A 57,671-nucleotide genomic window follows, 5' to 3' on the forward strand; every position below is an offset into this window, starting at 1 on the left:
AATGCATTGATTTTCTTAAGGCTCTATTTCCTTTTTTAGATATTCTGGGTTTTCCTTTTACTGATGTACCAGATTGCTTTTCTTTTACATCCAGTCCCGCATAACTGGATAATTGTGATTTGTTTCTGATTAGCTCAAAACCATTTGTTTCTGCCAAAACAATTACAGCTGTCAGTTCCCCAACTCCCGGTATGGTTGTTATCCTGTCTATAATTTGTCTTAAATCCGGATTTTCTTTTACGATGCAGTCAATATCCTCTTTAATTTCTTTCTCCTGTGAATTTAAAAATCGTATTCTTGCCTGCATTCTCTCTAAGCTTCTCTGATTTGGTTCAGCTTCTGTGATTTCAGCATGTATTTGATTTTTGATAATGCTTCTTTCCTGAACAATCTGATCTCTTTCCCTGGTTAACTGCTGCAATTCCTTATAAGTAACTTTAGGCTTGGACCACTTATCCAATTTTCGCTCTAAACCAAATTGGGCGATTGCCTGGGAACAGCTTTTGTCTGTAACGGTTTTTAACTCCAAAGTTCGCATGTAGTTACTTATTTTATTAGGCAGTACAATACTTAACTTATAATTATTGTCAGTTAAGAAATAAGCAAACTTTTGATGATATACACCCGTAGCCTCCATAACATAAAGAACATCAACTTCATTGTCTGTTAATTTATTTGTCCACTCAACCAATGATTTAAAACCAGAATCGCTATTTTTGAAAACTTTATAGGCAAATAATTCTATTGAAAAATCATCTAAAAGATGTCCTAAAGTCACTACCAATTCTTTTTGAGCTACATCAATTCCTGCTACTTGTTTTACAATTTTACCCATCATTACTTTTTTTAAATTTAATATATAAAGTGATGAATCTTCCTTCGTCTTTTCTCCTGATTGGATATTCTGGATATTAAGCATGCTTAACTCCTTACATTCTGTTCAGACTCTAAAAGATAAAAAAGAATGAGGTAATTTCTTTGCGAGAATATGTTTCTACGAACTATTTAGCCGCGAATGCACTCTCATCCCTTTTCACTTTAATAATGCAAATTTAAAAAAGTAAAAACTTCTAAATTAACTTTGCAAACATAGGAGGACGCTAAGATTTACGCAGAGTTCGCAAAGCTTTGCGATAATTAGAGGAAATAATTCGTGAATTCGTAGCGAAATTAAACGCAAAGTTTTTGTTTTACTTCAAGCATAGAAAACACAAAGTTCGCCAAGCCAGATAAACATAAAGCTTTGCGAACTTTGTGTTTTTATAAAACCTACCTTTAAAATCTTAGCGCACTTTGCGGTTAATTTTGCAAAGTTTTTGTTTTTGATAGAAAAGGATAACTTTCGCAAAGCTTTGTGGTTGATTGTGTTAATGGATTATCAGCAATTATCTTGCTGAAATCTTTTTAAATATGCCTGAAATAGTTGCCAGAGAAGAAAAAAAACTTTTAATTTGCCGACCTTAAGTTACGGGCGTAGTTCAAGGGTAGAATAGCGGTCTCCAAAACCGTTGATGGGGGTTCGAATCCCTCCGCCCGTGCAATATTTTTTACCGCAAAGAGCGCAAAGATTTTTATCTAAGAATAATAAAGTTCGCAAAGCTAAATCAATACAAAGCTTTGCGAACTTTCTTTTTTTATAAAAATTAAGAGGAAAAAAATTTACCGCAGAGAACACAAAGTTTTTTAAATTGTTAGCTTAGTAAAAAACACAAAGTTCACAAAGCTTTGCGGACTTAGATTGTGTAAACACAACTTAAATCTTAGTGATCTCTGCGGAAAAACCTTTGCGTTCTCTGCGGTAAATTTTTCTTTCTCAAAAAAGCATAAAAAAAAGCTTCGTCTGAAATAGGCGAAGCTTTTTTTAATATAAGGTAAAGTTGAATTAATAATTATTTATAAAGCCGAGGCTAACCTTAAATTCAATTTTGATTGGTGATAATTTAATTTCCAATTTTGGAACTCAAATTTACTATAAACTAAAACGTAATAGTCTTAAAATTGTATTAAATTTTAATTCGTAATTTTCGTTTTTTAAACGGCTCAGTTGCAATAAAGTGACAATTTGACATTTTACAAGATTTGGCAGTACTTTTGCAATCCAACAGAAAGAATAAAAAATGAAGTTTAAGAATATTTTTAAAAATAAAAGTGATATGACTACGGAAAATACAGAGTTCGATCAGGAATTAGATGATGCAACGTTAGAGAACAATGCAAACGGTGAACAATTAATTGTTGAAGAATTAAGTGTTGAAGAGCAATTGGCTCAAGACTTGGCAAAAGAAAAAGATAAATTCTTGAGATTATTTGCTGAATTTGAAAATTACAAAAAAAGAACTTCAAAAGAACGTATCGAATTGTTTAAAACTGCAAATCAGGATGTTTTAGTTTCGATGCTTCCTGTTTTGGATGATTTTGACAGAGCGATTGTAGAAATCAACAAGTCTGATGATGAAAATCTGAAAAAAGGTGTTGAGTTGATTCACGAAAAATTGAGAAATACTTTGGTTTCTAAAGGTTTAGAGCAAGTTGAAGTAAGAGCAGGAGATGCTTTTAATGCTGATTTTGCTGAGGCAATTACCCAAATTCCGGCTCCGTCTGAGAAATTAAAAGGGAAAATTGTTGATGTTATTGAAAAAGGATACAAATTAGGAGACAAAATTATTCGTTTCCCTAAAGTTGTTACCGGAAACTAAAAAAAAACGGACAAATATTCTGAAGGTCAATTTTTAAAGTATTGGAATTTGGAATTGTTTGATTTGCAATTTAACCTAAATTATGAAAAAAGATTTTTACGAAATACTAGGCATTTCAAAAAATGCTGATGCTGCCGAAATTAAAAAAGCTTACCGAAAAAGTGCATTGAAATATCACCCGGATAAAAATCCAGGCGACAAAGAGGCAGAAGAAAACTTCAAATTAGCTGCAGAAGCGTATGAAGTTCTAAGCGATCCTAACAAAAAAGCGAAATACGACCAATACGGACACCAGGCATTTGATGGTTCCGGCGGATTTGGCGGTGGCCACGGTGGTATGAATATGGATGACATTTTCAGCCAGTTTGGTGATATTTTTGGTGGAGGATTTGGTGGTTTCGGTGGAGGCGGAGGCGGTGGCCCTCGTCGTGCTAAAGGAAGCAATCTTCGAATTAAAGTAAAACTGACTTTAGAAGAAATTGCAAATGGAGTTGAGAAAAAAGTAAAAGTAAAACGTAAAGTTCAGGCTAAAGGAGTAACATACAAAACGTGTTCGACTTGTAACGGTCAGGGGCAGGTAATGCGCGTAACCAATACTATTTTAGGAAGAATGCAATCTGCGTCAACTTGTCCTACTTGTGGCGGCTCTGGTCAGATTTTAGATAAAAGACCTTCTGAAGCAGATGCTCAGGGAATGGTTCAGGAAGACGAAACAGTATCAATCAAAATTCCTGCTGGAGTTGTAGATGGTATGCAATTGAAAGTTTCTAATAAAGGAAACGATGCTCCCGGAAATAGTATTCCAGGAGATTTAATTGTAGCTATCGAAGAACTGGAGCACGAATTCCTGAAACGTGAAGGTGAAAACATTCACTATGATTTATACATCAGTTTCCCGGAAGCAGTCTTAGGAGTTTCTAAAGATATTGAAGCCATCAACGGAAAAGTTCGTATTAAATTAGAAGAAGGAATCCAATCCGGAAAAATCCTGAGATTAAAAGGAAAAGGTATTCCTAGTATAAACGGTTACGGAAGTGGTGATTTACTAGTTCACGTAAATGTCTGGACGCCAAAAACGTTGAATAAAGAGCAAAAACAATTTTTTGAAAATGCTTTAAACGACGATCATTTTATTCCAAGTCCTGAAAAATCAGAAAAATCATTTTTTGAGAAAGTAAAAGATATGTTTTCATAAACTCAGCTTTTTTAAAAAGTAAATAAATTTAAGACCCATTCTATACTAAATTATAGAATGGGTTTTTTTGCTAATAATACAAAATTTCGTTAGTAATTATTTACTTTTACATTCTTAATGCCACAATGGTCCAACCAAAGCAGAAAATCTTAAATATAGCATGAGCAACTTACTCGAAGTACATAAAGTCGTAAAACAATACGGCGATTATGTAGCGCTTAACGAAGTTTCATTAAATGTACCAAAAGGTAGTATTTATGGGCTATTAGGTCCAAATGGAGCCGGAAAAACTTCCCTTATACGAATCATCAATCAAATTACTTTGCCGGATAGCGGCGAAATAATTTTAGATGGAGAAAAATTACAGCCAAAACATGTGCAGACTATTGGTTATCTTCCTGAAGAAAGAGGGTTGTATACCTCGATGAAAGTAGGCGAGCAATGTTTGTATCTGGCACAAATGAAAGGACTTAGTAAAGCCGAAGCAAAAGTGCAGCTTGAATATTGGTTTGATCGTTTGGGAATTCAGGGTTGGTGGAACAAAAAAATCCAGGAACTTTCTAAAGGAATGGCACAAAAAATTCAGTTTGTGGTTTGTGTATTGCATAAACCAAAATTGCTGATTTTTGATGAGCCTTTTTCCGGATTTGATCCCGTAAATGCAAATGTGATCAAAGATGAAATTTTGGCATTAAAAGAACAAGGTGCAACCATTATTTTTTCGACTCACCGTATGGAAAGCGTTGAGGAGCTTTGCGATCATATTGCTTTAATTCATAAATCGAATAAATTAATCGAAGGAAAACTAAGCGACGTCAAACGTCAGTTTAGAACCAATAGTTTTGAAGTAGGGATTTTGACCAGTAATGTTGAAGGTTTAATGTACGATATCACGCAAAAGTTTACGGTTTCGCCGGCAAGTTTTAAATCATTGAATGATGATTTGAAATTGGATATCCAGATAGGAAATTCGACTCCAAATGAGTTATTAAATATCCTGACACAACGCGGACAAGTAACCCATTTTGTAGAAAAAATACCAAGTGTAAACGATATTTTTATTCAGACAGTTACTGAAAAAGTTTAGATTTCAGATTTTAGATTTTAGAGTGAAAACCTGGAGTCTAAAATGTAAAATCTAAAGTCAACAATCTAAAATCTAAAATAAAAAAATGAGTATAATTTCATTAATTATTAAAAGAGAATTCATTGCAAAAGTTCGCAATAAGTCTTTTGTTGTCATGACTTTTTTAAGTCCGTTGTTGTTTGTTGCAATCGCGGGATTTATTGGTTATTTGAGTTCGATGAAAGCTGAAACAAAAAAAATCGCCATTCATGACGAAACAGGTTTGTTTGCGAATGATTTTGTAAAACAGAACAAAAAACAAGCAGCCTTTAAATATCTAAATCTGTCTGAAATAGATACAAAAGCGCTTAAAGATAGTATTACGAATGAGAGTTTTGATGGTTTAATTATTATTCCAAAAACAAATAATTTAAAAGATTTAGAAAGTAAAATTGAATTTATTTCGAACAATAGTCCCAGTATTTCTTTTATCGAAAAAACACAGGATGTTATTGGGGAGAAAATTACAAAGATAAATCTCGAAACAGCAAAACTCGATACATTAGCCATTCAAAAAGCACAATCTTCAGTTAATATTCATTTGATAAAAGCTTCCGGAGAAGAGAGTCTAAAAGGATTAAATGAAATTAAAATAGGTATTGGCGGAGCATTTGGCTATTTGATTATGATGTTCATTATCATTTACGGAAACATGGTCATGCGTAGTGTCATCGAAGAAAAAACAAACCGAATTATAGAAATCATTATTTCATCGGTAAAACCATTTCAGTTGATGATTGGTAAAATCATCGGAACTTCATTGGCAGGATTATTACAATTTATGATTTGGGCGATAATAGGGTTGAGTTTGATGTTTGCAGCTTCGGCTTTTTTTGGCGTAAATGTTGGACCAACAGCACGAATTTCACCTGAATTAATGCAGTCAGCGCAAAATGAAATGTCGGGAAGTGCTCAAATGTACATAAGCGAATTATGGAATTTGCCCATTGCCAGTATCATAATAGGTTTTATCATTTATTTTATTGGAGGATATTTTTTATATAGTTCGTTTTATGCAGCAATTGGAGCAGCAGTTGACAATCAAACCGATTCTCAGCAATTTCTTTTGCCTATTTTAATGCCACTAATTTTAAGTGTTTATATCGGATTTTTTACGGTTGTAAATGATCCCCACGGAACAATTGCCGTTGTGTTTTCGATGATTCCGTTAACTTCGCCAATTGTAATGTTAATGCGACTTCCGTTTGGAGTGCCTTGGTGGCAAATCGCAATTTCGGTATCATTATTGTTTGCTACGTTTTTCCTTGTAGTGTGGTTCGCCGCCAAAATTTACCGAATTGGTATTTTAATGTACGGCAAGAAACCAACCTGGAAGGAATTGTATAGATGGCTTAAATATTAACTTTTAAAAGTTGCTAAGATACTAAGAGGCTAAGATTTCTTAGCTTTATAAATAAAAACCTTAGAGCCTTAGCAACTCAGAACCTTAGAACCTCAAAAAAATGAGTAAAATACTAATTATAGAAGACGAAGCATCGATCAGAAGAGTTTTGGTAAAGATTTTATCAGAAGAGAATGATACCTATCAGGTAGATGAAGCAGAAGATGGGGTTGCGGGTCTTGAAAAAATAAAAAACAACGATTACGATTTGGTTTTGTGCGATATCAAAATGCCAAAAATGGACGGTGTTGAGGTTTTGGAAGAAGCTAAAAAAATCAAACCGGAAATCCCGATGGTGATGATTTCTGGTCACGGCGATATGGAAACCGCGATTCATACCATGCGTTTAGGAGCTTTTGATTATATCTCGAAACCACCGGATTTAAATCGTTTATTGAATACAGTTCGTAATGCTTTAGATAAAAAACAACTTGTAGTTGAAAATAAAATCCTAAAGAAAAAAGTCAGCAAAAACTACGAAATGGTCGGCGAGAGCGAAGCCATCAATCATATTAAATTGATGATTGATAAAGTAGCGCAAACCGAAGCCAGAGTTTTGATTACGGGACCAAACGGAACCGGAAAAGAATTAGTAGCGCATCAATTACATGAAAAAAGCGAACGTGCTAATTTTCCTTTAATCGAAGTAAACTGTGCCGCAATACCAAGTGAATTGATCGAAAGTGAATTGTTTGGTCACGTAAAAGGTGCTTTTACATCGGCAGTAAAAGATCGTGCAGGAAAGTTTGAAGCGGCAGACAAAGGAACTATTTTCCTGGATGAAATTGGAGATATGAGTCTTTCGGCGCAAGCCAAAGTTTTACGTGCTTTGCAGGAAAGTATGATTACCAGGGTTGGGGCCGAAAAAGATATAAAAGTCGATGTTCGTGTTGTGGCTGCAACCAATAAAGATTTAAAAACCGAAATTGCCGAAGGTCGTTTCCGTGAAGATTTGTACCATCGTTTGGCTGTGATTTTAATTAAAGTTCCGCCATTGAACGAAAGACGTGATGATATTCCGGCTTTGATCAGACATTTTGCTGCTAAAATTGCATCGGAACAAGGAAACGTGGTTAAAGTATTTTCGGCGCAAGCCATACAATTATTGCAGGAATACGATTGGACAGGAAATATCCGCGAACTGCGAAATGTAGTCGAAAGATTGATCATTTTAGGAGGAAACGAAATTTCTGAAACCGATGTAAAAATGTTTGCAAGCAAATAGATGCTTCGCGCAATAGGCTTTAAGCTTGAGGCTTTAGTCTATCAAATAGAATAAATAATTTTTGCTTAGAGCGTAGAGCTTAAAGCTTAAAGCACAAAAAGATGAAACTAAAAAAAATAAACGAAAAATTACAAGACGCTTTAGTTGAAAATGGTTTAACAGAAGCAAATGTTTTGCAGCAGGAAACTTTTTCGACGATAAAAAGTGGTGCAGATTGCATTATTCTTTCTCCGGCAGGAAGCGGAAAATCGACAACTATTGTTTTGAATGTAATTCAGCAATTATCAGGTCATACCGAAGAATCACCACGTGCTTTGATTTTTGTTGAAGACAAAGCTAAAGTGTTAGAAATGGAAGCACTTTTTGAGAAGTACGGGAAATATTCTAATCTTGAAGTTTACGGTGTACACGACAAAGGTGATACAGATTATGATAAAAACTATATTTCTACCGGAATAGACGTTTTAATTGGTACACCCAATAAATTAAGCGACATGTTTACAACCGCAGGGTATAATGTAAACCGCTTAAAAATGTTTATTATCGATGATGCTGATCCAATGCTGAAATTACGTCACGAAACTAAAATCATGCGTATTTCTAACAGTATCACCAAAACGCAGCGTCTTATTTTTGCTGAAACATTGACAGAACGTATCGAAATTCTGGCAGATAAAATGATGTTGGAACCTTATTTATTTGATATGGATGAAGAAGGTGAAGAGGAGCTTGATGAGGAAGAAGATGATATTCAGGAAGAAGAGTAAGGAAGTCGCAGTTTTCAGTCTCACTCTGAAAACTGTGACTGCGACTGAAAACTAAAAAATAATCTATGGAGATGCTGAAAACACTTAAATTTTTGACAATTGTGCTTCTGGCATTTTTTGTTGTTATTTATGTAGTCATTGTTTCCTATGTTTATTTCAATCAGGTTGGAATGGTTTTCCAAAGTGCTCAACTTTCAAAAGATTATCAATTTGATTATCACCAGAAATTTGAAGAAATAAATATCACATCTTTTGATGGCGTAAAATTAAACGGATTATTATTTAAAGCTGAAAATTCTAAAGGTTTAGTTTTTTATCTTCATGGAAATGCCGGAACATTAGAAACTTGGGGAAAGATCGCGAAAATTTATACGCGTTTAGGATATGATATTTTTATTTTAGATTATAGAAGTTTTGGTAAAAGTGAAGGTGAAATTGAGAACGAAGAACAATTGAATAAAGATGTTTCTGTTGTTTATAAAACACTAACGAAACGATATCCGAAAAATAAAATTATTATTGCGGGTTATTCAATTGGTTCCGGACTTGCAACTATTTTAGCTTATGAGAATCATCCTAAAGCTTTGATATTGCAATCGCCTTATTTTAGTTTTACAGAATTATCTAGTAAAAGAGTACCGTTTTTTCCGGATTTCTTAAAAAAGTTTAGTTTGGAAACGTATGAATATCTGCCTAAAGTAAAAGCACCAGTTTACATTTTTCACGGAATGAAGGATCAATTGATTCCTTATGAAAATTCGGTTAGATTAAGTCGACTTTTAAAAAGTAACAAGCATTTTTATCCGCTAAAAGATCAGGAACATATTGGTATGAATGAAAACAATGATTTTCAGAATCAGCTAAAAGTAATATTACAGTAGAAATAAAAAAATAATAAAAATAGAATGCTATGGGATTAATGAAAGTATATTCAGGAAGTGAAGTTTTAGCGCTTGCTTTACAAGAAAGATTAGAAGAAGCAGGAGTAGAGACTACAAAAAAAGATAATATTCAGTCAGCTCGTTTAGGCGGTTTTGGACAATCTGATTTAGCCGTTGAGGTATTTATTCAGGAAACAGATTTTGCAAAAGCAAATCCGGTTATAGAAGAATTCAGAATGAGTCTTTAGATAAGTAAATAGTCTCAGTTTTCAGTCTCAGTGAGCACTGAAAACTGAGACTGTGTACTGCGACTAATAAGTGAAAACTAAGAAATAATGCAATATAAAATGCTAGTGCTCGACATGGATGATACCTTGTTGACAGACGATCATAAAATTTCGGACCTAAATAAAAAAGTACTTCTTGAAGCGCAGGCAAAAGGCGTTCATGTAGTTTTGGCTTCAGGCAGACCAACATCTGCCATGACAGCTTACGCTAAAGAATTGCAACTTGATTTGTACGACTCTTATATTATTTCATTTAATGGTGCTGTAATTAGTACAGTAAAAGATGATCTGGTGTTGTTCGAACAATGCCTGACACCGGAACAAATTCATGATTTATACGATTATAGTGTAAAAATGAAAACGCATATTATTACCTATATTGATGGTGAAATTGTTAGCGAAACAGATTCTGAGTACATCGACATCGAAAAAGAAATCACCGGATTACCACACAATAAAGTGCCTGATTTTAAAGCAGCAGTTACCAAACCAGCGGTAAAATGTATTTTATTGGCAGAACCTTCTTATCTAAAAGAAGTTGAAGGAGATTTAAAACTGGCAATGCCACATTTAAGTGTTGCAATGTCCAAACCCTTCTTCCTGGAAGCAGCTCAAAACGGAATTGATAAAGCGGCGAGTTTAAAACTTTTGGCTGAAAAGCTAAACATTCATCAAAGTGAAATTATTGCCGTAGGAAACGCTGGAAATGATTTAACCATGATAGAATACGCCGGACTTGGAGTTTGGGTTGATAATGTTACGCCTGAATTACGTGACAGAGCAGATATTATTGTAGCTTCAAATAATGATGATGGAGTTGCTGAAGTGGTACAACGCTATATTTTAAACTAAATTTTTTAGATGAAAGAGCCAATAGAAACACAACGATTGCTTTTAAGGGAATTACTTCTCACGGATGTTGATGGAATGTTTGAATTGGATTCTAATCCTAATGTTCATCTTTTTGTTGGAAATAAACCTATTACCCATATTGACGAAAGTCGGGCTTATATTGAATTGGTTCAGCAACAATACAAAAATTTTGGAACTGGTCGCTGGGCAGTTGTTCTAAAAGAAAACAATGAGTTTATAGGCTGGTCAGGAATAAAATTTATTACCAATGAAATCAATAATCATAAAGATTTTTATGAAATAGGATATCGTTTTATCGAAAAACATTGGGGAAAAGGATACGCAACCGAAGCTGGGAAAGCTTTTGTAGACTATGCTTTTAATACAATGAAAGTAGATGCATTATACGCTTACGCTGATAAAGGAAATGAAAATTCAAGAAGAATTTTAGAAAAGCTTGGTTTGCAGTACGTGAATTCTTTTGAATATGAAGAAGAATTGGAAGTTTGGTACGAACTAAAAAATCCAAACTTATAAAACCTAAGAAATGCGTTCCAAATCTTTGTAAACTTAATCTCGTTTAAGATTCACAAAGATTTGGAAAACAGCTCGTAGTTTTTCTAATACTTATATTAGAAATTATTTTTTAGCTACAGAAACAAAATATTTATTTCCGTCACCCATTGTAAGTTTTACACGCTCGTCGCAAAGATCGATTGCAAAATTCGCGCTTTCGTAACAAGTACAAGTAGTGTTTTTGTCTTTAGACATTTCAGTTTTACAATTGTTGTTCTTAAAAGTTGACAATTGTGGAGTATACAAACTAACTAAATCAGTAGAAGCCGTTACTAACGAAATAATACTTGCTGAATTATTACTTGTAATTCTGTAAACAATTCTATCTGTATAGTTTACTTCATTTACTGTTACTTTGCGAATATAAGTGTAAGCTGTTGAGCCTTCACCCGGTTCTTTTACTTCAAATTTAAATCCAACCGCACGAATTGCAATATCAAATTGAGATTGAGAATTTAAGCTCGCCCAAGTTGTCAATGTACTAATAGATGGAAATGGATTAGCAGCTGGAGCAGCAGTTTGCGCTTGCGAGCTAAAAATGGTTAAGAACATCAAGCAGATTGTGGGTAAAAATGCTTTCATATGGAGTTTTAATTTATAATTTTTGCCTACTCTTTCTGGTTTTCGGCCTTCCCATTTTTTATAACAACAAAACAACAACATAACGAGGGAAAATCAAAATTGTTATGTGCAAATTATTGTTTAAATAATATAATTTTTTCTTACTAGTTTTATAGAAAGTGAAATTACTTTTTATGAATGAATTAAACAAAGTTAAATGTAAGAAAATTTGAATTTAATACGTGAAAAAATGTATTTAATCGATGATATTTGCATTTAATCGATAATTTTGTCATTTTATTCTTATTGAATTCATGAGTTGCTTTTATTGCAAATAAATTTTATTCCTTGTTTGTTTGGTTTACTATATAGTTTTTTAGAACAGACTAAATATTGGTTTGCTTCAAAATATTGATATATAGTGTATTATTGATTTTATTTTAAAGAATATTGTACGTAAATTTGCAAACTCTTTAAAAGAGATGTAAATATAATATCTTACTACTTAAAACGTAGTTTATTCCCATGGAAAACAGAAAAAAAGTTGCCTTTTATACGCTTGGTTGCAAACTGAATTTTTCAGAAACTTCTACAATCGCCAGAAACTTTAATGACGAAGGTTTTGATCGCGTTGATTTTGAAGAAATAGCAGACATTTATGTTATCAATACTTGCTCAGTTACTGAGAATGCTGATAAGCAATTTAAGCAGGTCGTAAAAAAAGCAATGAAACTTAACGATAAAGCTTTTGTTGCGGCAGTAGGCTGCTACGCACAATTAAAACCGGAAGAATTAGCGGCTGTTGATGGCGTTGATTTGGTTCTTGGTGCTACCGAAAAATTTAAAATTACCGATTATATTAATGATTTGAGTAAAAATGACATGGGTGAGGTTCACTCATGCGAAATTGCCGAAGCTGATTTTTATGTGGGTAGTTATTCTATTGGAGACAGAACCCGTGCTTTCCTGAAAGTTCAGGACGGTTGCGATTATAAATGTACCTATTGTACGATTCCGTTAGCAAGAGGAATTTCAAGAAGTGATGCTTTAGAAAATGTATTACAAAATGCCAAAGAGATTTCGGCTCAAAATATCAAAGAGATTGTTTTAACCGGAGTAAATATTGGTGATTACGGAAAAGGAGAATTCGGGAACAAAAAACACGAACATACTTTTCTTGATTTAGTTCAGGCTTTGGATAAGGTTGACGGAATCGAACGTTTGAGAATTTCATCAATAGAGCCTAATTTATTGAAAAATGAAACGATAGAATTTGTTTCTAAAAGCAGAACTTTTGTACCTCATTTTCATATTCCGTTGCAATCAGGAAGTAATGATATTTTAAAATTAATGAAACGTCGTTATTTACGTGAAGTCTATACAGAACGAGTAAACAAAATTCGTGAAGTAATGCCACACGCTTGTATTGGTGTCGACGTGATTGTAGGTTTCCCTGGTGAAACCGATGAGCATTTCTTAGAAACGTATCATTTTCTTAATGAAATGGATATTTCATATTTACACGTATTCACGTATTCTGAAAGAGACAATACCGAAGCGGCAAATATGCCAGGAACTGTTCCTGCAAATGTAAGAGCAAAACGAAGCAAAATGCTACGCGGATTATCCGTTAAAAAACGTCGTGCTTTCTATGAAGGTCAATTAGGATCTAACAGAACGGTTTTGTTCGAAAGTGAAAATAAAGAAGGATATATTCACGGTTTTACCGAAAACTACGTAAAAGTAAAAACACCATGGAATCCGGAATTGGTAAATACATTACAAGAAATTAACCTGACAAAAATCGACGAAGACGGAAGTGTTCGTTTAGAGTTTTTAAATAAATTGGCAGAAGCATAAAAGATATAGTTTTTGCGCAAAGTTTGTCATTGCCAGGAACGAAGCAACCACACTAATAAAACAGAAAAGCCCTTTGTACAAAAGGGCTTTTCTGTTTTCTAGAACTTTGTCAAAGTTTAAAACTTTGACAAAGTTGAAACGTTAAATTCTATTTCTGATCTTCTAGAATTACCCATTTCAGAGAATGAATAGCAAAAACTCGCGACATTTATTTCAATTCAATTTTCTTTCGGGTCAATTTTAAACTTTCGTCATTAGGATCCCTTTCCATTTTATAAACTGTTTTATTTTTAATAAAAATGGTGTTTTGTAAATCTTCAGCTGTAAATCCATCACAACCAGTTGAAATTAAAAAGGATTCTATAATTTGTTTCCAATTTGAATTTTGTAAAGAATAGGTTGTCATCGAATAAGTACATCCGTTCATAGGCGCCTGAAAGATTGAAAAATCATCTTTTCCATCTTGGTTTAAATCTCCTTCGTTAATAAGTTGAGCTTCACAACATCCAATAATTATGGGTTTTAATACTGAATTACTAAAAGAAATCGTGTATTCGTCAGGAGTACCGTCTTCAATAGGATTTCCTTCACCTTCTTTTGTTTTTGTAACAAAGGCAAATTCATTTTTTCCGTCACCATCGAAGTCGCCTTCAATTTTTTCACCAATCAAGAGTTTATTTGTTTTTTCTCCTTGAGAAGTTTTGTCTTGAAGTTTAACCGAAACAGAATCTTTTTTTGATTTTTCGATTATTGGATTCTCGGATTTATTTTTTTGCGAACAGGAAATCAAAAGAAAAGCGGCGAATAACAGGATAGTTTTATACATACTCTATTTCTGATCTTCCGGAATCACCAATTTCAACGAATTGATATAATCTGTATCAAACTCGATAACTCTGATTTTTTGTGGATTAAAACTCAATTCACCACCAAACTGACCTTTTATATCTAAAAAATCAATAGTTAATTCCTCGTCGTTTAATTCTATCAGTTTTCCTAGATAAGCTGATTTCGCTGATTTTTTCGAAATCTGAAAAATACCGTATTTATTATTTACATAATTCAGGATCGAACTCAAATCACGAATCGGGATAATATCCTCAGCATTTGTTTTTAGACCTTTTAAGCGAATTACTTTTTCAGTAAATGCAAGATCCTGATCTCTGTGAATGGCTTCGATATTTTTGTTTTTCAAAATCACAAATCCATCCAGTATAAAATCTTCAGGATTGTTTCGCAGTAAAATCCAGTCATCAGAATAATCAATTAGAAATCCGGTAAAAAGTTCTTTTTTATCTGTGAATTCTATTGATATTAATTGTCTTAAATATTGTTCCATTATGTTTTGTTTAAAATTCCAATTTTTAAAATTCCAAATTCCAATTTAAATAGCAGTTGGAATTTGGAATTTATCCCGAAGTTTCGGAATTGGAATTTATTGATTTTTTTAAGGATTAGTAGACCAAATACTGCTGTTTTTTATAAAAACACGACGGCTTAATTTCAGCTGAGCAATAATTAATTCGGCTACATCTTCAGATTGCATTACTTTATCCGGATTTCCGTCTGTTAATTTTAAATCTAAAGCCAAATCGGTGGCAACCGTACTCGGAGTTAAAGCCGTAACGCGAATATTATGTTTACGAACTTCCTGCATCAAAGAATCAGTCAATCCTAAAACGGCAAATTTCGATGCGCTGTAAGCACTTGTCAATGCATTTCCGTTTAATCCTGCTGTCGACGAAATATTGATAATATCACCAGTTTGTCTTTCGATCATATTAGGTAAAATAGCGCGGGTTGTATAATACGTTCCCATTAAGTTGACCTGAATAATTTTTTCCCAGGCAGCTGGCTCCAATGTCATGAAATTTCCAAAAGCAGCGATTCCGGCATTATTGATTAAAATGTCTATGGTTTTAAATTCTGCAAAAGCTTTTTCTACAGCACCATTGATAGAATTAATATCTGAAACGTCAGCAGATAAAGCCAGGGATTTTACGTCTAATGCAGCAGTTTCAGTCGCCAATTGATCAACATCTGCCTGAGTTCTTGAAACTAAAATTACGTTTACTCCTTCTTTAGCAAGTGCAATCGCAATTGCTTTTCCAATTCCTTTTCCTGCACCTGTAATTAAGGCATTTTTATTTTTTAAGTCTGTCATGATTTATTTTTTAGAAATGCAAAAAGCATCATTTTAGTAACACAAAAATACAGTTTTTGCTTCCTAAAATGATGCTTTCAGCTATTTTCTTAATCTAAGTTTAACAACTTTTATCTATTCCTTTAGTACCATGTCTATACACATGACAGCGGCAAGGATTAATTGTCTAAGCGGGCTGTCAGGTGCAACAGTTTCCTCGATTTGCAGTACATAATTATCAGCGCTGGTAAAAAACTCTTTACCCATTCCTGCCCATTTTTTACTTACCTGAGCCAATTGTTTGTTTTCGTGACTGAATTTAAAATCCCAGCCCGTCCATTTTCCCTGAAGCGTTGCGGCAGTTCTTTCGTTTTTATCCAGAATTTCAAATTTTCCTCCAATCGAAAATAATTTTTGTTTAAATGTTCCCACCAAACGATCTTTTTCGTCAAAAACTTCAACAGTCGAACGTAACCATGCGATACCACGTTTTACCGAAATTATTTTTTCGCCTGAAGCGGTAGTAATTTCAATATCAAAAGGAGTCATTCTTTTATAATCGGTAAAGCGTAACATTTTGGTAAAAAAGCCCAGATTATTTTCGCGGCAGTTCATTATAATTTCATTGCTTTCCGGATTATAAATATCATAGTTGTTAGCGGCTTTAAACATTCCGATATGTTCTTTTACAAGAAATAGATTCTGATTTAAAAGTGGGTTCATGAAATTTTGTTTGATATTGATTTATGTAAATATTTTTTATCTGAAGAAATTTTGAAGAATTTTCAAAAGGAGGTCAAATGTAAAAATAATTTTGTTAATAAATCAATATTAAATTCGAATGAAATTGACGAAATTAAAACAGTTACTCTTTTCTTTTTGATGTAATAATAATAGCTCCATTTACAGCTTTGTTTCCATAAAGAGCAGTGGCATCAATACCCTTTAGAACTTTAATGCTTTCAATGTCATTAGGATTTACTTTAGAAAACTTTTTGGCATCTATTACAATTCCGTCCAGAATTGTTAGTGGCTCATTAAGAAGAGGCCTTGATGGTGCACAGATAATTATTTTATTGGTTAAAATGGAGTGCAATGTGTCTTTTTTAGTTGTTTTTTCCTGCGCTTTTCCTACGAAACATATAAGCATAGAAAGTGCTAATGAAATAAGTTTTACGTTTTTCATGATTAATTTTAAATAAATGATAGGTTTTTATCTTTGTCAAAGCACCATACTTTGACAAAGATTTTTTAGATTTTTTCTTTTAGTTTTTAGGAGTTGGCTTACCCGTTTTAGTAGTAATAATGACAACTCCTTTTTTGCCTTTTTCACCATATTTTGATGTAGCTTCAAGATCCTGAAGAACAGTTATGGTTTTTATTTCCTGTTTGTTTAAAGGTGCATAAGGACTTGTTGGATTTTTACCGAATAAATCATTTTCAGAATAATAAATTCCGTCAATAATATATAATGGAGCATCCAGAACAACCAGTGAATCTACATTTTCCGGTTGTAAATTCGGAAGTTCGGCCTGCATCATTTTGTCTCTTTTTTGGTCGTCGCTGTGCGCTATTGCATTTCCGTTGAGAACAATTAGCGGAGCACTTTTTTTAGTCATTTGAGATTGTTTATCAGCAAAAGCAACTTTAGCCGATTCTCTTTCTACAGTTCTGGAATAATCTGAATTTTGAGCTGCTTTGTCTTTCAAATTATTATTATCCTCTTCTAAAGCATATTCAGCTTGTATTGGTGCGGCAGCTGGTTCTTCGATAATTATGGCATCTGCTGTTCCTGCTCCCACAGCTTCAGTAACATAAACGGTTGTTTCTGTTGCATTGTTTTCGCTGATAATTGGCTTGTCTAAAATTTTAACCGCTTCGGGTTTTGGAACGAGAGGTGATTCTGAAGAAACAACACTTTCATTTTTTTCTAAAATGTTTTGTTCTATCTTTTCTTTATTAACAATTGTAGAATTCTGAATTGTTGTTTTATCTGATTTTATAAACTGAGATCCTATCGAAATAAGTAATAAAAGAGAAGCTGCGATGGCAATTTTTTTCCATAATGCGATTGCTTTTTTATCTTCTTTTTTATCGAGTTTATCTTCAACGCGCGCCCAGACTTTATCCATTCCGGGAAAATCCTTTTGTTCCGAGTTTTCTGCGGCTTCTTTAAATTTATTGAATATTTTATCCTGATTGTCCATGACTATTTTACTTTTTGGTAATACAATTTGTTTACTAATTCCTTTAGTTTCGTTTTAGCGGCATTCAATTGTGATTTTGATGTGCCTTCAGAAATGTTTAGCATTGCGGCTATTTCTTTGTGTCCGAAACCTTCGATAACAAAAAGATTAAAAACAGTTTTGCAGCCGTCTGGAATATGGTTGAGTAAATTGAGTAAATCTTCTTCTTCTAATGTATTAATCTCATCCGTAAAAGGTTGCGAAAGTAATTTGACATCATCAAGATACATATTAAAATTGGTGTTTTTCTTGATCGTTGCCAAACAATGATTTACGGTTATTTTGCGCGCCCAGGCCTCAAAAGCCAGAACTTCTTTTAGTTGTTCCAGTTTTGTAAATATGGTGTAGAAAGCGTCAGCCATAGCTTCTTCTATTTCTTCTTCCTTTTTGAGGTATCGTTTGCAAAGGCGATACAATTTTGGAGCCATGTGCTCATAAACCTGACGCTGCGCATCGCGGTTCATTTTTTTGCAGTTAGAAATTAGCGTTTCGTTTATCACAATTGTTGTCTTTATACTAAAGAGGGTTAAAAAGATAAAAAGGTTGGGACGGTTATTAAAAAAAGTTTTTTTTAAAGGTTCAAAGTTGCAAAAGGTTTAAAGGTACAGAGGTTTTATCTTTGAATATATTTGTAAAGGCGCAAGGATATTCGCCAATCTTTGTCGATCTACTTTGCATTTCCAGGGATTAAAATCCCTGGCTACAAAATAAATCATTCCTCCGGAATTTTACAAAGAGTTCCGGAGGAACGGATCATATTGTAGGGATGGATTTTAATCCATCTTTGCAGTTGGTCAAATAATTTTTTCATTCGAGATTAACGATGCAAATTGACATTCTTTACGGGAGACATACTGCTTTGCGCCTCTACGTTTTTTGGTAATCTTCAATAATCTTTGCGTATCTCTGCGAAAGCTTTGTGAACCTTTGTGTTATAATAATGGCACAGAGATTCACAGAGAAATTCACAAAGTCTCACAAAATTTACTTAACCGGTAAACTCAATTTAAAAATCTTAGTTTCCAACAACTCCGTATCATTATCCTCGCACAATAAAAACTCAATTTTGTCATTTGATTTTTTATAGAAAGTCAAACCTTCGAATTTATTGGTTGATGTTATTTTTTGAGTAAAATCTATTTTCATGGTTTTAAGGTCGATTCGGCCAATGAAACTTCCAAGGATTTCCCCATCATCGTATGTTGATTTGGTATCTTCAGCGGTAGAAAGGAAATAAATTTTGTCTTCGACCAAAATAGCATCGGTAAAACTGGAGCGAACACCTTTTATTTTAGGCAATTTATAATTGGTAGCAACCAAAGCAAATTCTTCTCCCAAACTTTTAGCATGAATGGTAAAAATGGTGTTTTTATTCGAAACTCCGTTTCCGCGATTGAATAAATACCAGTTTTCACCATCAAAAATGGCACCTTCGAGATTAAAATCTTCCGGTTTTATTTCGCCAAAACTTTGCATTAAACCGTATAAATCAACGAGATTGTTTTTTTGTAAAATGGTTTTGTTTTTAAGATCAAACTCGATCATTTTGTTTCTGTTTTCGGTAGAACCGGAACCAAATACATATAAGGTATCATTATGATGCGTGATCGATTCAAAATCGGGTTTAAGTTTTTTCGGAATGTTTTGCGACGGATTATCAATTAATGCATGTTGGTTTAATTGCTGATTCTGCATGTTGTATTCGTATAAAAATCCGCTGTTATCACCAATAATATAAAGTGCATCATTGTTATAAAATAATCCCGATGCTGAACCGATGCCTATGATTTGAAATAATATTTCTAATGTGAATTTTTCCATGAATTTTTGTTTTGAAAGCTTTTATTTATCTCTACTTTATCTTTTTAAATGTATTGTTTTTTTCTGCTTCTGAAGTTATTCTTTCGAGAATGTCAATGATTAATTTACTTTTTAAGTTAATGTTATGTTCGTAGTTTATATTGTACAATGTTTTGTCTGAGAAAGTATCGTTTGTTTTTTTTAGGTTAAAATGGTCGAAGACTTTTATTGTTGTTTTATTCTTATTTATCATTTTAAAAACCTGATATCTTGAATGAGAGGTTCTCAAAGTTGATGTGTGTTTATTCTTATCAGGTGAAATTTTATATTCAAATGGTTTGATAGCTTCTTTTTCGATTAAATGTTTATTTGAGAAATAAATATCCCAAAAATTAACTTTAAAGATAATGCTTCCAGGGTATTTGAAACAGGTATTTATTTTAGTTAAGAATGTCTTTCCTTTTTCTTTCCAGAAAACATATGCTGGTTCATATTTTAGTTCATCTTCGCAAGTTTCTTCGTCATATATTTTAGATGAATCATATGTTCGTTCGCATCCCACACAATAATTTTCATAGACACAAATTGTATCGATTTTTTTTGACTGAAGATCTTTAATGAAATCAGAAGTTAATTTATCAATGTCAATTTCTTTATTGGTTTGTGCATTTCCTATAGTGGATAAATAAAAAACAAATAAAAATAGAATTGTTTTGGTCATTATTGATTTTGAAATATTGGAAAAGTTCTTTTGAATACTAAACCTAGCCCTGATAGCAATGAAAATACTTTGAGAAGAAATTGTATTTTTTACTGACAGAACAAAGCGACTTCCGACGTATCGGGATAAGCTCTTGTTGTGGCTTGTAAAAAAAAGAATTTATCGAAAAAGTATTGCAATGAGCAGTCCCGATAGCTATCGGGATTCGTAAAATTAGTATATTTATAATTATAAAAATGTAGAATATATGAAATCGCCACTTATAAATCTCTATAGAAAGAAAAAGATTTGAAAAGGCGATAACATATATGACCTCTAATAAATAAAATCAACATATATGAAATCGATAGACCCGAAGGATTTTAAAGTTACAGATAAAATAAAATTATCAAAGATTCCGACCTTATTAAAGGTAAAAGCGGATGATGACGAAAAAGAAGAAAAACTGGATAAAGTGCAGGCGAAACTGAGCGATTTGCAGGATGTCATGTATGCTCATAATAAATACGGGGTTTTAATTTGCCTTCAGGGAATGGATACTTCGGGTAAGGATAGTTTGATTAGGGAAGTTTTTAAAGAATTTAATCCGCGTGGAGTAGTGGTGCATAGTTTTAAAACGCCTAATTCGGCCGAACTGGAACATGATTATTTGTGGAGACATTATATCGCTTTGCCGGAAAAAGGAAAGTTTGCGATTTTTAACCGTACGCATTACGAGAATGTTTTGGTTACGCGTGTGCATCCTGAATTTATTTTGGCAGAGAATTTACCGGGAATTAATTCGGTTGATGATATTAAACCTAAATTCTGGAAAAGGAGAATTGAGCAAATCAATAACTTTGAAAGTCACATTGCCGAGAATGGAACGATTGTGATGAAGTTTTATCTTCATTTGAGTAAAGAAGAACAAAGACAACGTTTGTTACGTCGTTTGGAAGAAGGAAAACACAATTGGAAATTTTCGCCCGGAGATTTGAAAGAACGTGAACATTGGGATGAATATCAGGAATATTATGAAGAGGCGATAAATAAAACTTCGACAGAACACGCGCCCTGGTATATAGTTCCTGCTGATGATAAGGAAATGGCGCGTTATATTGTAGCCAAGATTATTTGGGAAGAAATGAAACAATACACTGATATAAAAGAACCGGAACTGGATGATAAAATAAAAGCCAATTTTGAGGAGTATAAAGAGCAATTAGCAAAAGAGTCTTAAAGTAAGGCTCTTTTTTTTGGCTGAATGTTACTAGAACTTTACCTGTGTTGTGAATTACTAATTTAATGTTAATTTTTTTGTGATTTTCCTGTGTTTTTGATCTCAGTCTTATTTTTTTGATAATATGAAAGTCATTTTAAGTTAAAGAGTAGGGATTTACTTTGTAAAAAAAATAAAACCAATTTTTAGCTAAATGAAAAGAATTATTCTACCCCTTGTTATTTTAGGTTCGTTGATTACATCTTGTAACAATAACGACTCTAAAGACGAAACTGAAACACCAACGAGTGTTGTATTGAAGGATCAATCTGTAACGCCAAGTTTATTGAAGGCACAGGCAGGTTTTGAGAGTCTGAAAATTTATTCTCTTTTTAGTTCAGATGATGTATTTCCGGACAGTCCGAAATTTGTTTTTGGAGGTTCTGCAGATGGTTCAGGTTTATTGAAAAACACTGACGGAACTTTTACTTTTTTAGTAAACAACGAAGACAACTTTGCTGTTTCGAGAATTACGCTTGACAAAACATTTAAACCTACAAAAGGAGAATATTTGCTAAACTCTAGCGGAGGAACATGGAGATTGTGTGGCGCAACTATGGCGACAAAAGAAGAACATGGTTTTGGACCTGTTTATTTAACTTGTGGAGAATCTGGTGAAGAATCCCGCACGCATGCATTAGATCCTTACGGAAGTGTAGGTTCTGCATCTGTATCTAAAGAATTGTCTGGATTTGGCCGTTTAAGTGCTGAGAATGCTTTGCCATTGCGTACATCTGCTTATAAAGGGAAAACAGTAGTTGTAATTGGCGATGACGATTCAGGAACTTACGGAGGTCAGGTTTTTATGTATGTATCGAATGCTGTGGGTGATTTAACCAATGGTTCTTTGTACATGTTAAAAAGAAATGACGACAACCAAAGAGAAAAAGATATTGAAGTAAGTAAAACATATCCGGTTTCTTTTGTAAAAATCGACAATCATACAACGCTTACCGGCGCTCAAATCAATGCATCAGTAAATACTTTAAAAGCAATTAAATTTGGTCGTGTAGAAGATTTAGATTACCGCAAAGGTGGCGACGCTGCTGATCGTGAATTGTATTTTAACGTAACCGGACAAGCTACAACTGGAACAAATGCCGATGGTTCAAGAACGAAATACGGTAGAGTTTACAAATTAAATCTTGATGCTGCTGACCCATTAAAAGGAACTCTTGAGGTTATTCTTGACGGAGATAACCGCTCTGGGATTGCTGGTAAATTCCAGAATCCGGATAATATTTGTGTCACTAAAAACTATGTTTACGTTCAGGAAGATGCTAACGGATACGGAGACGAAACTCACGATGCTTATATCTACCAATACAATATTGCTACAAAAGCGTTGAAAGTTGTGGTAGAATTAGATCACCGTCGTACTGCTACAGATGCTGCGAAATATAACGTAGGCGGAACTTCTAAATTTGGAGATTGGGAATATGGTGCTTTGATCGATGTATCTGATCAGGTTGGTATTGCTGATACTTTCATGTTGAGCGTTCAGCCACATACCTGGACAGGAGAAAAATATTTAAGTCCTGACGGAGGAACAAATCGCCCGAAAGAAAATCAGGCAAGTCAAATTGTGGTTATAAAAGGTTTGGCGAGATAAATTTTTAAATCATTACAAAACAGTCATCCACTATTTCTATTTGAAGTAGTGGTTTCTGTTTTTCTGAATATTCCTCTTTTAATTTTTATTAAATCATGAAAAAAATATATTGTTTGTTCTTCCTGGTGGTATTTGTGGCTTGTGAGAAAAAAAGCAAACATCAGGAAATAAATGAATTATTTCAGTCTGATATTACTTTGTTGGTCGAAAAAGTAGCCAAACTGAAATATTCTGTACAAGCGGATTCTACCGAAGAGCAAATTCAGAGACAGTTTCTGGAAGCGCATCAAATCTATAAAAAGGTCGAAATGATCAGCGAGTATTATTCGCCGGCGGTTTCTAAATCGATCAACGGTCCAGCGATTCCTGAATTTGAAGAAAATGATAAAGTAACGGTTCCACCGGAAGGTTTTCAGGTTATCGAGGAATTGGTTTTCCCGAAATACAATAAAGAGGGTAAAAAAGAACTGCTGCAAGAATTGGGAGTTTTATCGGCAAATTTAATTCGGTTAGAAAAAGTGTCCCGATCTAATGAACTAACCGATGCGCATGTTTTTGATGCGATGCGACTTGAAGTTTACCGAATTATTACTCTGGGAATTACAGGTTTTGATTCTCCGGTAGTACTGAATTCACTTCCTGAAGCTGCAGTAGCTTTAGCCACTATCGAGAAGTATTATCAGGTTTATCTGGAGAACGAATCAGTTTCGAATGGAAAACAGGTACTTGAAATTCTGGAAAAAGGAAAGAAATATCTAAAGGAAAATAATAATTTTAATGCTTTTGACAGGGCAGATTTTATCAAAGAAGTTTTGAATCCGTTAAGTAAAGGACTTTACAAAACACAAGCCGAATTGGGAATTCCGGTAATGAAAGAACAAAGAGGTTTGAAAGTTACGGCACAAACTTTATTCGATAAAGATGCTTTTGATGCAGAAGCTTTTTCAGGTTTTCCTGATTATCAAACAACGCCGGAAAAAATTGCTTTGGGTAAAAAGTTATTCAATGATCCTGTTTTATCCGGAAACAATACACGTTCGTGCGCTTCGTGTCATCATGCCGAAAAAGCTTTTACAGATGGTTTAGAAACGGCGGTTGCATTAGACGGAAAATCGATGATTCAGCGCAACACGCCAACTTTAACCAATATTGCTTTTCAGCGCGTATTTTTTGCCGATTCGAGAGTAAGTTATCTCGAAGATCAGGCCATTGCAGTTATAAAAAATGAAAACGAAATGCACGGCTCTTTAGAGCAATCGGCTTTGGCGATTCAAAAGAATGGTGATTATGTAAAGGATTTTAAAAAGGCTTTCCCAAAAGGAGAAATTAATGAGTTTGCGATCAAAAATGCTTTGGCATCTTATATTCGTTCGTTAAGTCATTACGATTCTAAGTTTGATGAATACATGCAAAATAAAACAACCTTTACCGAAGATGAAAAAGCAGGTTTTAATTTATTTGCAGGCAAAGCCAAATGTGCGACTTGCCATTTTATTCCGCTAACCAACGGAACTGTTCCGCCCAATTTCGACAGATCTGAAAGTGAAATTCTGGGAACTCCCAATAAAGCTAAAAAGCTCGACGGCGATTTAGGAAAGTTTGTCATTACGCAGGCAGCCATTCATAAAAATTCGTTTAAAACACCAACAATAAGAAACATCGAACTTACCGGGCCTTATATGCACAATGGTGTTTATAAAACACTCGAAGAAGTAATTGATTTTTATGATCAGGGCGGAGGATTAGGTTTAGGATTCGACGTTCCGAATCAAACATTGCCCGAAGACAAATTGAACTTATCTGATAAAGAAAAAAAGCAACTTATTGCTTTTATGAAAACGTTGACGGATAAGAAGTATTTGGAGAAAAGAGAATAGAACGAAGAAAAAAGAGAATTTAAGGTATACCTGCAATGTGCATTTTACCGCAAAGAGCGCAAAGGTTTCGCAAAGTTCGCAAAGTTTTTATCTGTTGAAACGAATGCAAAGTTCGCAAAGCTGAAGTGACAAAGCTTTGCGAACTTTTTGTTTTTTATAAACCTTACAAATAAAAATCTTTGCGCTCTTTGCGGTAAAATGCACCCACAGAGAACACACAACATATACTGCTTAAGCTATAAAAATACAAAACCCGAGAGACTATGCGATCTCTCGGGTTTATACCAAAAACAAAAAAATAAAATAAACCTTAACTTTTATAATTTAAAACCATAGGCTAAACGTAAAGCCACCTGATTGGTATTAAATTTATCGTAGTCCTCATAACGGACACTAATGTCAATGTATTTGTTGGCGTATCCAATTCCTGGCGCCCATAAAAAAGTAGTTTGGTTATAATCGTTTGTAACGGCAAAACCAGCACCAACTTCTCCCATAACATAAAATTGATCTTCCCATACAAAGGCTTTAAAACCAGCTTTTGCCGGGATAAATCCAAGATCTTTTACTTCAACTCCATTTTGATCTTTCATAAACAAGTTTGTAAAACCTGTAGTTAAAGTCAAAGATGCTTTCTTTGTCAAATCATATTGCAAACGAACATCTCCACCAAGTGACCATCTGTAATCATTATCAGTTGGTATTCCTCCATTTACACCAAAGCCTAATCTAAAACCCTGATCATAATTCTGGATTTCACTGTCCTGAGCGAAAGTTTTGTTGGCGTATAAAAAAGCGAAGGCACATAAGCATAACATTTGTAATTTTTTCATGGCTAATATTTTTGAATTATTAATAGTGTAAAAGTAAAATAGAGGCCTTTTTGACTTGTTATATAATTTTTCGAAATTGTTATATAATATTAGGTTTGACCAAAATTCACTTAATGTTTGCTTATGTTTTTAATAATATGAAAGAATCCAAAGCTTCTGATTATCTTTGCCGACTAAAAAACAAGTAGTAGTGAATTTAAAGCAATACACTAAAGAGTTTTCGTGTAATTTAAGATTAGCATATCCTATTATATTAAGGATGGGTATACATTAAATAGTAGTTGAAGATAATACGGTGAATTATAGGTGAAACGAGTCTGGATCGAACTTTTGGCAGGATCACTTCTGCAGCAATTTTCCGTTACATTCGCTTTCATTACCTCACAAAAAAATTAATCCAAAATTCACTTTCAAATAGTTAAATTTGGAAGATTAAAAACAATAAAAAAAAAGCCAAAGATTATTTTAAAAAATCATTTTAATCTGTGTAATCTGTGGCAAAAGAAAATAATAAAAACAAAAAATAAATAATATATGGAATTACCTAAATTTTTACTTGGAGATAATACTGATTTCGCAGATGATATTTTTATCATTCACCTTGATTATCCAAGATTCATCATCAACTTAAAAGATGATGAGGTTGAGTTTATGGAAGAAGCAGAAGATCTTGACGAAGCAGAATTAAATGCTGAAATGGAAGGTTTAATTGTTTTGGCGAATGAGTTTTACGACAGGGAAATACAACGTTACGAAGAGTAGAGAGCGCTATCGTTCTTAGTTATTTTAATAAAACTTTGCGACTCTGCGCTTTTGCCGAGATTAAATAAAGTGATTAAAAATACTTTTTAAATTTACATCTCTGTTTCCACCAAAAATTAATTTCAATCATCAAATGAAAAAATTAAGTTTTTTAAAACCCATTTTTAATTTTATAGCAATCGGATTGCTAATTACTACTTTAAGCCGAATCTTTTTATTTTTTATATTTAAAGAAAGAGTAGTACAAACACCGGATTTCTGGTACATCTTTCCAATCGGTCTTCGAATGGATTTGATATTATTGTGTTATTTATCATTTCTACCGGCTGTTTTAATTACTTTCCTGCCGAATAAATGGCTTAAATTCACGAATAATTTTCTGGTAATTTATAGCTTTTTATTCCTGTTCCTGATTCTTTTTGTAGAATTGGCTTCGCCTGATTTCGTAAAACAATATGATACAAGGCCGAATAAGATTTTCTTAGATTATCTAATTTATCCTAAAGAAGTTGTCGGGATGCTTCTTAAAAGTTATATGACTTCTATTATTGTGACTTTTATAATTTTAGGAGTTGTGATCTATTTTGCATTCAAAAAAGGAAAAAAATATTTCCATACTACAAGTACAGAATACAAATTCAAACTAATGCTTTTTCCATTAGTAGCATTTTTATTGTTTTTTGGCGCACGTTCAAGTCTTACTTCAAAACGTCCTATAAATGCCAGTAATGCTGTTTTCTCAACAGATCAATTGACAAATACTCTTGGATTAAATTCATTTTATACGGTAGCTTTTGCAGCTTATTCGATTAAAAATGAAGGAAACACCAAGATGTATGGTAAAATGGATGAAGCCGAAGCAATTGCACGTGTAAAAAAATACATGATTGCCGGACCAAATGATTTTACTGATGCCGAAATTCCGTTTTTGCATGTACAACAACCGGATACTGTTTTAAATAAACCTTACAATTTGGTAATCTTTTTACAAGAAAGTTTAGGTGCTGAATACGTTGGAATTTTAGGAGGAAAACCGTTAACACCTGAATTTGATAAATTATCGAAAGAAGGTTTATTGTTTACCAATTTATATTGCACGGGAACAAGAAGCGTTCGCGGAATCGAAGCAGTTGTAACCGGATTTTTACCTTCGCCATCAGAAAGTGTAGTGAAGTTAGGAAACTCGCAACAAGGATTTTTTACTTTGGCAGAAGCATTAAAACAAAAAGGCTATGACACCAGTTTTATTTATGGCGGAATGGCGAATTTTGATAATATGGCTTCGTTTTTCAACGGAAATGGTTTTGAAGATATCGTAGATCAGGAAGATTTTGATTCTGATGGAAACAAATATGCTTTCAAAGGAACCTGGGGCTATTCTGATGAAGATTTGGTTACCAAAGCCAACAATTACTTTAAAGCAAAAGGAGATAAACCATTCTTTTCTTTAATGTTCTCAACTTCAAATCATGAACCTTTTGAATATCCTGCGGGAAGAATTAAACCTTATGATGCAAAACCTGCAACGGTAAACAATGCCATGAAATACGCCGATTTCTCTATTGGGAAATTCTTCGAAATGGCGAAAAAAGAACCTTATTTCAAAAACACTATTTTTATCGTAATTGCAGATCATAACACCAGAACTTACGGAAAAAACCTGGTGCCAATTAATAAATTCCATATTCCGGCTTTGATTATAGGACCTGGGGTTCCAAAAGGAACTTCGTATAGTAAACTGGCAAGTCAGATCGATATTCCGCCAACGTTATTAAGTTATTTAGGACTTTCGTTTGAAACACCAATGGTAGGAAGAAATCTAAATAAATTAGATCCAAAAACGCAAGGAAGATCAATCATGCAGTTTAATGATATCAATGCATTCCGTGTAGAAAATCAGGTTGTCATCATGCAGCCCAATTTGAAACCTTTGCAATTCGAAATCAAAAATGATACAACTTTAGTTCCGATGAAATTAAATGAAGAATTAGCAAAAGATGCTTTGGCGCATGTAATTACAGCAGGAAATTTATATAAAGAGAATAAATATAAGTTAAGAAAAGGTTCTAAGTAGCTAAGTTACTAAGGTTCTAAGTTATTTACTTTAAAGAAGAAATCTTAGCAACTTAGAACCTTAGTCACTTAGTATCTTTAAAATATAATTTAAGTAAACTCTGAGCAGCTGCAAAAGGTGATATTTCATCATTTTGCACTGCTTTTTTGTTTTGTTCTAATTGTGAAATGATTTCAGGCTGATTATAAAAGTTCAGTTTGAGTTGTTCGTTAATGGTTTCCATCATCCAAAAATGATTTTGTTCTTTACGTTTTTCAGGAAAGAAGCCAGATTCATTTGTTTGTTCAAAATAACTCGAAATCGTATCCCAAATTTCTGAAATACCATCTTTTGTAATAGCGCTGCAAGTGGTAACTTTTGGCTGCCAGTTTGATTTTTTTGGAGGAAATAAATGCAAAGCCCGGTTGAATTCCAGTTTCGCCTGATTTGCTTTTTTTATGTTATCACCATCAGCTTTGTTGATGACGATGGCATCGGCCATTTCCATGATACCGCGTTTGATGCCCTGAAGTTCATCGCCGGCGCCGGAAATTTTTAAGAGTAAAAAGAAATCTACCATACTGTGTACGGCGGTTTCGCTTTGTCCAACGCCAACTGTTTCAATAATAATAGTATCAAAACCTGCCGCTTCGCATAAAATAATAGATTCGCGTGTTTTACGCGCCACACCGCCCAAAGTATCTCCCGAAGCACTTGGTCTTATAAAAGCATTTTCATCTTTTACCAATTCTTCCATACGAGTTTTATCTCCCAAAATACTTCCGTGCGAAAGCGAACTGCTGGGGTCAACTGCCAAAACAGCTACTTTTTTGCCTAATTGAGTCAAATAACTTCCAAAAGCTTCAATAAAAGTACTTTTTCCAACACCGGGAACTCCCGTGATTCCTATTCGGATCGATTTATTAGCATGAGGTAAACAACCATTAATGACTTCGTTTGCTTTTGCAGCATGTTCAGGATTGGTGCTTTCGACCAAAGTGATGGCCCTGCTAAGTGATGTAATGTTTTGGTTTAAAATTCCATCAATCAATTCAGAAGAAGAGGGTTGTTGTCTTCTGTTCTTTTTAATTTTATGGATAGCAGCAACATTCGTGATTTCAGGAGGTGAAATACCGGCTTTTTCTTGTAAGCTGCTGGATTGTTTTTTGGAACTTGACAAAATATTGTTTTTGGTACTGTAAAAGTACAGAAAACAAAAACAGTTTCAAAAAAGGATTTTCTTTGAAACTGTTTTGTGAATAGAACACGAATTTCACTAATTAACACTAATTTTTTATCGCATTTTTGTCATCCTGACGGAGGAAGGATCTCCCCAATCCCGAAGCTTCGGTACACAATCAAAATCTCTAATCTTTATCGAGCTACTCGGGATGATATACCATACTTATAGTGTGGTGTTTACTATATAATTCGTGAAAATTCGTGAAATTTGTGTTTAATAAGCCGCTGTAAAACGAACCTGATGATGTTTTGCATTTTCAGCTTCATCTGCAATAACAACTGCTAAATCTTCTACAGAAAGAATACTTCTTTGTTCGTCATTAAAAACAGGATTGTCCAGACCTAAACGGTATTTTCCGGTTCTTCCGGTTGTAATTCCCTGATGCATTTCGAAAGCAGGGCTGAAAAATGCCCAATCCAATTCTTTTTCTTCTTTAAGGATATTCAAATAATCTCTTGCTGCTGTTGCTCCGGCGTAATATTCTTTAGGGAAATCAGGAGTGTCCACTGCTTGTAAACCTGGGGCAACAAACAAACTTCCGCCACCACCAATCGTGATAAAACGTTTAACACCAGATTTTTTTACTGCTTCCTGAATTGCTTTAGATCCCGCAATAAAATCATCGTAAATATTAGGATTCGTCCATCCCGGATTATAAGCGTTGATAACTGCATCGTGTCCTTTTAAAATTTCTGCCAGTGCATCAACGTTAAAAATATCTGCACTTTTCCATGTTGCATTTGATGTGTCTTTTGGGGTTCTTGCAATAGCAGTAATGTCTTGATTTCTGCTTGCTAATTCGTTTAAAATGGCTGAGCCAACAAATCCTGTAGCTCCAATAATTGCGATTTTCATAATATATAAATTTTATTAGTAATAAAAAATGTTACAGTTTTGAGTAAAAAAATACTTTTAGAATTGATTCGAAAAATCTTCCAGAGAGATTCCTTCTAATTGTAAACTCACTTTTTGATTCATATCAGCATATAAAGCACTTAAATTTTGATTGATTTTTTTACCAACCGGACAATCGGGATTAGGCTGATTTTTTGCATAACCTAAACCAATGGTTTCGAAAGTCATTTCAAAAATTTCTTTTAATGTGATTTTCGAAGGATCAACAGACAGTTTTGTGCCGCCATTTTTTCCTTCTTTACTTTCTACAATATGATTGGCTTTTAGATTCGCAATTTCCTTTCGAACCAAAACAGGGTTCAAATTAATGCTTCCTGCAATATACTCAGATGACAAATAATCATTTGGGAATTTTGTGAGCAAAGTAAGAATGTGAATCGTTATGGCAAATTTACCTGAAATCATACTGTAATAAAATATGTTACAAATGTAGTTAGGTTTACGGTAATAAAAAAAGATTTTAACGAAAAATTAATTTTTCTATAAAACAGTGGCAGTGTCTTAAAATAAAATGATTTCTAAACACACTGCTTTTTTATAAATATTAGATTTGTATTTGATTAGTAACACTTTCAATTTATTGATATGAAAATTAAAATTATATTTATCTTTTTCTATATTTTGTCGAGTGCCATGTTTGCACAAAATCATGTGCAATATGCAGATTCAATTAGGGTATCGAATGCTATTCCGGAACTGAGCTATGCTGTAGTTTCTGGCGATAAAATTTTAGAAATAAATGCATTAGGGTTACATTCGGTTGATTTAAAAGACGCTGCGACTTTAAATGATCGATTTCATATTGGTTCAAATACCAAGGCGATGACAGCTTTTGTAATTGCCAAATATGTTGAAAAAGGTAAGCTAAAGTGGAGTACTAAATTCTTTGATCTTTTTCCGGATTTAAAGAAAACCTCAAAACCCAACTATTACAATATAACGCTTGAAGAACTAATATCTCATCAAGCCAGAATTCAGCCTTTTCAGGGAGAAAATGACCCTGCAGTTCCTGATTTTAAAGGAACGCATCAGGAAAAGAGAAATCAGTTTGGCAAATTTGTATTAACGTTGGATCCGGCCAAAATTGATTCGGAACATAAATATATCTATTCTAATGCAGGTTATACTTTAGCGACTATGATGCTCGAAAAAGTAACCGGAAAAAGTTGGGAGCAATTAATAGATCAGGTATTTAATAAAGATTTAAAACTAGATGTGAAGCTATCCTGGCCAGAAAATCAAATTGCGAAAGATACCTGGGGACATTCATTCGAAAACAATAAATTAATTCCAGTTCCTTCAAACACAGATTATCATTTAGATTACACAGAACCTGCAGGTGATATTAATATCAAACTTACCGATTATATTAAATTTATTCAACTTAATATTAAAGGGCTTCAGGGGCACGATAATTATTTAAAAGCAAGTACTTATCATTTTATTCATAAAGGAATTGAAGGATATTCTTTAGGATGGTTTAACAGTTATGAAGATAATAAAGATTTTTCGACACATTCCGGAACCGCTGGAACGTATTATACGATTGCAGCCATTGATAGAAGAAACTTTATAGGTTATATTATTTTTACCAATTCTTTTAATGAATCTACAGTAAACGGAGTGCGATTATTAATGAGAAAATTGAAAAAGGATTATGGTAGGTAAAACATTTTAGATCCTTAAATTCTTATTTTTGATACTTTTGCGCCATGAACAATTTTATCCTTATATTTTTCTTTCTAGCCCTGGGTTTGGTCTTGCAGCATATAAAGCAATTTCCAACCCATATTTATAAGGTTTTAAATAAAATTGTAATTTATATCTGTTTACCGGCAATTACCTTATATCATATTCCTAAAATAAAATGGAGCAACGAATTGTTATTTCCAATAGCCTCAGGATGGATTAGTTTTCTACTGGCTTTTGTATTTTTTCATTTTTTAGGGAAAAGAAAAGGCTGGTCTAATAAACTCATTGGCTGTTTGATTCTGACAGCGGGATTAAGTAATTCTTCTTTTTTGGGATATCCTATAATAGAAGCTTTATTTGGCAAAAAAGGTTTAGAAACTGCCATTCTTGTCGATCAGCCGGGAACTTTTGTGGTGGTTTCAACTTTAGGTGTTTTTGTGGCTGCTTTTTATTCAAAAGGAAGTCCGGATGCTTTTAGTATTTTCAAAAAAATCATCTTTTTTCCGCCCTTTATTACTTTTGTGGTGGCTTGTTTAATGAATGTATTTCAATATGATTTAGATTTAAATCTTCAGACTGCTTTATTAAAAATAGGAAGTTTAGTAACCCCTCTTGCTTTACTTTCGGTAGGATTGCAACTTACTTTTGATCGAAAAAGTCAGCATTGGCGATTTCTTAGACTTGGCCTTTTCTTTAGGCTTATTGTAACGCCTACTGTCATTTTCGTCTTGTATGTTTTTGTTTTTAACCAACATTCTGAAGCCATAAAAATAACCATTATGGAAATGGCGATGGCACCCATGATTACAGGTGCAATTTTAGCTTCGACCTATGGTTTAAAACCAAAATTAAGCAGTATGATGATTGGTTTCGGAATTCCAATTTCCTTTGTAACCCTTGCTATTTGGTACTTTGTGGTAAGTTTTATTTAGTTATAAATATTAACTAGATAGGAAAAATAGAATTTTAACTTTTTTTTAAAAAATTCGTGTTTTCCTTATTTCTTTTTTGACTAATTTTAGATGAACTAAAAAAATATAATTATGTCAACATTAAGATTAGGAGATATTGCTCCAGATTTTCATGCAGAAACAACCGAAGGCCCAATTAATTTTCATGAATGGTTAGGCGATTCATGGGGTGTTTTATTTTCGCATCCTGCAGATTTTACCCCTGTGTGTACAACTGAATTAGGGACAGTTGCCAATTATGTTCCTGAATTTAAAAAGAGAAATACAAAAGTTATAGCGCTGAGCGTTGATGGTTTAGAGTCTCACAAATTGTGGATTAAAGACATTAACGAAACCCAAAATACAACCGTTAATTTTCCGATTATTGCCGACGAAGATAAAAAGATAGCGACTTTATATGATATGCTGCATCCAAATGCAAGCGAGAAATTTACAGTACGCTCTGTTTTTGTTATTGGCCCGGATAAAAAGATAAAGTTAACCTTGACTTATCCAGCTTCAACAGGAAGAAATTTTGATGAATTATTGCGTGTTATCGATAGTTTGCAACTTACAGCAGATTATAGCGTAGCCACTCCGGCAAACTGGAAAGACGGACAAGATGTAGTAATTACGCCTGCTGTTCCGGATAGTGATATTCCGGCAAAATTCCCAAAAGGACATACGGCTATCAAACCTTATTTGCGCCTAACACCGCAACCGAATAAATAAGTCTCTAAGATGCTAAGTTACTAAGATACTAAGTTTTAATCTTTGTCAAATTTTAGGAACTTAGCATCTTATTTAATAGATATTAATAAATAAGGTTTTAAGTTGCTAAGAGACTAAGGGGCTAAGATTCTAAGATTGTTGAGAAAAAACTCAGTACCTTAGCATCTTAGCCCCTTAGAACCTTTAGCTATAACTCTACGTGAACGCTTTTCTTCATCAGTTCGTTCATTCGTTTTTTATCTCCAACGACCCAGATAATATCATTTTTTTCTAAAGTCAAATGCGATTCAGGGTTCAAAATTCGATTACCATTTCTTTCAATTCCCACAACAAGTCCGCCGGTTTTTTCTCTAAACTGACCAATTCTTTTTTGTATAAAATCGTCATTAGAAATTTCTAACTGGCGCAACACAATATCAGATTCCTGCGAGTTGTTAGCAGCTTCAACCTCATTCTGTAAATATTTGGTGAATTCTGAAATTTGTTCATCGGTACCAATAACACAAATCTCGTCGCCCGGAAACAAACGTTCATTTTTAGTGGGAATAGGAATCGTGATTTCGCCACGACGAATAAAAGCAATATTGATTCCCATATTTTCACGAATGCGGAGTTCTTCCAGGGTTTTACCCGCAAGATTAGATTCTTTACCAATATCAAAAATAGACATGTGACCATCCCAAGGCATTAAATTGGCATATCTTCGGTCTATTTTTTTGTTTTCGCGATCGTTTAAATTCTTTAAAAAATGAGTTTCGATTTTATGATATTGCTCGTTTAATTTCTTAGGAAACAGTTGATAAGCTCCAATGGCAATGATCAGGGCAACAAAAGCAACCAAAGGCGAGAAGAAAATATTCAATAAAAACCCAACAAAAAATAACCCAAGGCTCATTCGAATTAAAATTAGCATCAAAAGTGCACCGCGATATTTTCGTTCTTCCCATAATTCTTCCACTTCGGCAACTTTTACACGTCGCAACGAAAGCGCCCATAAAAACGGAGCAATTATCACCAATGTAATCAATGCGGCCAAAGTATTTCCGAAACGGGTATCAGCTACTAAAGGCGCTACAAATTTTGCCGACAATAGTATAATAGCCGTAATAATTATAGTGTGTAAAATGATTTGCGTGATCGAGGCACGAAGCACAATTTGCCAGGTACTAACAGATTTTATCGCTTGTGCATTGACACTATATCGGTTGATATTTTTAATCCACTTTTTAGGAAGTTTCTGTTCCAGATATCCTGAAAAAGGATCAGAATATTTAATTAAAAACGGAGTTGTAAAAGTGGTAATGGCAGACACGGCCACAATTATTGGGTATAAAAAATCACTCGTTACCTTAAGCGTCATACCAAGAGTGGCAATAATAAACGAGAATTCCCCAATTTGCGCCAAACTCATACCCGTTTGCACCGATTGTTTAAGCGGCTGACCTGATAACAAAGCCCCGATAGACGAACTAAATGCTTTACCAAAAATAGTCAGCAGCGTAATAAGCGCAACCGGCAGCATATACGTCACTAAGGTTTCCGGATTGATTAACATCCCGACAGATACAAAGAAAACCGCACCAAATAAATCTTTTACCGGCTGAATCAAATGTTCGATTTTTTCTGCCTGAGTAGTTTCTGCAATAATAGAACCCATGATAAAAGCCCCAAGAGCAGGCGAGAAGCCCACATTTGCAGCAAACATCACCATCATTAAACAAAGTGCCAATGAAATAATCAGCAGCATTTCGTCTGTCAACAAATGTTTTGCTTTTTTAAGAATGGTTGGAATAATAAAAATTCCGCCCAAAAACCATATGATCAAAAAGAATATTAATTTTAAAACCGATTGTAATAATTCGCCTCCCGAAACCTGATCGCTAACCGCAATTGTCGATAATAAAACCAACATCAAAATAGCAACAATATCCTCGACAATTAAAGCGCCAAATACAATCCCGGCAAACTTTTTTCCTTTAACACCCAATTCATCAAATGCCCGAATAATAATGGTTGTTGACGAAATCGAAAGTGTGGCACCAAGAAAAATACTATCCATCTTGCCCCAGCCCATCCATTGCCCAACGCAATAACCAATGAGCGTCATAAATAAAATCTGGGTAATGGCAGTTATTGAGGAAGTTCCCCCAACTTTCATCAGCTTCTTAAAACTAAATTCGAGTCCCAGACTAAACAATAAAAAGATTACCCCAATTTCAGCCCAAACCTCTACACTTTTCATGTCAGTTATAGAAGGGAAAAAATCAAAATGGTTTCCCGCTAAAAATCCGGCAATTAAATATCCTAAAACCAGAGGCTGTTTCATTTTTTTAAATATCAAAACGGCAATTCCGGCGGTCATCAGGATTAATCCCAAGTCGCTAATAAGGGGTTGTAAATGGTGTGTAGTTTCTGCAGCGGCGCTTAAGGCAATCATAAAGTGGTATTTTATATTAAGGAGCTAATCCAGCTTTCCATTGCAAGCTTTTACTCAAAATGCCTATTTTTTAAGCAGTTCCAGGAGCTTCCGTTGGTCGCTCTGTACCTGCAAAAAAATATTGCTTTTTTCGCAAAAGGCTTTTCATTGCAGTCTGGGCTATTTCCCGGTTTTAAATAAAAAAAGCTATCTCGATAAAGATAGCTTTTTTTGAGAAAATATTTTAAGTTTTCTTTAAATTCCTACGTAATTACTAGGAGTTATTGCCATTAATTCGGCTCTGACAGCATCAGAAACTTCCAGAGTTGCAATAAAATTATGAATCGCTTTTTTATCAATAGCTTCATTCGTTCTGGTCAAACCTTTCAACGCTTCATAAGGGTTTGGATAAGCCTCACGACGTAAAATAGTCTGAATAGCCTCAGCCACTACAGCCCAGTTTCTCTCTAAATCTTCAGCAAATTTACCTTCGTTCAAAAGCAATTTGTTTAAACCTTTTAGAGAAGCTTCAAAAGCAATAATAGTATGTCCAATTGGCACACCAATATTACGTAAAACAGTACTGTCAGTCAAATCACGTTGTAATCTTGATACCGGTAATTTAGCTGCCAAATGTTCAAAAATAGCATTTGCAATTCCTAAGTTTCCTTCTGAATTTTCAAAATCAATAGGGTTTACTTTATGTGGCATTGCCGAAGATCCAATTTCTCCCTCTTTGATTTTTTGTTTAAAATAATCCATCGAAACATACGTCCAGATATCACGATCTAAATCGATCACGATTGTATTGATTCTTTTTAGAGCATCAAAAAACGCAGCAAAATGATCGTAATGTTCTATTTGAGTAGTTGGAAAAGAATGGTGTAAACCAAGATCTGTTTCAACAAATTTATTACCAAATTTTTTCCAGTCGATTTGTGGATAAGCAACATGATGTGCATTGTAGTTTCCGGTTGCTCCACCAAATTTAGCAGCAAACGGAATATTAAATAACAAACGCATTTGCTCTTCAAGACGTTCTACAAATACCAAAATCTCTTTACCCAAACGAGTAGGAGAAGCCGGTTGTCCGTGCGTGCGTGCCAACATCGGAATATCCTTCCATTCTACGCTTAATTCTTTCAATTTAGAAATTAAAGAAATTAATGATGGCATATAAACTTGCTCAAACGCATCTTTTGTAGAAAGCGGAATAGCAGTATTATTAATATCCTGAGAAGTTAGACCAAAGTGAATGAACTCTTTGTATTGAGATAAGCCTAATTTTTCAAAAGCATCTTTGATAAAGTATTCTACCGCTTTTACATCGTGGTTGGTTACTTTTTCAGTTTCTTTTATCCAAAGAGCATCTTCTGTAGAGAAATTTTTATAAATGTCGCGTAAGCTGTCAAATAAATTTGGGTTTACACCTGCAAGTTGTGGCAAAGGAACTTCGCACAAGGCAATAAAGTATTCAATTTCAACTAATACGCGGTATTTTATTAGAGCTTCTTCAGAGAAAAATGGAGCTAATGAAAGGGTTTTACTTCTATATCGTCCGTCAATTGGTGATATAGCATTCAATTCGTTTAAAGTAGTCATTGTTATGTTGTTTTTCGAAAGGCACAAATATAAACAGAATTTAGGGATTATGGGTAAGGAATCTATGAATGTGATTATTAAAAATAGTGAACGTTATATAAATTACTTTTTTTGAAATGTGTAAAGAAAATTTAATTTCATTTTGAAAATGAGATATTTATCAAATATTGACTTTTGATTTTTATTTTTGAAGGTTTTTTACTACATTTTAATGAAATTATCTTATTTTTGAAAAAATGTATTTTATGTTCAGGAAATCTTCAATTGCTATATTTTTAATACTACTATTACTCATTTCTTTTGCTGTTTTTAGGTTGTTTTTTGCAGATCGATCTACTTCAGCAGATATTAAATACGAACCGGTATTTTTAAAAAACGTGGGATATGTAGGAGATGAATCTTGTAAAAAATGTCATAAAGCTGAACATCATGATTGGAAAAAGTCAGACCATTTTATGTCGATGCTTCTTCCAAATGATTCAACAGTTTTTGGAGATTTTAATAATGTAACTTTTATTGCTGATGGTGTTACGAGCAGGTTTTTTAAAAAAGGACAAAAGTTTTTTATAAATACGGAAGGGGAAGATGGGGAAAATCATGATTTTGAGGTAAAATATATTTTTGGATACAAACCATTGCAACAATATTTAGTTCAATTTTCCGGTGGCAGATTGCAAGTACCAAGATTAAGTTGGGATGTTGATAAAAAAAAATGGTTCAACCAGTATGCAGGTCAAAAAATACCAGCTCACGATTGGTTGCATTGGACAAAAAACGCTCAAAACTGGAACACAATGTGTGCTTCATGTCATTCTACTAATCTTCACAAAAATTATGATCACAAAAGCGATACTTATAAAACGAGCTACAGTATAATTAATGTAAGTTGTGAGAGCTGTCATGGTGTTGGCAAACAACATGTTGATTATATTAATAGTAGTGATTATAATTCGAAGAGTAAAGTAATTGGCAGTTTTTTACAGTTAGGAAAGAAATCTGGACAATTAGAGCAGATAGTCACCTGTGCTCCTTGTCATGCGAGATCATCTGAAATTAGTGCTTTGCATATTGAAAGTAAGGATATTATGGATAATTATATTCCTCAAATTCCAAGTACTGAATTTTTTTATGCCGATGGACAAGTTAAAGAAGAGGATTATATCTATACCTCATTTTTGCAGAGTAAAATGTTTCATAATGGCGTAAAGTGCAGCGATTGTCATAATCCGCATAGTACTAAATTAAAACGTATTGGTAATCAAACCTGTGTTGCCTGTCATTCTCCTAAAAAATATGATGCTCCAACCCATACTTTTCACACTTCTGGAAAAAGTACTGAATGTATAAGTTGTCATATGCCTGGAAAATTGTACATGGGCAATGATTTGCGACATGATCATAGTTTCAGGGTTCCAAGGCCTGATCTTTCAGAAACATACAAAACACCCAATGCCTGCAGTAATTGCCATGCGAATAAATCGAACAAAGTTTTGGCCGATGCCATAGTAAAATGGTATGGACCTAAAAGAGAATATCATTTTGCTGATGATTTAATTCCCGGAAGTAAATTAGACGAAAATAGCGAAGCACACCTTACAAAATTAATAAATGACACAGCAGTACCTGATATTATAAAAGCAACTGCTGCATTTTATTTAGGAAACATTCAGACTCAGAGTAGTCTCAATACGTTGTTGGGAGCTATTCAAAGTAAAGATTCTCAAGTGAGATATCGCGTTTTGCGAAGTTTGGGAAATTTTCCACCTTCAAATTGGATTGAAGTTGTTGGACCATTATTATCAGATAAAGTTAGGGCAGTTCGTATCGCAGCGGCAGATTTATATATCACAATACCAAAAGGCCAAATCCCAAATGAATATAGTGAGTCTTTTTCGTCTGCGCAAAAAGAACTTAAAAGCCTACTGGAATATCAAACCGATTTTGCAGTGGGAAATCTAATGATGGCCGATTATTATCTGAAACTAAAGGATTATTATAATGCCGAAAAATTTTATTGGAACGGACTTAAAAAAGACAATCAGGCGAATTATGCCTTACTCAATTTGTCAGCGATATATAATCTACAGGGCAAAAACGATAAGTCATTAGAAGTTTTAGAGAAAGCCAAAAAGAATGATCCCAAAAATGAAAGGATTTATTATAATTTGGGACTTTTATATAATGAAATGAATAATAAACCTGAGGCCGAAAAACAATTTGCAAAAGCAGTCGAACTAAAATCAAATAATCCCAGAGTCTATTATAATTATGGCCTAATGCTGAATCAAAGAGGAAACTCTAAAGAAGCAGAAAATATTCTAAAAAAAGGAATCACGATAAGTCCTTCGGCACCGGAGTTGTATTATGCGATCGCTTTTGTTTATTTAAAAATGGAGAATAAAGGCAAAGCTTTAGAAGCTGCTATAAAACTAAAACAATTAGATCCTGGTAATCCGGAATATCAAGACTTTTTTAGAAGGTCAGGTTTATAGTACAATCAAATTATCGTTTTGAAAATTTTGTCCCAAATAGTAAAATAGAAACCAAAATTGTGAGATTCATTTTTATGATGATCTCCATGAAATTTTGTTGTAGATATCCAGTTTGTAGCATAATTTTTATACCAGAAATCCGGAAAAATATCTGTTTTTAAGTGACCAAATATCCCATACAAAAGATTTAAAACCAAGTAAATTATAATGCTTATAAAATTAAATTGAAATATTGAGATCGAAAATAGCCAGATAATCCCAAATCCAAAAGTTTCTATAGGATGAAGTACAAATAAGCTGTAAACACTTGTTTCAACATGAGTATGATGCAGTTGATGGATAGGATAAAACCATTTTAATTTATGCACCATATAATGAAAACAAAACATCAGGAAATCCATTATGAAAATCAATAGCAAAGTATCTAATAGTATGGAGAGAAGCGATGATGTAAAATCTACTTTCATAATCCCAAAGTGATACAATTCATACCCTAAAAGAGTGATGAGTGTATTACAAATAAGAGTCGAAAAAATCCATTTTTGATCCTTTTTATCAAGTGTTGTATTCTCGTATTCGATTATTTTTCCCAGCATTATAGAAAGAAACAAAAGAATTGCATTTTCTGCCAGGAAGAAAATAAAAAGAATCAATAAATTGAATTGCGATAATTGCTGTAACCAGCTTTCGAATATCATGATATTTTTTCTATTTCAAATAATCTTTCTCTTAATTCCGCAACACCTCCAGAAGCAACCTTAGCAATAACTTCGACTTTATTTTGGATATTCGGGATTGCAATTGGTTTAGGATCAATATAAAAAACTGGCGTAATACTGTAAGTATAAGAAATCAATCCAGCTGCAGGATAAACTTGTAACGACGTGCCAATAACGGCAAAATAATCTGCGGTTTCTGTAATTTCGATAGCTTCTTCCAGAGCCGGAACATCTTCGCCAAACCAAACAATATGAGGTCTCAACTGATGTCCGTTTTCATCAAGATCGCCCGTATATAAATCGTCTGGCCAATCCAGAATTAAATCGCGATTTCGCGTGCTTCGTACTTTTAATAATTCTCCATGCAAATGCAAAACTTTTGTACTTCCGGCGCGTTCGTGTAAATCATCTACGTTTTGAGTGATGATATGAACATCAAAATCCTGCTCTAATTCGGCTAAAATTTTATGACCTAAATTGGGCTCAACTTCTTTAAGCTGCTGACGTCTTTTATTGTAAAAATCCAACACCAATTCCTGATTTTTTCTCCAGCCTTCAGGAGTTGCCACTTCCATCACATCATGTCCTTCCCATAAACCATCGCTGTCGCGAAAAGTTTTAATACCGCTTTCGGCACTTATACCGGCTCCGGTCAAAACAACCAATTTCTTTTTCATTATTATTCAATTGAAGGATAAAAATAGTGATTTATGGGAATAAAAAAATTAAAGTCAATATTTTGTGCCGTTAGACACTAAATGTGGGTAGAAAAAGAATTAAAATAAATTTAGCGTACCCTAGGCCAATTTCATTAAGTTAAGCTTTTAGAAAATAAAATTACTGCAAATAAAATCCGTTTTTTATCTGCGTTTTTACGAAGTAAATCTGTTTTATCCGCGTCAAAATTAGACGCTGATTTTACTGATTCGCTAAAGCGAAAACGCTGATAGAAACGGATTTTCCTAATTACTTTCCTAATTAAACTGTTAAGTGATTTTGTAGATTTCCCCTTAACTTAATGACATTGCCCTTAGGCACATTTTAACTTTGATTTTTCACAGAAAAAAGCGTAATTATACTTATTGTAAGGGTCTTACAAAATGTTTATTTTTATTATGACGTAAAGTAAAATAAACTTTCAATGATTTTAATACAGTTTACAGGATTATCAGGTTCAGGCAAAACAACATTAGCGCAAAATGTTCGTCATTTGTTAGCAGATAAAAGTTATAAAGTCGAAATCGTTGATGGTGATGTGTATCGTAAAACCATTTGCAGTGATTTAGGATTTTCAAGAGAAGACAGATGCGAAAATATCAAGCGTTTGTTTCAGGTAGGACAAAACTTTGTGAAAGAAAATACAATCGTTTTAATGTCAGTCATTAATCCTTATGAAAATCTTCGTAACGAGTTAAGAACCTTTGAGTTTGTCAGAACCGTATATTTAGATTGTTCGATACACAACCTTATTAAAAGAGATCCAAAAGGATTGTATCAAAAAGCTTTGCTGCCGGATCACGATCGTAATAAAATCAACAATTTTACCGGAATAAGCGATGTTTTCGAAATTCCATCGAATGCAGATTTAGTTTTAAAAACAGATCTTGAAACGGAGATTTTTTCTACTAATAAACTATATGATTTCATCATTAAAAATTTATCTGAATAATTTAATTCTTTACAGTATATGAATCCTTCTTCAAGTAAACTTCCGGTTTCTTTTTCAATAGATAAATTGCAAGAAGATCTTGTGATCTGCGAAAATGATTTATGGACACCACATTTTAATACCAATCGATACGAAGGAAACTGGACCAGCGTTTCCCTAAGGTCGCAATCGGGTTTAGTAAATGATATTACATCTTTTGCAAACAAAGAATATCTAAATACCAATTTACTGGATCGCTGTCATTATTTTAAAGAAATTATGGATTGGTTTCAATGCGAAAAAGAAGCAGTCAGATTACTTCGATTAGATCCTCAAAGCGAAATTAAAGAACATGTGGATAATGATACCTCTTATGAAGATGGTTTTTTTAGAATCCATATTCCTATTGTAACAAACGATGATGTATTTTTTTATGTAGATAAAAAACGTGTTCCTATGAAAATGGGAGAATGTTGGTATGCCAATTTTCAGCTTCCGCATAGCGTAGAAAACAATGGTACCGAACCACGCATTCATTTTACACTCGATTGTATTAGAAACGATTGGTCTGACGAATTGTTTACTAAAATGGGTTTTGATGTAAACGAATCACCAAAGGAGAATCAATATTCAGATGAAGTAAAACAGCAGATTATTGCTGAGCTTTCCCGAAACCCATCACAAGCCGGAGCTAAAATCATTGCAGATCTACAATCAAAATAAAATCATAAAATGGAAAATCTAAATCATCCACTTTTCAACTGGATTCCTTATAAATTAATAGAAAAAGACAATGAGATTTATTTTGAATGGATTTATTTGGCAGATATAAAATATGCCGATCCGTTTTTTGATGAAAGTATAGCAAAATGCAAAAGCCATGATTATAATTCGAAGCAATTTAAAGCAGTAAGTACGGTAGAAAATCTTATCGAATGGTCTAATGAACTGATTTCAGTCGAACTAAAATCTTTGGTTTTTCATGTGTCCAGATGTGGTTCTACCATGTTGAGCCAATCTTTAGCAACTTCTTCAGAAAATATAATGATTTCTGAAGCACCAATTTTAGATGAAATTTTGAGAAGTGATCTTTTTAGTTTGGAGAAAAAAACGGTGCTACTACAATCAGTAATAAAATTATTAGGTCAAAAAAGATTTCCCGAACAGCAGCATTTAATTATAAAACTCGATGCGTGGCATATTTTTAAGGCTTCTTATTTAAGGTCTATTTTTCCTGATATACCTTTTGCATTACTTTACAGAAACCCAACTGAAGTTTTGAAATCACATCAGAAAATGATGGGAATGCACATGGTTCCTAATCTATTGCCTTCTGAAATTTTCGGGATTTCGGTAAAAGAAGTTCATGACTTAAGTTTTCAGCAATATGGCGGATTAGTTCTCGAGAAATATTTTCAGGGATTTCTTGATTTTTACAAAACAGATCAAAACGTTGTAATGCTCAATTATAATGACGGAATGAAAGCTGTTATTGAAAAATTCATAGGCTTTATAAAGGTGGATTATTCTAATGATGAAGTAGAAAAAATATACGATCGTTTAAAAAGACATTCTAAAAATGAAAATGCTGTTTTTGCAGGAGATCAGTTTAAAGAAGAAACTTTGCAGATTGATTTTTCAAAGCTCGATGTTTTGCATGAAAAATTGAATGACAGCTTAGTTGCGTATTGATATAGTTGAAAATTGGAGTGAAATTTCTTTCTGTTTTAATAATGGTGTATTTTTGCGGCAAACACGAATAAAATGATTGATTTAGATTACCTCGCTTTCCTTGAAAATATACTGACCGATAACCGCAAAGAAAAATTCTTAAAGGTACTCGGAAATCGTACAAAGCATTTTACAGTTGTTGTAGAAGATGTTTTTCAGATGCATAATACAAGCGCTGTTATGCGTAGTTGTGAAGTTTTCGGGATTCAGGAACTGAATGTTATCGAACAGCGTTACGGAAAAAAAATCGATAAAGAAATCGCAATGGGCGCCCAAAAATGGGTAGACATTAATCAGTTTGATTCCGTTACCAATTGTATTTCGACTTTAAAAGATCAGGGATATCAAATTATTGCCACAACGCCTCATGAAAATGATTGTTTGCTGGAGGATTTCGATATTACAAAACCAAGTGCTTTATTTTTTGGAACAGAAAGAGACGGATTGTCACAAGAAATTCTCGAAAAAGCAGATGGTTTTCTTAAAATTCCAATGGTGGGTTTTACAGAAAGTCTGAATATTTCTGTTTCTGCAGCGATCATCATTCAGAACTTAACCAACAGATTGCAAAAATCAGATATAGACTGGCATTTATCCGAAGAAGAAATTTTGAAGAAACGTTTGGCTTGGGCCAAAAATTCGATTAAAGATATTAAACGAATTGAGGCGCGCTATTTTGAAGAGAATCCTAGATAAGTTGCTAAGAGGCTAAGTTACTAAGTTGCTAAGAATATAGATTGTGCTTGACAGGTGAGTAATAATTGTAGATTTAATCTCGCGAAGTCACAAAGTTTTATTTTAAAAAGTAAGATTAAATAGCGTCCAGTTAAAGCTCAATGTCATTAAGTTAAGCTTTTAGAAAATAAAATTATTACAAATCAAATCCGTTTCTATCTGCGTTTTTACGAAGTAAATCTGTTTTATCCGCGTCAAAATTAGACGCTGATTTCACTGATTCGCTAAAGCGAAAACGCTGATAAAAACGGATTTTTATAATTACTTTCTTGATTAAACGCTTAAGTAATTTTATAGATTTTTTTCTTAACTTAATAACATTTAGCTTTAGCTGGATGGAAATATTAACGGAAACAAAAAGGCTTTAGCCAAACTTTATTGGTTTGGCTAAAGCCTTTTTTCTATTTAAATCATATTCCCCTAGCTGAAGCTAGGGGCTATGCAAAAAAACTTTGCGGCTTCGCTTCCAATAGCTATCGGGATTGCGAGAAATTTTGAGTAAAATTCACCAGAAGTTGTCAAACTTAGAACCTTAGCAACTTAGCGCCTTAGTATCTTTTTGAAGCTACTTCTTCAAAAACAAAATAAATCCCAAAATACTAACAATCAAAATGGTCAGTGCGGCTACAACCATTGTCAGATCCCGGATGTTTTTTCCAGCCCAATCCATAAATAAAAATTTGTGGAGAATAGCAAACGAGTAACCTTCGACCATATCACTGTTTTTAACGACAGCTGCCAATCTTGAAGTCGAAGTTTCGATAAAATAAGTCGTTTTTTCGGGCGTGTCATAAGCCAGTTTTATAACCGGCAATCTTTTGTTGACAAATCCATATTCGCGACTGCTAAAATCAGTTAGGAGTTTAGAATCTAATAATTTTACGTTTTCTAACGAAGCATGAGGTTCATCTGAACTTTGATCCATTTCGCAACAAGCAAGTTTAGGAGCGCCATCTGTAAAATAATAAGCGAGAAATTCAGCATATTGAAAGTCCAGATTTGGCGCAACTTTGTTGGTTGCAGCATTAATGTAAACTACCTCAGATTTTGGATCGTCTTTTTTATTCCACTTTGAATTAGAATCTGATTTCGATGTTTTGAATTTTTGTTTTTCAAGCAATTCACAACGGAAATATGTTGTGTCATTTAAAGTAATAATACTCGCATTCTGAAAACGGCTCCAGTCCAAGTCCAGCTTATTATTGGCCATCGGAATTTCTTTGGTTACAAAAGTTGGTTCGTAAACCATTTGCGATAAAGTATACGGATTCCATTTTGTTGTGGCGTGATAGGCTCCGCTAAAAGCAAATGTTAAAGTAAAAAGAGAAATCCAAATTCCAATTTGGCGATGGTATTTTCTAAGACCTTTTTTAGGAGCTAAATTGTCTGTTTTTTTAAATTGTTTCCATAGTAAACCATAAATCAAAATTCCGCTCAAGGCAGAAAAGCCAATGATGGACAATAAGAAAATCATCGTAATGATTCGGATGCTGTTGTTTGTAATCGCATCTATAAACGACCAATTATGAAAAGTGTCGAAGAACCAAATAAAAGCTTGTCTTGAAGTTGGGTTATAAGTTGCCAGTTTAGAGGAAGATGTTTCTACATAAACCTGCATAGCATCTGGACGATCGAAACTTAATTTGTAAACTGGCAGATAGCGATTGACATATTTATATTGCGAAGTAAATTCGGTTACAACTTCACTATTTTTTACAGCACTTTTTTGATCGTCCAGAAAATAACGCGAAAGCCATTCGGCATATTTTTGATCTCCGTTTTCTAGTTTTTTAGCGGTCGAAGTATCAAAATACCAAAGTTCACCAATTATAGTTTTCAGCTGATAATAGGTTTTATTGTTGAACGAAACAACTCTGAAATTTTTGAATTGCGTTAGTTCATTTTTCTCTAAAACTTCCTGAATCGAAAAGTGTAACTGACTTTTATCAATTACTTGTGCTTCGAGTTTATCATGTGCGATTTCAGGTTTAAAAAAATGCGCCATAAACGGATGCATCAATCCTGAAAGTGTCCAGAAGATCACCGGAATAATGGTAATTAACCCAATTGCACGATGCCATTTGTACATGTGCTGTTTGATTTTCTTGACCAACTTAGAGTCTTTCTTTTTAGACTTTTTGTCTTTTATTTCTTTGCTCATATTTATATTCTTATGATTTATTGTTTTATTTTTTTAGCCACAGATTCCAGGATTAGAATGATTTTTTTTAAAATAATCGGTGTTAATCTTTTTATCCCGATAGCTATCGGGAGTGGCAAAAAATATTGGCAAAAACTTACTTTTTTAATGAAAAATTATACTGTATTCCAAACACAAATGTTCTTGGTGCGGCGGCTGTATAAGTGGGTTGAGCGTTTGCGGTATTGGCTCTCGAAACATTATAAGCATATAATTTATCCGTTAGGTTAAGCACGTTTCCGTATACTTCAATTTTTTTCCATTGATAACCTACTCTGGCGTTGAATATATTATAACCGCTATATTTTATGGTATTGATCTGATCCTGATAATAACTTCCCACAAGCTGCCATTCTACCGAAGTTCTAAAATTCGGTAGCCAGTTGGGGTAATAACTTACCTCAGAATTTCCGGACCATTTGGGTGCTGCAGGCATTTCTTTTCCGTTTAAATCCTGGACAGGATCGCTTGGTTTGTCCGAAAGTTTAAAATCGATATAAGTATGTTGCGCATAAGTTCCGCCAAGACGAATGTTGAATTGTTTTGAAGGTCGGTAAGAAGCGCCAAATTCAATTCCTTTATGACGCGTTTCCCCAGCAGAACGATAATCTGTTGAATTATCAGCGAGTTTTATGTTTAGTAATTCGTTTTTGCCTTCCATATAATACAAAGCATAGTCAAAATTTAATTTATTTTGAAAGAAAGAAAGCCATCCGCCCACTTCGTAATTATTGAAAGTGGCAGGTTCCAGATTATAATAAAAATCAGCAGGAACGCCAGTTGTTCCGCCTGTTCCGGGTTTTGTTCTAAAAATAGAGGTGATTCCGGGAGGCGCAAAACCTTGCGAATAATTGCCATAAAAACCGGCAAAATCAACTGGGTTGTAATTGGCACCAGCTTTAAAAGTTACTTTATCATAAAGCTTACTTCCGGTAGAATTGTCAAGAGCATTATTGTAATTCACTTTCATATTGTCATAACGCCCGCCAACCGTAATAATCAGTTTTTCGATAGGATTAAAACTTAATTGTGCATAACCTGCAGCGTTATAAATGTCAGCACTATAATCGGCTAGTTTTGAGTCCGGATGTTGTGCAATGATTTCATAAGAATCTACGGTTTGTTTACCAGCTTCTCCGGGATTTAAATTGGCTTTTAGATCAATAACATACGACCAATACGTTACTGGAGAATAATCATATAAAGCTCCGGCAACCAATTTTGTATTCAAAAAATCGAACTTTTGAGTATGTTGCCCAATGGCGCCGTAACTTTTAAAGTTGTTCGAATTTACTTCGCCTTTTGCCGTTGTAGGATTTACAGTTGGGCTCCATCTGATTCCGTACAAAGGATTTTGACCTAATTTATTATCACGCAAATATCCTGTAATATAACTGCTCGAATTGCTGTTCCAATCATGTTCCAGTGTTAATCTTGTTCGTAAAGCGTCAGATTTTCTATAGGTAAAATTAGAAGTACTTTTGTATGTTCTATTGTTGAAAGAATCTTCATTAACCGTTCCGCTCATGTCAGAATAATATTTTCCGTACATCGTATTACTAATCAATCGGGTAGAAGGAGAGATGTTATAATCGATTCTCGCATTCAGATTGTCTTTATTATAATCAGAATACGTCATCCAACCGTTTTCCTGCAAACTGGAAATTCCTGCAATATGAAAACCAACTTTCCCGATCGTTGCTCCTCCTGCAGCCTGAAATCTTCTGTAACCATAATTATCGGCCTGAACACCAAATTTGAATTCCGGATCAACCGGCGGTTTTAGCGAAATCAAATTGATAGTTCCCCCAACCGCTTCAGGTCCGTATAGCGAAGAAACAGGGCCTTTGACAACTTCGATACTCTGCAAATTAAACTGGTTAATTTCAAGTAAAGCATTGTGATTAAAAATTCCCATTGGGCGAATTGGCAAACCATCTTCCAGATATAAATAATAAGCATTGGTTGTCATAGGCTGACGGATCGACATCATGTGCTGCTCGTTTCCTAAATTTACCATCAATACTCCGGGTGTTTTATTGATGATTTCGTAAACCGCCGTAGCTTTGGTTTCATTAATAGTTTTGGCAGTTATTTTGCTTATAGCAACTGGAGTTTCTTTTCGTAAAGTGGCTGTACGATTGGCTGTTATAAAAACATTTTCCAGTTCCTGAGATTTTGTGGTGTCTTTTTCTGTTTGATTTTGAGCTGCGACACATTGTCCTATAAGTAATAAGATGAGGTATATTTTCTTCATTTTAAATGATATAAATTTTAAAAAGTAACCGATATTCTCTTGGTAGAATACGAGTAAAAGCCCTTCAAAAGAATTGAAAAGCGGGACTAAAATTTATATCAAATAAGAGGGAGGATGAAAAGTAGTATTCGAAACCGAAATTGGTTTTTTATCGAAATAAGCAAAAATGGCTTTTCGCGATGTTATTGGTGCGACTAATTTGAAATCACTCAACGAAATATTCTGAATATAAATTACTTCTGCTTTTTCTTTCAGATTATCATGCATTTTCTTTTCGTTGTCAGCGTATTTCTTAAGGCTTTTTTGAAGCTCACAACGACCATTGCAAGAATTAAAAATCATCTTGCGCTGCACACAAATGGTCTTCGAAATCTCTTCCTGGTTTAATTTGAATGTGGTATAAACGCAGAAACTGCCAAATGATGGCATCAAAAGCATAAAGGAAAGAAATATGATAATGATTTTTCTCAAAGCTTGTTTTCGTTGTTTTTATTCTGGTTTAAAAAATTAAAGGGTATAATTCAAATTTACACTCCATCTGTAATTTGCCTCCATATTACCGCTTGATAAGTTTTGGCTAATAGGCAGCATAACGTTTAACCCAACCGAAAATTTATCTTTTCCGGCTTCAATGCCAAATTTGCTAAACAAAATATCACCCGCCGTATTGGGTAAATCCAAATTATGCTGTTTGTTAGTCTGGTAAACTTCACCAGCCAAACCAGCTTGCGGAACCAACTGAACCGATTTTAAATCGAACAAATAAAAGAACGTTCCTGCATAATTAAACTGATCGCCGTATTGGTAATTTTTATTATTTTCAGTTTTAAAAATGTAATTCATCGTTGTGTTTAAGCCTAAGTTTTTATGTTTCACCACATATTCAGAAACTATAGGAAAATCCCAGCTTCCGGTTCCTAACTGAAAACTCTGATTGACGCTTCCTAAATTATTGGCTTCTGTAAATTTTCCTGTCGGAAGTTTTACACCACCACCCAAATTTACCTTGTGCGTAAAAAACGTACTGTCTTTTTTCGTTTCAAAAACCGTGTACAAAGCCATCAGGGTAATATCTCCCAAACCTTCAATATTTTCAGTTCCGGCCGTCAAAGCTCTTTCGTTAAAATGATACGGAACCAATGCCGAAATCTGAATTTTCTCTGTTACCGGAATTCTTGCCCAAGCCTGAATCGTATTAAAATTTTCATCTATCCACGGCGAATTGGCGAAGATTCCGTCGCGGCTCGTGTAACTTTGTTTCATATATCTTAAACCCACAAAATTATTGTTCAGCATAGAACCAAAACCCATGCTTCCGCCACTTGCAGAACATCCGCAGGCATCACAATCAAAATCTTCCATCATCGCCAAACGCTGAAACGTAAAGCCCGAAATACTATCTTTTACGGTAAAACTAAAGCCCGAAAATCCAGCCAAAAGCGCCAACATTACTATTATTTTTCTCATTTTCATTCTTATTATTTTTAGGAGCTGATCCCGCTTTTCGTTTCAAGCTTTTCTCAAAATCCCATTTTTCTATGTTTTTATAAAGCTTCCGCTGGTCGCTTTATAAACCCAAGAAAAATTAGGTCTTTTTTCAAAAAGGCTTTCCACTGCAATCGGGGCTAGGACTCCAGTTTTCATTATGTATTTATTTTTTTGCCACTCCCGATACCTATCGGGATAAATTGTTTTAATCTGTGTTAATCCAGTTAATCTGTTGCAAAATTGTATTCTTCTGTTATTTTGAATTGCCTTCAGCTTTAGCTGGAGGAATAAATTGGAGTATTATCCGGGCTTTAGCCAAACTCTTAAATTTGGCTAAAGCCTTTTGTCTAATCGTATTATTTACATCTAGCTAAGGCTGGACGCTATTCATGAATTCTTTTTTACTGCTCCCGATAGTTATTGAGACATGGATTAAAATATTTAAAAAAAAAGCATGATTTCAATTACTTTTAATCTGTGTTGATCAGTAAAATCCGTACAATCTGTGGGCTAAATTTTTTAATATTCAGAGAAACGTTTATCTTTTAAATATTCATTATCCGTCAACGTTTTCAGGAAAGCTATGATTTGTTTTTTATCTGTATCAGAAAGCGAAATCCCAAATTTCCCGTTCTGTTTCAATATAGGATCCAGCGTTGCCGAGTTTTCTATTCCATTTGCATAATGATCCAAAACCCCTTCGAGAGTTCCAAATCTTCCGTCGTGCATATAAGGTCCTGAAACTTCTACATTTCGTAAACTTGGCACCTTGAATTTGTAATAATCACTGGCTAATTCGGTTACTTTATAGCGGCCAACATCATTTACCATTGGGTTTACAGCCAAACCATTATTTCTAAACGAATTGTCGGTTTGTAAATCAGTTGCGTGGCAAGAAGCGCATTTTGATTTAAACAAATCGTAACCCGCCAATTCATCTGAGGTTAAAGTTCCGCCTGTTTCATTACGTCGGTATTTATCAAATTTTGAATTGGACGAAACGACCATCACCATAAATTGCGAAAGTGCTTTTAGCATATTTTCGGTTGTAATGGCGCCATCGTCAAAAGCTAGCCCAAATAGTTTTTGATATTCTTTGTCGGCTTTCATCATTTTCAAAATAGCGTTCAAATTTCCGTTCATTTCGATAATGCTCGTCAACGGAATTATAGGCTGCAAGTCCAAATGATCTGCAGCTCCGTCGTACATAAATGTAGTTTGATACGCCAGATTCTGAATCGATGGCGTGTTTCTTGTTCCTTGGGCATTATCTACGCCATGACTTACTGTGTGTCCGTGATGCGTAAAAGCGTTGGCTTGTATGTGGCAAAACCCGCAGGAAACTACTCCATCAGACGCTAAACGCCCATCGTAGAATAGTTTTTTGCCCAGTTCAAATCCTTTTTCTGTTGGTGGATTCAGTGCAATATTGTAGGCTAAAGCAGGAAAGTTTGACGGAACAGTAAATTCCAACGGAATATTTACATATTCATCTTCCTCACTAGAGCAACTCCATAACAACGGAATCATCAGCCATAGAATATGTTTTATTTTCAGCATGATTTTTTATGTTTTATTAGAAGCACAAAATTTCTCGTTTAGCCCCGATAGGAGCGATATCCTTTTTTGTCCGCCGCGGCGGACAAAAAAGATATAGTGGATAGCGGGACGTTATTTCTGGTGAACCGAAATTTTTGTGCTCCTTAAAATAAATTTAGTCGTTGTGTACGTGATCTACTTTAAACATAGCGCTGATGTTTTGCGTAATCAACGGTAAGTTGGCTCCGCCCATAATCATGGCACCCATTCCGCCTGCGTTGTTGTCAGAAAGTTTGATTTTGTTTTTGCCGTCGATAATTTTAGAAAGATCTGTAATAATATGAACGGCAGGAGTAATGTTATCGCGAACCAAAGCTTTTGTTGGCAGGTCTACAGTTACTTCGGTATAGTTATAGTCTGTTCCGGTTTTTCCGGTGTGAATCATAAAAGGAGTTGGTGTGGTAACAGTTGCAGAGGTAAAAGTTCCTTCGAGAGCAAAGAATTTATATCCTGCAGCCCATGACCACAGCATTCCTGCATCATCTGCCTGAGCCAAAAAATCGCCTTGTCCGGCCGCGCCTAATTTCCATTGTTCTTCGTCGACTCCAATGCCAAATTTTACTTTTACGTAATCTCCTGCAGGAATATCTGTTAGTTTAAACTGTTGTCCGGCAGCAGTAGATTCGTCTGCGATAAAATAGCTTTTGCTTTTAGGGTAGGTAAAAGTAGTTCCGTCAGCTTTTGTAAGTGTCACATTGCTCACGATATATTTTACAAGACTAATTTTTAGCACTTCGTTGTTTGAAGTAGTGTTGCCTTGAGTGTTTAAAATTAGATCGTTTGCTGCGAAAGCATTGTCGAATTTTAAAGTAATATTTCCGTTTCCTGAAGTTGTTTCGTTGTTATCGTCGTTAGAACATGAAACTAGTGATACAGCAATTGCAACAATAGCAAATGCTTTGTATAGAGTATTTTTCATTTTATGAATTTTATATAATTTAAATTTAAAATGTGCGTAAACACGTTTTCGTTGTTTGATGAACAACGAAAAACCATCTCAATACAATTGAAATGTGATTTTTAAAAATTATATAAAATAGGATGGAGGGCGAAAAGTAGTTGTCGCAACAGCAATAGGTTTTTGATCTAAAACAGCAAAAAGTTTTGCTTTAGATTCTATTGGACTCACTAATTTGAATTCGTTTGTAATTGTATTTTGAATGTAAACAATCTCTACTTTTTCTTTTAGATTGTTTTGCATTTTCTTTTCGTTGTCGGCGTATTTTTTTAAACTTTTTTGAAGTTCACATCGACCGTTACAGGAATTAAAAAGCATTTTGCGTTGTACACAAATGGTTTTCGAAATTTCATCCTGATTTAATTTGAAAGAGGTATAAACAAAGAAACTGCTAAAGGATGGCACCAGAAGCATACAAGAAAGTACTATGATAATAAACTTCTTCAAGATTTGATTTCGTTGTTTCGGGAGCAAAAATACATTTTTATTATTATTAAATACGAGCATTTTTGTGACTTTGTGAAAAAAAACAAAACAGAAAACAAAACCGTACCATGGTGAGAGACATTTTTTTGAATAGCCTCCAGCTTTAGCTGGAGTTTACATATAGAATATATAAATGGCTTTAGCCAAATTTTAAATGTTTAAAATTTGGCTAAAGCCTGGTGTGGATCAAAAAAAAACCTCCAGCTAAAGCGGGAGGCTATTCAATTTATTATTTAGAAAAAAATATTATTTAACAAGTACCCAAGCGCCAGAAGCGATTAAAGTTTCTGCTTTTTTAAATTTCATTTCTTCCGTTCTGCCTGTTGCAACTTCCTGAACTGTAACAGTATCATTACGATTGATTTTTGGCATGTCTCTTACGATAGTTTCCGTAACCTGACGTTGTTGTGTTTCTCCAGCTTCGCGGTTGATGTCTTCGCTGTTTACAATTTCGTCTTTGCTTAATTTGAAGTTTTCTTTTTGGCGAACTTCTTTTGCTTCGTGAATTTCAGGAACGTTTTGAGCCGGTAAATCACCTTTGAATAAGAATGAAATAACTTCTTTGTTTACGTTGTCGAGCATTCCTCTAAATAAATTAAAAGCTTCTAATTTGTAAATAAGCAATGGATCTTTTTGTTCGTGCACTGCCAATTGAACAGATTGTTTCAATTCGTCCATTTTACGTAAGTGTTTTTTCCAGGCTTCATCAACAATAGATAAAGTGATGTTTTTCTCGAAATCAGCAATTAACTGAGCACCTTGGCTGTCATACGCTTTTTTAAGATCTGTTACAACATTCAAAGTTTTGATTCCGTCAGTAAACGGAACTACGATACGTTCGAATTGGTTGTTTGGCTCTTCGTAAACTCCCTGAATAATTGGGTAAGCTTCTCTGGCGCTTCTTTCTGTTTTTTCAGTGTAAAAAGCCAAAGCTTCTTTGTATACTTTTCCTGTAACTTCAATATCTGATAATTTTGTAAAATCTGCTTCAGAAATTGGAGATGTAATTCCGAAATAACGAATTAAATCAAAATCAAATGTTTTGAAATCATTTGCTACTTTATTGTTGCTTACGATCAATTCGCAAGTATCATAAAGCATATTCGCGATATCCAGTTTCAAACGCTCACCAAACAAGGCGTGACGACGACGTTTGTATACTACTTCACGTTGAGAGTTCATAACGTCATCATACTCTAATAAACGTTTACGAACACCAAAGTTGTTTTCTTCTACTTTTTTCTGAGCACGCTCGATAGATTTAGTCATCATAGAATGCTGAATCACTTCACCTTCCTGAAGTCCCATTCTGTCCATAACTTTAGCCACTCTTTCAGAACCAAATAAACGCATTAGGTTATCTTCAAGAGAAACATAGAATTGAGAACTTCCCGGATCTCCCTGACGTCCTGCACGACCACGTAACTGTCTGTCTACACGACGAGAATCATGACGTTCTGTACCCACGATTGCTAAACCTCCGGCAGCTTTTACTTCTGGAGATAATTTAATATCGGTACCACGACCAGCCATGTTGGTTGCAATAGTTACAACTCCGGCTTTACCTGCTTCCTCTACAATTTGTGCCTCTTGTTTGTGCATTTTAGCATTCAAAACGTTATGGGTAACGCCTCTCATTTTCAACATTCGGCTTAATAATTCTGAAATCTCTACAGAAGTTGTTCCAATCAATACTGGTCTTCCTGCGTTTGATAATTCAGTAACATCTTCAATTACAGCGTTGAATTTCTCACGTGTTGTTTTGTAGATGTAATCTTCTTTGTCTTGTCTTGAAATCGGACGGTTGGTTGGAATCTCCACCACGTCTAATTTATAAATCTGCCATAACTCTCCAGCTTCTGTAACCGCTGTACCTGTCATACCACCTAATTTGCTGTACATTCTGAAGTAATTCTGTAATGTAACAGTTGCAAAAGTTTGTGTAGCAGCTTCGATTTTTACATTTTCTTTTGCTTCGATCGCCTGGTGTAATCCGTCAGAATAACGACGACCATCCATGATACGACCTGTTTGCTCATCGACAATCATAATTTTGTTGTCCATGATCACGTATTCTACATCTTTTTCAAAAAGAGCATACGCTTTTAAAAGTTGAGTAAGAGTGTGAATACGCTCGCTTTTTACTCCAAAATCCTGGAATAATCTTTCTTTAGCTTCAGCTTCACCATCTTTATCCAGTTTTTGTTTTTCGATCGCTGCAATTTCAGTTCCAATATCCGGAAGTACGAAAAAGTCAGGATCTGTATCTCCAGAAAGGTATTGAATACCATTATCAGTCAATTCTACCTGGTTGTTTTTTTCTTCAATTACAAAATACAAAGCCTCATCCACTTTATGCATTTCGCGATTGTTGTCCTGCATGTATTGATTTTCGGTTTTTTGAAGCAATTGCTTGATTCCTTCTTCACTCAAAAATTTAATTAATGCTTTGTTTTTAGGTAAACTTCTGTAAGCTCTCAATAATAAGAATCCACCTTCTTTAGTGTTTCCTTCTTTGATTAATTTTTTAGCCTCAGCTAAGAAACCATTCGCTAACTGACGTTGTTGTGCTACTAAGTTTTCGATTTTTGGTTTCAACTCATTAAATTCATGACGATCTCCCTGAGGAACCGGCCCTGAAATAATAAGCGGTGTTCTTGCATCATCAATTAATACAGAATCGACCTCATCGACAATAGCGTAGTTGTGTTTTCTTTGCACTAAATCTCCAGGAGAGTGTGCCATGTTATCTCTTAAGTAGTCAAAACCAAATTCGTTATTGGTTCCGTAAGTGATATCAGCATCGTATGCTTTCTTTCTTTGTTCTGTACTTGGCTGGTGATTATCGATACAATCAACAGTTAAACCGTGAAATTCGAATAAAGGCGCTTTCCATGTACTATCACGTTTTGCTAAGTAGTCATTCACTGTTACTAAGTGAACACCGTTTCCTGTCAAAGCATTTAAGTAAAGCGGCAATGTAGCCACCAAAGTTTTACCTTCACCCGTTTGCATTTCGGCAACTTTACCTTCATGCAATACCATACCACCAATTAACTGAACATCATAGTGAAT

General features: G+C 34.2%; 51 protein-coding genes and 1 tRNA gene (1 of these 52 running past the window's edge). 25 read left to right on the forward strand and 27 right to left on the reverse strand.

Annotated features, from left to right (window positions below):
- Nucleotides 1-835: IS110 family transposase (locus ACIDC4_RS15895; RefSeq protein ID WP_488381149.1), on the reverse strand; the 835-nt coding region annotated here is incomplete at its 3' end.
- Nucleotides 836-1,467: 632 nt separating this feature from the next.
- Between ACIDC4_RS15895 and ACIDC4_RS15900 the strand changes: the two genes are divergently transcribed.
- From ACIDC4_RS15900 to ACIDC4_RS15950, 11 genes are all read left to right on the forward strand, one after another.
- Nucleotides 1,468-1,538, forward strand: a tRNA-Trp gene (locus ACIDC4_RS15900).
- 579 nt (nt 1,539-2,117) lie between these two features.
- Nucleotides 2,118-2,696 carry a nucleotide exchange factor GrpE gene (locus tag ACIDC4_RS15905; protein WP_412044154.1) on the forward strand — a complete coding sequence of 193 codons (579 nt, stop codon included), beginning with the start codon at nt 2,118-2,120 and terminating at the stop codon, nt 2,694-2,696.
- A gap of 82 nt (nt 2,697-2,778) precedes the next feature.
- Entirely contained in the window at nt 2,779-3,891 is a 1,113-nt protein-coding gene (gene dnaJ / locus ACIDC4_RS15910) for a molecular chaperone DnaJ (RefSeq protein ID WP_412044153.1), read from the forward strand.
- A gap of 160 nt (nt 3,892-4,051) precedes the next feature.
- Nucleotides 4,052-4,978 carry an ABC transporter ATP-binding protein gene (locus tag ACIDC4_RS15915; RefSeq protein ID WP_412044152.1) on the forward strand — a complete coding sequence of 309 codons (927 nt, stop codon included), beginning with the start codon at nt 4,052-4,054 and terminating at the stop codon, nt 4,976-4,978.
- 85 nt (nt 4,979-5,063) lie between these two features.
- Nucleotides 5,064-6,380: an ABC transporter permease gene (locus ACIDC4_RS15920; protein ID WP_412044151.1), complete on the forward strand. Its 1,317-nt coding sequence runs from the start codon at nt 5,064-5,066 to the stop codon at nt 6,378-6,380.
- A gap of 100 nt (nt 6,381-6,480) precedes the next feature.
- The gene (locus ACIDC4_RS15925; protein ID WP_412044150.1) at nt 6,481-7,644 is read left to right on the forward strand and encodes a sigma-54-dependent transcriptional regulator; all 1,164 of its coding nucleotides are present in this window, start codon (nt 6,481-6,483) and stop codon (nt 7,642-7,644) included.
- Nucleotides 7,645-7,745: 101 nt separating this feature from the next.
- Nucleotides 7,746-8,411 carry a DEAD/DEAH box helicase gene (locus ACIDC4_RS15930; protein ID WP_412044149.1) on the forward strand — a complete coding sequence of 222 codons (666 nt, stop codon included), beginning with the start codon at nt 7,746-7,748 and terminating at the stop codon, nt 8,409-8,411.
- Between the two features lie 65 nt (nt 8,412-8,476).
- Nucleotides 8,477-9,292: an alpha/beta hydrolase gene (locus ACIDC4_RS15935; protein ID WP_412044148.1), complete on the forward strand. Its 816-nt coding sequence runs from the start codon at nt 8,477-8,479 to the stop codon at nt 9,290-9,292.
- A gap of 29 nt (nt 9,293-9,321) precedes the next feature.
- Entirely contained in the window at nt 9,322-9,540 is a 219-nt protein-coding gene (locus tag ACIDC4_RS15940) for a putative signal transducing protein (protein ID WP_230040820.1), read from the forward strand.
- 87 nt (nt 9,541-9,627) lie between these two features.
- Nucleotides 9,628-10,431, forward strand: coding sequence for a Cof-type HAD-IIB family hydrolase (locus tag ACIDC4_RS15945; RefSeq protein ID WP_412044147.1), 804 nt, complete (start codon nt 9,628-9,630; stop codon nt 10,429-10,431).
- Between the two features lie 9 nt (nt 10,432-10,440).
- Nucleotides 10,441-10,968, forward strand: a complete 528-nt coding sequence (locus ACIDC4_RS15950) for a GNAT family N-acetyltransferase (protein ID WP_412044146.1) — start codon at nt 10,441-10,443, stop codon at nt 10,966-10,968.
- Nucleotides 10,969-11,070: 102 nt separating this feature from the next.
- Here the strand turns inward: ACIDC4_RS15950 and ACIDC4_RS15955 are convergent, their stop codons facing one another.
- Entirely contained in the window at nt 11,071-11,589 is a 519-nt protein-coding gene (locus ACIDC4_RS15955; protein ID WP_065451486.1) for a hypothetical protein, read from the reverse strand.
- Nucleotides 11,590-12,093: 504 nt separating this feature from the next.
- Here ACIDC4_RS15955 and mtaB point away from each other — a divergent pair.
- Nucleotides 12,094-13,428, forward strand: coding sequence for a tRNA (N(6)-L-threonylcarbamoyladenosine(37)-C(2))-methylthiotransferase MtaB (gene mtaB, locus ACIDC4_RS15960; protein WP_412044145.1), 1,335 nt, complete (start codon nt 12,094-12,096; stop codon nt 13,426-13,428).
- Between the two features lie 208 nt (nt 13,429-13,636).
- Here mtaB and ACIDC4_RS15965 read toward each other — a convergent pair whose 3' ends face one another.
- The 9 genes from ACIDC4_RS15965 to ACIDC4_RS16005 form a co-directional block, all read right to left on the reverse strand.
- On the reverse strand, nt 13,637-14,254 hold the full coding sequence (locus ACIDC4_RS15965) for a hypothetical protein (protein WP_412044144.1): 618 nt from the start codon (nt 14,252-14,254) through the stop codon (nt 13,637-13,639).
- A 3-nt stretch (nt 14,255-14,257) separates the two neighbouring features.
- The gene (locus ACIDC4_RS15970; protein WP_412044143.1) at nt 14,258-14,767 is read right to left on the reverse strand and encodes a hypothetical protein; all 510 of its coding nucleotides are present in this window, start codon (nt 14,765-14,767) and stop codon (nt 14,258-14,260) included.
- A gap of 108 nt (nt 14,768-14,875) precedes the next feature.
- The gene (locus ACIDC4_RS15975) at nt 14,876-15,592 is read right to left on the reverse strand and encodes a 3-ketoacyl-ACP reductase (RefSeq protein WP_412044142.1); all 717 of its coding nucleotides are present in this window, start codon (nt 15,590-15,592) and stop codon (nt 14,876-14,878) included.
- A 114-nt stretch (nt 15,593-15,706) separates the two neighbouring features.
- Nucleotides 15,707-16,294 (reverse strand): LURP-one-related/scramblase family protein, encoded by a 588-nt coding sequence (locus ACIDC4_RS15980; protein ID WP_412044141.1) that lies wholly within the window; start codon nt 16,292-16,294, stop codon nt 15,707-15,709.
- A 142-nt stretch (nt 16,295-16,436) separates the two neighbouring features.
- Nucleotides 16,437-16,757, reverse strand: coding sequence for a TonB-dependent receptor plug domain-containing protein (locus ACIDC4_RS15985; protein ID WP_412044140.1), 321 nt, complete (start codon nt 16,755-16,757; stop codon nt 16,437-16,439).
- Between the two features lie 79 nt (nt 16,758-16,836).
- A complete protein-coding gene (locus ACIDC4_RS15990; protein ID WP_412044139.1) occupies nt 16,837-17,778 on the reverse strand; it encodes a hypothetical protein in 942 nt (313 codons plus the stop codon).
- Nucleotides 17,779-17,780: 2 nt separating this feature from the next.
- On the reverse strand, nt 17,781-18,281 hold the full coding sequence (locus tag ACIDC4_RS15995; protein WP_412044138.1) for an RNA polymerase sigma factor: 501 nt from the start codon (nt 18,279-18,281) through the stop codon (nt 17,781-17,783).
- A 520-nt stretch (nt 18,282-18,801) separates the two neighbouring features.
- Nucleotides 18,802-19,638, reverse strand: a complete 837-nt coding sequence (locus ACIDC4_RS16000) for a DUF6929 family protein (protein ID WP_412044137.1) — start codon at nt 19,636-19,638, stop codon at nt 18,802-18,804.
- A 31-nt stretch (nt 19,639-19,669) separates the two neighbouring features.
- Nucleotides 19,670-20,338, reverse strand: coding sequence for a hypothetical protein (locus ACIDC4_RS16005; RefSeq protein ID WP_412044136.1), 669 nt, complete (start codon nt 20,336-20,338; stop codon nt 19,670-19,672).
- Between the two features lie 337 nt (nt 20,339-20,675).
- Between ACIDC4_RS16005 and ACIDC4_RS16010 the strand changes: the two genes are divergently transcribed.
- The 3 genes from ACIDC4_RS16010 (at nt 20,676) to ACIDC4_RS16020 (ending at nt 25,085) form a co-directional block, all read left to right on the forward strand.
- On the forward strand, nt 20,676-21,557 hold the full coding sequence (locus ACIDC4_RS16010; RefSeq protein WP_412044135.1) for a PPK2 family polyphosphate kinase: 882 nt from the start codon (nt 20,676-20,678) through the stop codon (nt 21,555-21,557).
- A gap of 193 nt (nt 21,558-21,750) precedes the next feature.
- Entirely contained in the window at nt 21,751-23,208 is a 1,458-nt protein-coding gene (locus ACIDC4_RS16015; RefSeq protein ID WP_412044134.1) for a PhoX family protein, read from the forward strand.
- A 95-nt stretch (nt 23,209-23,303) separates the two neighbouring features.
- Entirely contained in the window at nt 23,304-25,085 is a 1,782-nt protein-coding gene (locus ACIDC4_RS16020; protein WP_412044133.1) for a cytochrome-c peroxidase, read from the forward strand.
- A gap of 317 nt (nt 25,086-25,402) precedes the next feature.
- Here ACIDC4_RS16020 and ACIDC4_RS16025 read toward each other — a convergent pair whose 3' ends face one another.
- Nucleotides 25,403-25,918 (reverse strand): hypothetical protein, encoded by a 516-nt coding sequence (locus tag ACIDC4_RS16025; RefSeq protein ID WP_230040780.1) that lies wholly within the window; start codon nt 25,916-25,918, stop codon nt 25,403-25,405.
- Nucleotides 25,919-26,452: 534 nt separating this feature from the next.
- On the opposite strand from ACIDC4_RS16025, the gene ACIDC4_RS16030 reads away from it, so the two are divergent.
- Nucleotides 26,453-26,680, forward strand: coding sequence for a hypothetical protein (locus ACIDC4_RS16030; protein ID WP_230040778.1), 228 nt, complete (start codon nt 26,453-26,455; stop codon nt 26,678-26,680).
- A 133-nt stretch (nt 26,681-26,813) separates the two neighbouring features.
- Nucleotides 26,814-28,754, forward strand: a complete 1,941-nt coding sequence (locus ACIDC4_RS16035; protein WP_412044132.1) for an LTA synthase family protein — start codon at nt 26,814-26,816, stop codon at nt 28,752-28,754.
- A 64-nt stretch (nt 28,755-28,818) separates the two neighbouring features.
- Here ACIDC4_RS16035 and meaB read toward each other — a convergent pair whose 3' ends face one another.
- The 3 genes from meaB to ACIDC4_RS16050 form a co-directional block, all read right to left on the reverse strand.
- Nucleotides 28,819-29,913, reverse strand: coding sequence for a methylmalonyl Co-A mutase-associated GTPase MeaB (gene meaB / locus ACIDC4_RS16040; protein WP_412044131.1), 1,095 nt, complete (start codon nt 29,911-29,913; stop codon nt 28,819-28,821).
- 276 nt (nt 29,914-30,189) lie between these two features.
- A complete protein-coding gene (locus ACIDC4_RS16045) occupies nt 30,190-30,831 on the reverse strand; it encodes an NAD(P)-dependent oxidoreductase (protein ID WP_412044130.1) in 642 nt (213 codons plus the stop codon).
- A gap of 57 nt (nt 30,832-30,888) precedes the next feature.
- Nucleotides 30,889-31,296, reverse strand: a complete 408-nt coding sequence (locus ACIDC4_RS16050; RefSeq protein ID WP_078005723.1) for an Rrf2 family transcriptional regulator — start codon at nt 31,294-31,296, stop codon at nt 30,889-30,891.
- 180 nt (nt 31,297-31,476) lie between these two features.
- On the opposite strand from ACIDC4_RS16050, the gene ACIDC4_RS16055 reads away from it, so the two are divergent.
- From ACIDC4_RS16055 to ACIDC4_RS16065, 3 genes are all read left to right on the forward strand, one after another.
- The gene (locus tag ACIDC4_RS16055; protein WP_412044129.1) at nt 31,477-32,559 is read left to right on the forward strand and encodes a serine hydrolase domain-containing protein; all 1,083 of its coding nucleotides are present in this window, start codon (nt 31,477-31,479) and stop codon (nt 32,557-32,559) included.
- Between the two features lie 44 nt (nt 32,560-32,603).
- Entirely contained in the window at nt 32,604-33,515 is a 912-nt protein-coding gene (locus ACIDC4_RS16060) for an AEC family transporter (RefSeq protein ID WP_412044128.1), read from the forward strand.
- A 111-nt stretch (nt 33,516-33,626) separates the two neighbouring features.
- The gene (locus tag ACIDC4_RS16065; protein WP_230040770.1) at nt 33,627-34,265 is read left to right on the forward strand and encodes a peroxiredoxin; all 639 of its coding nucleotides are present in this window, start codon (nt 33,627-33,629) and stop codon (nt 34,263-34,265) included.
- Between the two features lie 187 nt (nt 34,266-34,452).
- On the opposite strand, the gene ACIDC4_RS16070 is transcribed toward ACIDC4_RS16065, so the two are convergent.
- Together ACIDC4_RS16070 and purB are read right to left on the reverse strand one after the other, a co-directional pair.
- Nucleotides 34,453-36,702: a cation:proton antiporter domain-containing protein gene (locus ACIDC4_RS16070; RefSeq protein ID WP_412044127.1), complete on the reverse strand. Its 2,250-nt coding sequence runs from the start codon at nt 36,700-36,702 to the stop codon at nt 34,453-34,455.
- 234 nt (nt 36,703-36,936) lie between these two features.
- Nucleotides 36,937-38,283, reverse strand: a complete 1,347-nt coding sequence (gene purB / locus ACIDC4_RS16075; RefSeq protein WP_412044126.1) for an adenylosuccinate lyase — start codon at nt 38,281-38,283, stop codon at nt 36,937-36,939.
- A 245-nt stretch (nt 38,284-38,528) separates the two neighbouring features.
- Between purB and ACIDC4_RS16080 the strand changes: the two genes are divergently transcribed.
- Complete coding sequence (locus ACIDC4_RS16080; protein WP_412044125.1) at nt 38,529-40,775, forward strand: tetratricopeptide repeat protein; 2,247 nt, start codon at nt 38,529-38,531, stop codon at nt 40,773-40,775.
- Nucleotides 40,776-40,780: 5 nt separating this feature from the next.
- On the opposite strand, the gene ACIDC4_RS16085 is transcribed toward ACIDC4_RS16080, so the two are convergent.
- Nucleotides 40,781-41,473 (reverse strand): sterol desaturase family protein, encoded by a 693-nt coding sequence (locus tag ACIDC4_RS16085; protein ID WP_412044124.1) that lies wholly within the window; start codon nt 41,471-41,473, stop codon nt 40,781-40,783.
- Nucleotides 41,470-42,171, reverse strand: coding sequence for an SIR2 family NAD-dependent protein deacylase (locus ACIDC4_RS16090; RefSeq protein WP_412044123.1), 702 nt, complete (start codon nt 42,169-42,171; stop codon nt 41,470-41,472). Before ACIDC4_RS16090 ends, ACIDC4_RS16085 begins: the two co-directional genes overlap by 4 nt.
- Nucleotides 42,172-42,635: 464 nt before the next feature.
- Between ACIDC4_RS16090 and cysC the strand changes: the two genes are divergently transcribed.
- The 4 genes from cysC to ACIDC4_RS16110 all read left to right on the forward strand — a co-directional run bounded on the left by cysC (nt 42,636) and on the right by ACIDC4_RS16110 (nt 45,569).
- Nucleotides 42,636-43,163, forward strand: a complete 528-nt coding sequence (gene cysC, locus ACIDC4_RS16095; protein ID WP_412044122.1) for an adenylyl-sulfate kinase — start codon at nt 42,636-42,638, stop codon at nt 43,161-43,163.
- 18 nt (nt 43,164-43,181) lie between these two features.
- The gene (locus tag ACIDC4_RS16100; protein WP_412044121.1) at nt 43,182-43,865 is read left to right on the forward strand and encodes an aspartyl/asparaginyl beta-hydroxylase domain-containing protein; all 684 of its coding nucleotides are present in this window, start codon (nt 43,182-43,184) and stop codon (nt 43,863-43,865) included.
- A gap of 9 nt (nt 43,866-43,874) precedes the next feature.
- The gene (locus tag ACIDC4_RS16105; protein ID WP_412044120.1) at nt 43,875-44,834 is read left to right on the forward strand and encodes a sulfotransferase family protein; all 960 of its coding nucleotides are present in this window, start codon (nt 43,875-43,877) and stop codon (nt 44,832-44,834) included.
- Nucleotides 44,835-44,906: 72 nt separating this feature from the next.
- Nucleotides 44,907-45,569, forward strand: a complete 663-nt coding sequence (locus ACIDC4_RS16110) for a TrmH family RNA methyltransferase (protein WP_412044119.1) — start codon at nt 44,907-44,909, stop codon at nt 45,567-45,569.
- A 604-nt stretch (nt 45,570-46,173) separates the two neighbouring features.
- Here ACIDC4_RS16110 and ACIDC4_RS16115 read toward each other — a convergent pair.
- The 8 genes from ACIDC4_RS16115 to secA all read right to left on the reverse strand — a co-directional run.
- Nucleotides 46,174-47,769: a PepSY domain-containing protein gene (locus ACIDC4_RS16115; protein WP_412044118.1), complete on the reverse strand. Its 1,596-nt coding sequence runs from the start codon at nt 47,767-47,769 to the stop codon at nt 46,174-46,176.
- Between the two features lie 136 nt (nt 47,770-47,905).
- Nucleotides 47,906-50,065, reverse strand: a complete 2,160-nt coding sequence (locus tag ACIDC4_RS16120; protein WP_412044117.1) for a TonB-dependent receptor — start codon at nt 50,063-50,065, stop codon at nt 47,906-47,908.
- 93 nt (nt 50,066-50,158) lie between these two features.
- Entirely contained in the window at nt 50,159-50,536 is a 378-nt protein-coding gene (locus ACIDC4_RS16125; protein ID WP_412044116.1) for a hypothetical protein, read from the reverse strand.
- 36 nt (nt 50,537-50,572) lie between these two features.
- The gene (locus ACIDC4_RS16130; RefSeq protein WP_412044180.1) at nt 50,573-51,532 is read right to left on the reverse strand and encodes a transporter family protein; all 960 of its coding nucleotides are present in this window, start codon (nt 51,530-51,532) and stop codon (nt 50,573-50,575) included.
- A 540-nt stretch (nt 51,533-52,072) separates the two neighbouring features.
- Nucleotides 52,073-53,113, reverse strand: a complete 1,041-nt coding sequence (locus ACIDC4_RS16135; protein WP_412044115.1) for a cytochrome-c peroxidase — start codon at nt 53,111-53,113, stop codon at nt 52,073-52,075.
- A 154-nt stretch (nt 53,114-53,267) separates the two neighbouring features.
- A complete protein-coding gene (locus tag ACIDC4_RS16140; protein ID WP_412044114.1) occupies nt 53,268-54,071 on the reverse strand; it encodes an MbnP family protein in 804 nt (267 codons plus the stop codon).
- A gap of 108 nt (nt 54,072-54,179) precedes the next feature.
- Nucleotides 54,180-54,557: a hypothetical protein gene (locus tag ACIDC4_RS16145; RefSeq protein WP_412044113.1), complete on the reverse strand. Its 378-nt coding sequence runs from the start codon at nt 54,555-54,557 to the stop codon at nt 54,180-54,182.
- 285 nt (nt 54,558-54,842) lie between these two features.
- Nucleotides 54,843-57,671: the 3' portion of a preprotein translocase subunit SecA gene (gene secA, locus ACIDC4_RS16150; RefSeq protein WP_412044112.1), read on the reverse strand. Its footprint extends 513 nt past the window's final position; 2,829 of the gene's 3,342 nt are visible here — the last part of the coding sequence; the start codon falls outside the window, past its right edge; the stop codon is at nt 54,843-54,845.

It is taken from the genome of Flavobacterium sp. C3NV, assembly GCF_046825355.2.
Taxonomy (GTDB): domain Bacteria; phylum Bacteroidota; class Bacteroidia; order Flavobacteriales; family Flavobacteriaceae; genus Flavobacterium.

Bases quoted from the DNA above. Each gene is read 5' to 3' on its own strand.
- ACIDC4_RS15980 (WP_412044141.1), bottom strand. From the start codon at position 16,294: ATGAACCCACTTTTAAATCAGAATCTATTTCTTGTAAAAGAACATATC.
- ACIDC4_RS16085 (WP_412044124.1), bottom strand. From the start codon at position 41,473: ATGATATTCGAAAGCTGGTTACAGCAATTATCGCAATTCAATTTATTG.
- ACIDC4_RS16010 (WP_412044135.1), top strand. From the start codon at position 20,676: ATGAAATCGATAGACCCGAAGGATTTTAAAGTTACAGATAAAATAAAA.
- ACIDC4_RS15920 (WP_412044151.1), top strand. From the start codon at position 5,064: ATGAGTATAATTTCATTAATTATTAAAAGAGAATTCATTGCAAAAGTT.
- ACIDC4_RS15950 (WP_412044146.1), top strand. From the start codon at position 10,441: ATGAAAGAGCCAATAGAAACACAACGATTGCTTTTAAGGGAATTACTT.
- ACIDC4_RS15975 (WP_412044142.1), bottom strand. From the start codon at position 15,592: ATGACAGACTTAAAAAATAAAAATGCCTTAATTACAGGTGCAGGAAAA.
- ACIDC4_RS16000 (WP_412044137.1), bottom strand. From the start codon at position 19,638: ATGGAAAAATTCACATTAGAAATATTATTTCAAATCATAGGCATCGGT.
- ACIDC4_RS16015 (WP_412044134.1), top strand. From the start codon at position 21,751: ATGAAAAGAATTATTCTACCCCTTGTTATTTTAGGTTCGTTGATTACA.
- ACIDC4_RS16045 (WP_412044130.1), bottom strand. From the start codon at position 30,831: ATGAAAATCGCAATTATTGGAGCTACAGGATTTGTTGGCTCAGCCATT.
- ACIDC4_RS16080 (WP_412044125.1), top strand. From the start codon at position 38,529: ATGTTCAGGAAATCTTCAATTGCTATATTTTTAATACTACTATTACTC.
- ACIDC4_RS15985 (WP_412044140.1), bottom strand. From the start codon at position 16,757: ATGAAAAACGTAAAACTTATTTCATTAGCACTTTCTATGCTTATATGT.
- ACIDC4_RS16020 (WP_412044133.1), top strand. From the start codon at position 23,304: ATGAAAAAAATATATTGTTTGTTCTTCCTGGTGGTATTTGTGGCTTGT.
- ACIDC4_RS16105 (WP_412044120.1), top strand. From the start codon at position 43,875: ATGGAAAATCTAAATCATCCACTTTTCAACTGGATTCCTTATAAATTA.
- ACIDC4_RS15965 (WP_412044144.1), bottom strand. From the start codon at position 14,254: ATGTATAAAACTATCCTGTTATTCGCCGCTTTTCTTTTGATTTCCTGT.
- cysC (WP_412044122.1), top strand. From the start codon at position 42,636: ATGATTTTAATACAGTTTACAGGATTATCAGGTTCAGGCAAAACAACA.
- ACIDC4_RS15925 (WP_412044150.1), top strand. From the start codon at position 6,481: ATGAGTAAAATACTAATTATAGAAGACGAAGCATCGATCAGAAGAGTT.
- ACIDC4_RS16110 (WP_412044119.1), top strand. From the start codon at position 44,907: ATGATTGATTTAGATTACCTCGCTTTCCTTGAAAATATACTGACCGAT.
- ACIDC4_RS15995 (WP_412044138.1), bottom strand. From the start codon at position 18,281: ATGAACCGCGATGCGCAGCGTCAGGTTTATGAGCACATGGCTCCAAAA.
- ACIDC4_RS15905 (WP_412044154.1), top strand. From the start codon at position 2,118: ATGAAGTTTAAGAATATTTTTAAAAATAAAAGTGATATGACTACGGAA.
- ACIDC4_RS16005 (WP_412044136.1), bottom strand. From the start codon at position 20,338: ATGACCAAAACAATTCTATTTTTATTTGTTTTTTATTTATCCACTATA.
- ACIDC4_RS16135 (WP_412044115.1), bottom strand. From the start codon at position 53,113: ATGCTGAAAATAAAACATATTCTATGGCTGATGATTCCGTTGTTATGG.
- ACIDC4_RS16055 (WP_412044129.1), top strand. From the start codon at position 31,477: ATGAAAATTAAAATTATATTTATCTTTTTCTATATTTTGTCGAGTGCC.
- ACIDC4_RS15955 (WP_065451486.1), bottom strand. From the start codon at position 11,589: ATGAAAGCATTTTTACCCACAATCTGCTTGATGTTCTTAACCATTTTT.
- ACIDC4_RS15930 (WP_412044149.1), top strand. From the start codon at position 7,746: ATGAAACTAAAAAAAATAAACGAAAAATTACAAGACGCTTTAGTTGAA.
- ACIDC4_RS16115 (WP_412044118.1), bottom strand. From the start codon at position 47,769: ATGAGCAAAGAAATAAAAGACAAAAAGTCTAAAAAGAAAGACTCTAAG.
- ACIDC4_RS16130 (WP_412044180.1), bottom strand. From the start codon at position 51,532: ATGAGAAAAATAATAGTAATGTTGGCGCTTTTGGCTGGATTTTCGGGC.
- dnaJ (WP_412044153.1), top strand. From the start codon at position 2,779: ATGAAAAAAGATTTTTACGAAATACTAGGCATTTCAAAAAATGCTGAT.
- ACIDC4_RS16050 (WP_078005723.1), bottom strand. From the start codon at position 31,296: ATGATTTCAGGTAAATTTGCCATAACGATTCACATTCTTACTTTGCTC.
- ACIDC4_RS16035 (WP_412044132.1), top strand. From the start codon at position 26,814: ATGAAAAAATTAAGTTTTTTAAAACCCATTTTTAATTTTATAGCAATC.
- ACIDC4_RS15990 (WP_412044139.1), bottom strand. From the start codon at position 17,778: ATGGACAATCAGGATAAAATATTCAATAAATTTAAAGAAGCCGCAGAA.
- purB (WP_412044126.1), bottom strand. From the start codon at position 38,283: ATGACTACTTTAAACGAATTGAATGCTATATCACCAATTGACGGACGA.
- ACIDC4_RS16030 (WP_230040778.1), top strand. From the start codon at position 26,453: ATGGAATTACCTAAATTTTTACTTGGAGATAATACTGATTTCGCAGAT.
- mtaB (WP_412044145.1), top strand. From the start codon at position 12,094: ATGGAAAACAGAAAAAAAGTTGCCTTTTATACGCTTGGTTGCAAACTG.
- ACIDC4_RS15970 (WP_412044143.1), bottom strand. From the start codon at position 14,767: ATGGAACAATATTTAAGACAATTAATATCAATAGAATTCACAGATAAA.
- ACIDC4_RS16120 (WP_412044117.1), bottom strand. From the start codon at position 50,065: ATGAAGAAAATATACCTCATCTTATTACTTATAGGACAATGTGTCGCA.
- ACIDC4_RS16025 (WP_230040780.1), bottom strand. From the start codon at position 25,918: ATGAAAAAATTACAAATGTTATGCTTATGTGCCTTCGCTTTTTTATAC.
- ACIDC4_RS16100 (WP_412044121.1), top strand. From the start codon at position 43,182: ATGAATCCTTCTTCAAGTAAACTTCCGGTTTCTTTTTCAATAGATAAA.
- ACIDC4_RS16060 (WP_412044128.1), top strand. From the start codon at position 32,604: ATGAACAATTTTATCCTTATATTTTTCTTTCTAGCCCTGGGTTTGGTC.
- ACIDC4_RS15935 (WP_412044148.1), top strand. From the start codon at position 8,477: ATGGAGATGCTGAAAACACTTAAATTTTTGACAATTGTGCTTCTGGCA.
- ACIDC4_RS16090 (WP_412044123.1), bottom strand. From the start codon at position 42,171: ATGAAAAAGAAATTGGTTGTTTTGACCGGAGCCGGTATAAGTGCCGAA.
- ACIDC4_RS15915 (WP_412044152.1), top strand. From the start codon at position 4,052: ATGAGCAACTTACTCGAAGTACATAAAGTCGTAAAACAATACGGCGAT.
- ACIDC4_RS16070 (WP_412044127.1), bottom strand. From the start codon at position 36,702: ATGATTGCCTTAAGCGCCGCTGCAGAAACTACACACCATTTACAACCC.
- ACIDC4_RS15945 (WP_412044147.1), top strand. From the start codon at position 9,628: ATGCAATATAAAATGCTAGTGCTCGACATGGATGATACCTTGTTGACA.
- ACIDC4_RS16140 (WP_412044114.1), bottom strand. From the start codon at position 54,071: ATGAAAAATACTCTATACAAAGCATTTGCTATTGTTGCAATTGCTGTA.
- ACIDC4_RS16065 (WP_230040770.1), top strand. From the start codon at position 33,627: ATGTCAACATTAAGATTAGGAGATATTGCTCCAGATTTTCATGCAGAA.
- ACIDC4_RS15940 (WP_230040820.1), top strand. From the start codon at position 9,322: ATGGGATTAATGAAAGTATATTCAGGAAGTGAAGTTTTAGCGCTTGCT.